A 57671-nucleotide genomic window follows, 5' to 3' on the forward strand; every position below is an offset into this window, starting at 1 on the left:
CCCGACGGACAGCTGACAGAGATCCCGTGGATCCACCGCGACCACATCCACGCCCCGTTCAACAGCGCCACCTGGCAGCACATCAAAACCATCACCGCCCGCCACGGCGACCACGACACCCACGAAGCCGACCTCGCCGACGCCCTCGACCAGCTCATGCGCCGCGCCCAGACCAGCACCGCCACCGCAGGCGAGCAACGCCTGATCACCCGCACCGCACCGCTGAAAACGCCCCCGCCGGCGGCCGACCACCGCACACCCCACACCCCGGGCCCTCAGGCCGACGGATGGGACGACGACAGTCTCGACGACCTCGACGACCTGCCTGACGACCCAGAACAGGCTGATGGCGAGGAGGAAACCGTCGACAACGGCGACGCGCCCGTCCCGTACACCGGACTCGGCCTCTACGACCCCGCCCAGGAAGCCCTCAACTGGTGACCCACCCCGCACACGACCACCACGACACCACCGACACCACCGACACCGAGGTATCACTGCCCGGCACGCCCGCGGCAGAGCCGGAATGGCCGATCACCACCTGGCAGGGCTGGCAGCACTTCGCCACCACCCCACCCCTCGCCCCGCCCCCGCCCGGCGACCCACCGCGCAGCCTCGAGGAACGCCTCGCCTACCACTCCGCGTTCGTCACCGTCCGCACCCCCGCCATCAACACCCTCGCCACCCAGGTCCGCACCCTGATGCTGCTCGGCCGCCACCAGCAGACCACCGCCCGGCCCTCGCTGATCGTCACCGGCCCCGCCGCAGCCGGGAAAACCACCGCCCTCCTCGAAGTCGGACGCACCTGCCACCTCGCCCACACCCGCAAAAATCCGGCCCCGCCTGGACGCCCCCACCAGCAGGTGCCGGTCGCGTACCTGCTGGTGCCGCCCGGCGCCACCGCCAAAACCCTCGCCACCGAATTCGCCCGCTACCTCGGCATCCCCGTCACCACCCGCATGACCCAGAACCAGATCACCGAAGCCGTCTGCCACACCTACACCGCCGTCGGCGTCCGCCTGGTCCTCATCGACGAAATCCACCGCCTCAACCCCCGCACCTCCACCGGCGCCGAAGCCACCGACCTCCTCAAAGACCTCACCGAACGGATCAAAGCAACCTTCGTCTACACCGGCATCGACGTCGCCGCCACACCCCTGTTCAGCGGAGTCCGCGGCGCCCAACTCGCCGGCCGCGCCAGCCTCATCACCTGCGGCCCCCTCCCCGCCCGCCACGGAAACACCCGCCCCTTCACCGACCTCATCACCGACATGGAAACCGCCCTCGACCTCACCCAGCACACACCCGGCACGCTCCCCCACCACGCCGCCTACCTCCACCAGCGCACCGCTGGCCGCATCGGCAGCCTCGCCCGCCTCATCCGCCAGGCGGCCATCACCGCCATCAGCGACGGCACCGAACGCATCACCAAGAAAACGCTCGACGCCATCCAGCTCGACCACCTCGCCGAAGAACACAGCCGCCCCCGCACACGCCGGCCGACGCCAACGACATGATGCGGACATGAAGACGACCACCCAGACGGGCGACGACGAGTTCGCTGCTCTGGGCCGACAGGCCTGGGACACTCTGATCCCCGCCCGCGCCGACTACCTCGCCCACGTCTCACCCCACTACGACGAGGTCCTCCACGACGTCGCACAGCGCACCGAACACGCTGGCAGCCTCGGGAAGACCGACATCGCAGCCCTCGTCGTCTGGAAACGGCTCTCCGCACAAACCCGTTGGGTGTCGGCGCTGATGTCCCTGCCGGACACCCATGTGCGAGCCGCCACCGAGCGGGCCGTCACCGCCGTCCGCGACACCGCCCTCACCCGCAGCGAAGCCGCCCGCACCGGACGCGGCATCATCGCCGAACTGCCCGGCTTCCACACCGGCGACGCCCTCGCCTCAGCCGTCCTCACCGCAGCAGCACCGCACCGGATGGCCGTCTACGACCGCCGCGTCCAACACGCCCTCGACACACTCCACCTCACCCTCACATCGACACCGGGACGCTACGGCCGGTACCTGCAACTCCTCGACGACCTCCTCCACCACAGCGCCGCACCGGCCGGCTGGAGTGCACGCGACATCGACACCGCCCTGTACTGGACCGGCCGCCCCAACCCGTCACCAAGCCCCTGACCAGCACAAAACCGCACCAGCTCTTTAAATGACGGACACCATCACCAACACCGCACCGCTGTTATCAACGAACCCCGAACAACCGCAGGCCAGACGCCCCACCACCACTTCCTTCAGCGTCCGCAAGCACCGAAATAGCTATCAGAGAACCCACAACACCCCAGCTCAAGCCACCCCCACCACACCAACTACGAAACCCGGAATCACACCATGTACAGGAGGAGTGCCCTGAGGAACTCACCGACGCCCTCGCCTCCTTCCTCGGGCCCAGCCTTGGCCAACCTCGACCCGACAACTGAGGCGACCCCAGCAGCCGTGCCGCCTGATTGTGGCTGGGCGCAGTCGAATGGATGCTCCCCCAAGGTCCCTCCGACCATGAGGGGATGTGCACACAAGCGACTCGCGCACCGTGTGTAGTCATGGCACGCTCGTGCTTCGTATCACGCCCGCCGAGACGGCCCGAGTCTGAATCCGCCAGAAGCTGTAAGAGTTCTGGGCCAGCCGTACATCTCCCGGTTGACGGCCGTTGACGGACGGACCATGGAGGTGCTGTGAGACGACGACGAACAACCGCCGGAGAGTACGGTGACCCGGTCGGGCACCGGGCCCTTGAGGCGCTCTATACGGCTCATGCTGATCGGGTTCTGGCGTACCTGTTGCACCGTACGGACCGGGAGACAGCTCAGGACATCCTGTCGGAGACCTTCGTGCTGGCCTGGCGCAAGTCCGGGTCCGTACCCGACGACGCCCTGCCGTGGCTGCTCGCCTCGGCTCGGCGGCTGCTCGCCAACCGCGTGCGGTCCGACCAGCGGCACCGCGCACTGACCGAGCACTTGGCGGTGATGGCCGACCGGACGGGGGCTGCGGAGATCGCGGACACGATCGGTACGCGTGCCGAGGTGGCCGCCGCGCTGTCGGCGCTTTCCGAACAGGACCGGGAGGTGCTCGTGCTGAGCGCCTGGTACGGCCTGACGGCCAAGCAGGCGGCCGTGGTCGCGGGCTGCACGGCCACGGCCTTCGCTGTGCGCCTGCATCGGGCGCGCAAACGATTCAGGGCAGCACTGCTCCGTGCAGGCCATGCACGGCCGGTCCATAACGCGATTTCCCACCCCCACTTCATCCAACGGGAGTCAGCATGAGGCAGAGCGCCACCAAGCACAGCCAGGCTGCCGACCTCGCTGCCGTCCGCGCTCTGCGGCCCACCGGCGACGGCACCGAAGGCTGGGCAGCGTCGGAAGACGGCCAGGCCGTCCTGCGAGGCATCCTGCTACGCGCTGAGCAGCCGCGTGCCACGGCTGGTTCCGGGAGACGTCGGCACATGTTCATGGTGGGTGCGGTCACGGCCGTACTTCTCGGGGGCGCCACCACGGCTGCCGTAGCCACATTCGGGCCATGGGACGAGGACGGGCGCAATGTCATGTGCGCTCGCACGCTGTCACCTGAGGCGGACCTGAGCCAGTTGCCGCTCAAAGCCATGAAGGACTTCGAACCGCAGGACGCGGCGCGTTCCTGCGCGGCATCCTGGGATCGGATGTGGAACGAACCCGCTCAGGGGACAGTGCCACGGACTCCCAAGCCGACCCGGTTCGCGGTCTGCTTCTTCCCCAACGCGCAGCCTGCCGGCGGCGAATCCTCGGCCACTGACGACAAGGGGGCACTCGGCGGGCCGGTGGTCTACCCGGCGGACGGCTACCCCACAAAGAAGGCAGCCTGCGCAGCCATCGGCTCCAGGCCCGTGGCCGGCGGCTGAGACTGACTGGAGACGGCTGGCAGTTGGCGGAACGGCGGCGGCTGCGGTGCCCAGAACATGCTGCTGCCAACGCTGGAGCAGCTCGAAGTCGAGCGAGGCACCGTGCGCCGTATGGGTCCGCAGCAGTTCCAGTGCGGCAAGCAGGCCGCATGCACCGGGAGGGATCCAAGGCGCCGTCGAAGGCGCGTATGTCCTCCGCCGCCCCGTCGCGCGACGGGGCCACCGGTTCCTCCCCAGCGTCGTCCGGAAGGGGCGGGTGGGCTTTGAGGTGGGCGACCGCCCCGGGATCGGCCGAGTCCCTCGGCGGAGCGGTGCTGCCGAGGTAATGACCTCCTCTTTGGGATCCGTGGTGCTCTGCGCGGCGCCCCGGCCGCGTGCTGGTGGGCCCGGCACGAGGTCGAGTCCACGCTCACCATGCTCCAATCGATCCGGCCGTGGGCGTCGGCATCGGTCTGGACGGCCTGGAGGACCCGGTCCCAGGTGCCGTCTGCGGACCACCGGCGATGGCGCTCATAGACGGTCTTCCAGTTCCCGAATCGCTCGGGCAGGTCTCGCCAGGGGACGCCCGTGCGAATCCGGAACAAGATCCCGTTGACCACCGTTCGGTGATCACACCAGCGCCCGCCCCGACGCACGGACTTCGGCAGATGCGGCGCAAGTCGCGCCCACTCGTCACTTGTCAGGTCACCCCGCCCCACGACCAGAACAATGGCCCCAACACGAGGCAGGCACATGATCCGCCGGACAGACCCTAGACCCGTGTCCGCCTCTCCCCGGTGCCGCGGTCAGGGTCCCGGGCGCAACGTGGAGCGGAGCGGCACCTTCTGCAGTCCGTGGTCGGCGTTGAAGCCGCACGGGCGGTAGGCCGGGCCCGCAGGTTGGAGCAACTGGGCATGGTCTGGTCGCCGGCCGATGAACGCTTCCAGGAGAACCTTTAGGCCGCCAAGGCGTCCCACGAACAGCACTGGACGCTGTGCGCACCCCGATCCGCCACCATGCTGGACCGGCCCTTTGGCTAGTGGCTGCAACCTCGCCCCGGCGCACTGGGCACCCCAAAGCCAGCGCAAGCCCGTCTGTCCCTTCATGACGGGCAGCGCGAGCGCCTGGAGGCCGTCGGCGGTCACCCCGGTCGCGCAGCCCCGGTGCAGCCTGGTGAGCGCCATCGAGCAGGGCCTTGCGGCCCTGGCGCAGTACCAAGGCGCGCGAAAGGCACCGGGCAAGCTGGGAGTGCGGGCCATAAGATAAGGAATAGGACAAATTTATGGTTAAGCGAGCTTGCCTGGAGCGAGGTGCAAGGCCATGCCGTCCGAGGAAGAGCTGTTCGCGTCCGTCGACGCACTGCTGAACGAGGAGTCGCATCTGCCGCCTCCGGCGCAGCGTGCCCGGCTGCGTGAGGCCGCCGGCATCACCCAGGCCCGCCTGGCCATCGCGTTGAAGACCACGACGCAGTCGGTGAAGAACTGGGAGAACGGCCGCAGCGAGCCGAAGTAGCCGCGTCTGGACGCATACCAGCGGCTGCTGAACGGGTGGGCGGCGAAGTACCCCGCCCCTGGCGCGGCTGCGGCGGCCTCGTTGGCCGCGGCGGGGCCTGCGGCGTCGACGGAGCAGGTCGCGTCCAGGGGGGAGGCGGTGCGTGCCCCGCAGGCGCCCTCCGTCCCAGCTGGGGCGTCGGCTCGCCCCGCTGCTGCCCGGTCTGCCGCGCCATCGCGGCGGCCGGCCACAAGGGCGGCGGGGCCCGCGCTGGACCCGCGCTTCCCGCACGGGCCGCTCGCGGTCCTGGACGGTGACGGCTGCGCCTACGGCACGGGCGGGATCGTGCTGGACTGCCCGGCGACCACGGTGGTGGAGCTGGTGGAGTGGACCCTTGCCGAGTCCGGCCTCGGAGCGCCGAAGCTAAACCGCTACGGCAAAGACAGCGCCGCTGATCGTGCTCACCGCCACGGCGACCGTGAAGCTCGGACTGCCCGAGCGCCTGGGCGGCCGCGAGCAGCGCCGCCCCCTGCGCCTGCCCCAGGACCATCCCGTGGTCAAACAAGTAGTGAAAGCGAAATGGCGGCTCACCCAGCGCGGGTTCGGCCCCTGGGCAAGGATCTACCGCAAGCCCCAGGACCGCGAGCGGCAGTGCGTGCAGCTCGCGATCCTGTCCTGGAACGCCCTCAAAGAGCGGTCCTGCCCCCGGCGTCGCCCAGATGGAGCCGGCCGACATCGCCCGCGTCCTCGGCGTCTACGCCACCCGCGTCATCACCCCGCGCGGATCCACCGCCGTCTCAGGCCTTGAGCTCATGACAGCGCTGCGGCCACCCACACGCGCCACGCAGGACCCCACCACCGGCAACTGGATGCCCGGCCAAAACCCGGGCTCGCTGGGCACGGAGCCGATGGACCCAGCCCCGCCGGAAGCCACCCCCGAACACCCCGTCGTCGTGGACAGCGGCTGGCAGGGCGGCTTCCTCGACGAGGAGGCCTACCAGTGGGTGCGGGACGTGGACCTGCTCACCGATGAGGAGTGCACCCTGCCCTACGCGGTCGGCCTGGACCTCAGCACCGCCTTCCTCGCCGCCGCCCGCCTGGTCGTCGGCCTGTCCGCACTTCGTGGGCCCGACGTTCAACCCGAAGATCCCCGGATCCTGGCTGGTCGACCTGTCCCACGTCGAGGTAGACCCGCGTCTGCCCTCACCGTTCACGCCGGACGGCACCCGGCCCACGGGACCTGCCTGGTACCAGACCCACACCGTCGCCTACGCCCAGGAACTCGGCTACAACGTGGAGCCGATCGAGGGATACCTGCGGCGCGCGACCGGCGCGTACCTGGACCCGTGGCACGACCGATTGAAGAACGCCTACGTGGACACCCTCGCCGACCTCGGCGTCACCAAAGACCTCACCGACGCGCAGTTCCTCGCCGCGATGCAGCGGCACAAGGACGTCGACCCGGCGCTGGCCGCGACCGCTATCTCCACTGGTCCCACGTCGGTCAGCACGGTCTTGGAGCGTTTGCCATTGCGGGAGTTGGCGCCGTTCCTGCCTGCCGGATCGTGCTTGTCATAACCGAGGTGGTCGGTGATCTCGCCCTCGAGAGCGGACTCCAGCAGCCGCTTGGTCAGTTGCTGCAGCAGCCCGCCCTCACCCGTCAACTGCAGGCCCTCAGCCTGGGCCCTGGTCACCAGCTCCTCGATCAGCTGGTCGTCCACGGCCTTCGCCGACATATCCGCTACCGACTCGACAGCCTCGTGCTCGGCCACGTTCTCACTGGTCATCGATGCATCTTCCATGATCGGGAGTTACACCGAACGATTTACAGTCCCCAGGCACTGATCTGAGGCGAGGTTCGTCCGACGGGCGGGGCGCGTGCGGCCCCGGTCGAGGTTCCACGGCGGCGTGTGGTTAGGGGTGGGTACTGACTGTGCCGAATCGGTTGTGAGCGATGGAACCAGGGTGCGATCCTGGCCGCATGCCGGAGGAGCGGACGCCTGACCACGCGTCGGTTCTTCGCGAGGTACGGGAGGTCAGGCGCGTCGGGGTGCTGCGGATGCGAGGTCTGCGGCTCCCCTCGTTGGAGGCGGCGGCAGCTCGCCTCGGACTGTTACGGACGCCGGAGGCCCGTGCGGCCGCCCTGGAACACCTGTTGAGGGTCGCCGTGGCGGCTGTGGACGGCGGGAAGCTGCGGCAGTCGGCCGCGTACGGCCTGGGACTCACCGATGACACCCGTGAGATGGCGGCCGCGGAGCGACGCCGTCGTGCCGCGGCCGTGCATCACGTCACTGTCGAGCGCTTCCGCAAATCTCAGGAGCTCATGGCTTTGGGTGAAGTGGCCGAACAGATCGTGCGGATGTGCGACGAGGCAGGGCCGCAGCAGGGACCGGCGTACGAGGCGCTGCAGGGGGTGCTTCTGCCGGCCACTCATCGCGCGGTGCCGGTGGTCGTGGGCGGGCACCAGACCTCGATCCGGCTTCACGTCCACCCGGTGGACCTGCTGCGTGACGTCGACGTGGTGGTCTCGCCAGCCAACACGTTCCTGGTCCTGCCGCCCGTTTACAAAGCTTCGGTGGCGGCATCGTTACGACGCTCGGCGTCCCTGCGCAACCACCGCGGCGATCTGCTGAAGGACACGGTCCACGACGAGTTGGGAAGCTGGCTGGCCCGACATGGTTCACCGGACCGGGCGGTGCTGCCGGGGACCGTGGTGGCAACCGACTCCGGGGCGTTGCGCTCGGCGGGGATCCGGCGCGTCTATCACGCCGTCGTCGCCACACCCCGTCCGGGGACGAACGACTATGACGTTCAGCCGTCGGACATCACGCGTGCGGCCACCGCCGCCCTCGACCTGCTCGCCGGGGAAGCCGCTCGTTGGGAGCCGCCCTTGAAGTCGATCTGTTTCCCGTTGCTCGGCTCAGGACGCGGCGGTCTTCGGCCGGAGGTGAGTCTCACCGCACTGTGGGCCGCGCTCGAAGCTGGCCTGTTCCGCAGATCGGACGCCGAGGTCCACCTGGTCGTACGCCGCCCCGAGCGGGCCGACTTAGTGGAGAGGCTGCTGGGCGCGGCCGGAACATCACCTTCCTCGGACGCTTCGGCGGACGGGTGCTCACCGGAGCTGACATGACCGAAGGTTATCTGTCTGTTCTGGCCGGCGCGGCGGCAGAATGGGACCGGCTGGCGAGCACGCTGTCGGCCGAGGCCCGTGCATCGCTGGCGCGTCACCTGCGGGCGTCCCGTGCCGAATTCGGCCCGCAGGCTCGCGAGCAGGCTCTGGCCGCCGCCGCCGCTCTGCTACGACCGCTGCTCACGGGGGCGGGTGAGCGGCTCGGTACCGTCCCCGTGGTCCCCGGGTTCACCGCGGCCGACCTCGCTGTCCTGGTGCTCGACGGGCATCGCATGGTAGGACCGGTGCTCGGCACGGTGAGGGACCGGCTGCTCGCCGAGCCCGCGCTGGAGGAGGCGGAAGTCAGGGCCCGGGGCGGTGATCCAGGCGTGCCCGGGCTGATCCGCCTGCGCGGGATCGACGGTCGGCACCAGCTGCCGCTGTTCCAGTTCGAACCGGAGCCCGCCCACCGCCGCGGACACGCCCTGCGCTCCCGTGTCCAGACGGTCAACTCCGCTCTCGGCGTCGCAGACGACCCCTGGGGGGTGGCGGACTGGTGGCTGTCGCCCAACGCATGGCTCGGTGGTGCCCGTCCCGCTGCACTGCTTGGCCAGGATGACGAGGAACGCATCGACGAGGCGGCGCACTGTCTCACCGAGCTGGAAGGAGACTGAGCGACTCTCATGCCCAACTCCCGCCCACCTGGCGCCCTGCCTGGCGCGCCCGCGAAGGTGACCTTGGCCGGCGGAACCGACCTCTTCCGTCTGCACTCGGCGACCCGATCCGGTGTCGACTTCAACTACCGGCCCGCGCACCCCTTCTACGGAGGTGGCCGCTTCGACGCGACCAACCTCGACGGCTATGGCTATCTCTACGCGGGGCTGACCCCGGCCGCCGCGGTGTGCGAGTCGCTGCTGCGGTCGGTGCCTTTCGACCGCGACGGTGGGCCGCGACTGCTGCCACGAGCCGCCGTCCGCGGGAAGCTGCTCTCCTTTCTCCGGCTGACCGCCGACATCGCGGTGCTGCCGCTGGTGACGGGACGGGATCTGGCCGCGGTCGCACAGGACGCATGGCTCGTGCAGGCGGAGGCCGCCGAGTATCCGTTCACCCGGCACTGGGGACACTGGATTCGCGCGCACACCGCGCCTTGGGCGCAGGGTTTGCTCTGGCCGTCGAAGCGTGAACCGGCAGATCGGGTGACCGTGCTGTTCGCGGATCGTCTGCAGGCTGGGGCGCTGGCAGACCCAGGGCTTCCCCCACTGGCGCTGGACTCGGCCGAGGGCGGGGAATGGCTGAACGCCGTGCTGGAACCGTACGCGACCAGGATGGCACCGTAGTGTCCGGGCCGGACGCATTCACGGACGGGTCCACGGGCAGGCCCGCCGACGACCTCCTGGATGCACTCGCGTTCCCCGCCTTCTCGTCCGATGACGTCTGGGAACCGAGTGCCGCCGCGCTGCGCGCCGAGCGGGCCAGAGTGCTGGAAGCGATGGCCAGCCTGCACTCCCCCGAGGCCATCGACGACGCCTGGTCGGTCGTCGCCGCGTGCAGCTACCGGCTGGCCCTGCTCGACGAGGCCGAGGCGGGTGACGTCCGCACGGCCGTGCAGGATGCCGAGGCCCTCTTCGCCCACGCCGACCTCACATGCGCCGCGTGCGCCGGTCCCGCCGAGTCCCGCGACGCGGTGGGCGGCCACACCTGTGCCGGGCGCGACACACACATCGCCTGGCAGTACCGCCGGACCGGCTATGCGCACCTCCTCGTCATGCTCGCCGCTATGGAGGACCGCCCCGAGCACCTGGAGCGGGCCCACGGCCTGCTGAGTGCCGTCCTGGAGAACCCGGCGGCCGTCGGCGCGGCAGATGACGGATCGGACGACTCTGGCGCGGGCGACGAGATCTTCGTACGTCGGCTGATGGCCAGGGTGTGCACCCTCCGCTACTGGTTTCCCGGCGGAGAGGAGACGGAGCCCGGCCTCTGCGGGCGCCGGGCGCTGCTCGACGAGGCGATCCGGCGCTGCGAGAGTGTTTTTGACCTCCTGGAGGAGGACGACCCGGACGGTGCCCAGGTTCACGCCGATCTCGGGGACCTGCTGCTCGACCGCTGCATCGCCACGGGGGATCCGGAGGACCTGCGCGACGCCGAGCGGGCGGTCCGGCAGCTGCGCACCGCGCTGGCTGCCGGGGACCGCAACGACGGCTTCGTACTGAACGGTCTGGGATGGGCGCTCCTGCTCCTGGGCCGCTGCCGGGAGGACGCCGACGTGGTGCGCGAGGCGTTGGACGTGATGGCACGGGCCCGCTCGGCGGGTGCTCCGCTGCCGGACGAGGAAGAGGCGTTCGCACGGTGCCTGCTGTGGAGCACGACACACTGCAATGACCGGCCCCAGGCGCCGCTCGTCGAGGCCTTGGTGGAACCGCTGCTCGACACCGCCGACGCCCTGGAAGAGCTGCCGCCGTACTACGTCGACGTGTTCGCCCGGGTGCTGTACGAGCAGGCGGTCGCCCGCAACGACGACACCCGCCGGGACCGCTGCCTCGCCCTGCTGGAACACGCCCTGGAACACTGGGACGAGGAGGACGACGGGGACCCGTCGGCGGCGCTGCTGACCCTGTCCTCCTGCCAGCTGACCCGGTTCGGCAACGACCACGAGCCCGCCCGGCTGTTCGCAGCCCGACAGCACGCGGAGCGGTTGGCCGCGCGGCCGGACGCGATCCCCGGGATCCGCCGCCTCGCGCTGTGCGTGGCTGCCGCCGCCCACAACGAGCTCGCTCGACTCGGCCTGGCCGAGCCCGACCCCGAACGGACCGAACTGTTCGTGCGGGCCTACCAGGAGACGCAGCGGGAAATCGACGAGGGCACGACGTTCGTCAACCACAACACGTGGGAGGTAGGGGCGCTCGTGCACGACGTGGGCGGCGCCCACCGGCTGGCCGACGGTTTCGCGGAGGCGTACCGGCGTTGGCGGGTCCTGGATCGCGCCGACCCCCAGTACGCCATGGGCGCGGCCGCGATCCTGATGCTCGTCGCCGACCACGATGGGGACAGCCCTGCGACCACCGAGCAGGTGGAGGAGCTGCACGCGGCGGCCATGGGTGCGCTGGACGGTGCCGACTGGCAGGCCACCGTGGGGCTGATGGCCGGGACCGCGCGGCTGAGGGGGGTGCGCGGTGCCGGGGCGCGGAGGTCGTACGAGGCCGCGCTGCGGCATCTGGACCGGGCCGGGGTGGACCTGGGTGACTCGGTCGGTTCGTCGGGACGGACCGCCGACCAGGTGTCCATGGCCCGGGCCTGGGCGGTACTGGGCCGGGGTGCCGCCCTCGGTGGCGTCGACGACATCGAGGAGGCACTGGCCGAGCTGCGGTCGTTGCGCACCAGCCCCACTTTGACCGGCTACCAACGAAGCCGCCTGGACGCGCAGATCGCCCTGCTGAGCGTCAGGCGCGCCGTGGCTCTGGGCGATCTCGGGACGGCCGACCGCGCCTTGCGCGCGCTGGGCGATGCCTACGCCGCGACGGACCCGGAGGACCCGCACCGTATCTCCGTGTGGAGCAGCCTGGAGAACGCCCGCATCGAACGGGACGTGCTCGCCGAGCGCCTGGGGCGGCCCCGGTCTCCGCGACCGGCGGGCGCTCCCACGCCCGGCGAACTGAAGCGGCTGGCGGCACGGTTGCCGACGGCCCAGCGTGCGACGGTTCTCGCGGACAACGGGGTGCGCTGCCTGACCGAGGCAGCCGAACGCAATGACACGCGGCGTTTGGACGAGGCCGAGGAGTTGCTCTCGGCGGCACTGGCGGTGGCCAACGAGGGCGGAGAGCAGTGGGTACGGTGCGCCTGTGCGCTCGGCTCGGCCCTGAACCTGCGGTTCCTCGCCGAAAAGAAGCCCGAGGTGCTGAACGCCGGTATCGAGTGGCTCATCCGGGCGCGCGAGAGGGCCGGCGGTCCCGAGCATCCGATGTGGGCGCTGACCGGTCTGGCGCTGGGCCGGTCCCTGCGGACCCGGGCCGACTGGTGGCGGATCACCGGCTCGCGGGCCGACGCCGACCGTGCGCAGGCCCGTCTCACCGGCCTGGCGGCGCTGCGCGGTCATGCCTGGGCTGCGCTCACGCAGTCCGGTACCGACCACGCCACCGAGGTCGCCGTGCATGCCACCGACGCGGCTTTGGAGGTGGTCGAGTGGTCCATCCAGGACGAGTGCCCGCAGGACGCGGTCAGAGCTCTCGACGCCTGTCGTGCCCTGGTCCTGCACGCCGCCCTCACCTCCCTGTCGGTCCCGGACCGTCTTACCGCCGCAGGCCACCCCGACCTGGCAGCCGAGTGGCGCGTTGCCGAAGCCACGACCACCGCCGCCGCCCCGGTCCGGCAGTCCGTACCAAGCGAACTGAGACGCCGCGCCCTGACCGCCCTCGCCACCCCACCGGAGGCCACGGCTTCGCACTCCGTACCGGCACCTGCCGGCCCGCCCCCGCTCGATCCGCTGCTCGACCCGCCGTCGGTCGAGGAGATCGGGGGTGCGCTGCGGGTGCTCGGGCTGGATGCGCTGGCCTATCTCCTGGCGTCCGACGATGACAGGGGCGGTACGGCCGTCGTTGTGACGCGCGACGGGCGTGCCCACGCACTTGCGTTGCCGCTGCTGCGTTCCGGGGCCGCGCCCCTGCGCGCGTTCCTTCCGGAGCGCCCGGCGGCCGGGGCGGGGCGCGATCTCGGGCCGGTGAGCCGGCCGTCCGCGCGGACCGGCCCCACGCGGCTGCGCGACCAACTCGACCGGCTGGGTTCGTGGACGTGGTTCGCGGCCGTGAAGCCACTGCTCGAAGCCCTCGGCATGCCCGAGCGAACGCCTCGCGTGGTACTTGTGCCGATGGGCGCTCTCGGCGGAGTCCCCTGGCACGCGGCCTGGGAACCGGCCGGGCAGGGACGGCGACACTACGCCGTTCAGCGGGCCGAGATCTCGTACACCGCCTCGGCCCGGCTGCTGTGCGACCTCGCTGCCCGTCCCGCCGTCCGGCCCGACGGGCCCGCGCTCGTGGTCGGCGACCCCACTGGCGATCTGCCCTACGCCGGCGAGGAGGCCCAGGCGGTGTGGCGGAGCTTCTACGCACCGGCCGCCCACGGCGGTAGCAGCGCCGGCAGCTATCTCGGCCGGGGCGCCACGGCGGATGACGTGCTGGCCTGGCTGCGCTCCCCGGACGCCTCGGGGGGCATCCTGCACCTTGCCTGCCACGGGGTGGTCACGGAGGGACGGGGGCGCACGGCCCGGCTGTCGCTGAGCGGGGGTGAACTCTCCGCCGAGGCACTCGCCGAGACCGCGGGCGAGCGGCTCGCGCTGGTGCTGCTGGCCGCCTGCCGCAGCCATGTGTCGGGGCGCGGCCACAACGAGGCCTACACTCTGGCCACCGCTTTCCTGGTCTCCGGCGCGGCGTCCGTCATCGGCTCGCTGTGGCCGGTGCCGGACGACGCCACCTCCGTCCTCATGTATCTGACGCACCATTTCCTGCGGCGGGAACGGCTGGGACCGCAACAGGCTCTGCGGCGCGCGCAGTTGTGGATGCTCGACCCGCACCGCGTGCTGCCGGCCGGCATGCCCGCCGCCCTGCGGGAGCGGGCCCTGGCCACGGACCTGCACGACCCCACGGCCTGGGCCGGTTTCACTCACCTGGGCCGCCTCTGAGCAGGCCATGAACTGCGGCCCCCGGTGTCATCCGGCCTGCCCGACCCGGGGAACCACCGTGCGCAGCCGTACGCTCCTGGTGCCCCAGCCGGACGCCGTCGCCGCCGGCCCGGCGTCCCGGTGGCCGGTGGGTGCGAGCCGCCACTTTCCGTCGAGCCCGGCTACGGTCTGCCGTTCGCTCGCGGTTCCGCCGGGTCGCCAGGCCGGGAACTGGAAGGGGAGCGTGTTCAGTTCCGTGTCCGCGACCAGCAGCTTGAGCCAGTCCATGACCTGCGCGCCGGGGCGCACGGGCCGGGACTCGGGCAGTGCGAGCCGCACCGGTTCGCCGTCCAGGGCGTACCCGCGCCGGCCGGGTCCGACGAAGTCCCCCGGGAAGAGGACCGTGTGGCTCGCGTAGCTGTCGGTGAGGTCCACCAGGACACACCACAAGGTGCGGCGCGAGGTGTTGTGCAGGCTGATGGACACCCAGGGTTCCCGGCATCCTTCCGGCGAGTGCGCGTACGGCATGGTCAGAATCCCGTCGGCGTCGGGTGACAGCGGTCGGCTGCCGCCCCAAGGGGTGATCTCGATCTTGACCTGACCGCTCAGGGCGGACATCGGGTGGGCCAGGTCGCGGGCCTGGTACCAGCGGGCCAGGTGGATCAGGCAGTCGGCCGCTCGGCGGGCGTCCGACGCGGTGCCCAGCGGCAGGTCGGGAACGCCCGGTGTGTCGTCCGTGGGCCGGATCCGGACCCGGCCGTCGGACACTGCGGCTGTGAGCCGGGCCTCGGACCTCGGTGCGTCGAGCCCGAGCAGTGGACTGGGCCCGCCGCCGGGTCCGGCGGTGGCCAGGGCCTCGCGCAGCCGGAGAGCGGCCTGCGGGTCGCCGGTGTCGTCCACTGACACGCCGATGGGCGCCAACGCCAGTGCGGAGAGTTCGACGGGATACACCTGCCGCTCGTCGGGCGTCCAGCCGTAGGGCGTCACCAGGCAGCGGTCGGCCTGGACCGTGTGCACCCGGACGATTGGCTGCACCGGCGTTGCGGTGCGGCCCGGCATGACGGTGAACTCGGGGCCGTTGTCCGCGCCGGCCCGCAGTCCGTGGGCGGCTCCGCAGTCGACTTCCCATCCGGCGCCGCCGTACCGCAGCAGATAGGGTCCCGTCGACCCGGGAGTGCCTCCGGGGAACGGTGTGTCGGCAGGGCCGCCGGCCCCGAGCGGCGCGAGAGCGGGATGTTGTCCGGGTTCGTGGGCCGTCACCCGGGCCGCCGCCGCGGCCAAGAGGTCCCGGTGGTTGAGGCGGCCGTCGGCCGGCGCGCCGTCCAGGGCTTCCAGTAGGGCCTGGGTGAAGACTCCGCGGACGACACCGCCGCTCACGCGTTCGTACGCCGACTCGTTCAGGCGGCAGGCGGCCAGCAGGACGTGCCGAGGCGGCTCGGCGTGGCCGGCGGCCGCGTCCCGGCTGCCCGGGCGGAGCCGCCATGAGCGGGGTGCGGGCAGAAAGCGGGAGGCGCGCAGGGTCGGCATGGCCGTATCTGCGGCGTCGGCGGTGTCCGCCGAGTCGTTCGCGCGGGTGGCCCCGCCGGAGAAGCAGCAGTCGACGACGGCCGTGGTGGGCACGCCCCGCGCCGCGACCGCGTCGAGGAGGGCATTGAGTTCTTTGTCGAGGAGGGGGCCGTCGGCCAAGGCCAGTGCCTGGTAGCGCCCGGTCGGCTCGGTGGCGGCGTAGGTGCCGTCGAGGTCGGCGAAGTCGGTGCCGTGTCCCGAGAACCAGAAGAGGGCGCCGTCTCCTGGCTCTGCTGCCGCCAGATGCTCGGCGAAGCCTGAGGTGACGTTCGTGACGGTCGCCTCCCCGTCGAGTAGTTCCCGCACTACGGCCCGCGGCCCGAAGCGGCGCGCCAGCCAGGCGCGGGCGGCGGCAATGTCGTTGCGGCACCCGCGCAGCGAGCGCAGTCCGTCCACGGTGCTGTAGTCGTCGATGCCCACCAGCAGGACCCGGACCTCGCCGGGGCCGGTGCCGACCGTCGTGTTCGTACCCATATGCCGAGTGTGGCAAGGCAGTTCAGCGACCGGGAGCGTTTTGCCGTCCCGGTTCTGGTCGTAAGCCGGTCGGAACATGGGCGTACTTCGCCGAAACAGGGACAACCGCCATGTTTTTCCGCCACACTGACGGCGCATTACTCCTCTGCTGAAGGCGTGCAGTCGAGTCGGCGCCGCGCCGCGCGCCCCTTCGCGTCTTCCGCCGGGGAAGTCACCTGCCAGGAGTCCGTGAGGGCTTTTGTGGGTTCATCGGGGGGATCATGAGTTCCGGAGACCGGATACGTCGCATCGTCATACCGCCGGCGCAGCCGACCGTCGCCCGGCCCGCCAGCGGGCCGGCGATCACGCCGCGTCGGGGGACGCAGCCCCCACGTTCGCGGGAACTGCTCCGGGCCCGCCCCGGCTCCCTGCTCCGGGCAGTCGCCCGGCTGGACGCGGAACTGAGCGAGGACGCGTTCCACGAGCACGCGCAGTGGCTGCGCGAGCAGTACTTGACCGGATACGGCGCCGCACCACTCGGTTTCGTGGCCCGGTGCCATCTGGGCCGCCCATATGTGGATCACCTGCTGGCGCTCGACGGGCGGATCCTGGACCACTTCGCGGCCCGGGAGCCCATGCCACCGCCTTTCGACGCGGCCCGGTCCCTGGCGCGCTCCGAGGCGTACGCGTTCATCGAGGTCCACGAAGGCGGCCTCCTGCTTCCTGTGCTGGCCGACGGAGACGTCGTCCGGCCCTGACCCGGTCCGCACCCCGGCAGCGGGGCGGCGCACGGCACTGAACGGAGTTGCAACCATGTCCGAAGTAAGCCCGGAGGCTGTCGCCCGCGCCGTCGAAAGAAGACTGGCGGGGCGCATCCAGGGTCTCTCCTCCCAGCTGCAGGGAGTGGAAGAGCAGGTCGACGACGTCAAGCAGACGCAGCGTCAGACCGAGAGCACCCTGCTGAGCCTGCTGACGCGGTTCGAGGCATACGTCCGCAAGGACGAACTCGACAAGAACAAGCAGCTGGCCCAGACCCGCGTCGGCGAAGTCAAGGCCGACATCGAGCGCGACTTCGGCCACCACAACGAGGTGCGGCGCAGTGCGACCGGCATTCTGCAGGCCTTCGACTCAGGGCTGGTCTCCGAGGACACCGTGCGACAGATCACCGAGGAACTGATGATCAAGTCGCCGCGGTACTGGCTGGCCCCGGCCCTGGTGGGCCTGGCCGCCTGGACCGCCGACCGACGCGAGCTGTGCGAGCAGGCCACCGAGGAGGCGTTCCGTCGCTCACCGGCGAAGACCTCCCTGCTCTTCGCGCTGGTGCTGCGCCGGCAGGACCGGGCGGAGGCCTCCGTGCGCTGGCTGCGGCACTACCTGTTACACCAGAACCCGATGGCGCTGGGCCGTGAGTTCCAGGTGATCCTGGAATGCGCCTCGCAGGGCGCGTTCGGTCCGGCGGGCCGGGCGCTGCTGCAAGAGACGCTGGCGAAGTGGCGCGAGGACCTACTGGACGACGACGCCGTCCGGTCCGCCCAGGTGAGCCGGTGGCGCGGTGAGATCGAGGGGCTGCGGGGCCCGAGCACAACGGCCGAGTTCCCGCGGCTGGCCGAGTCCTGCCCGCAGTGGGACCGGCTCGACGCGGCACTGGTCTCGGCACGGGCCCACGCCACGCTTCTCGACCGGTTCGAGCAACTGATGGCCCAGCCGACCCCGGCTTCGGACCGGCTGGAGGACGAGATCGATGCCATCCTCGACCGGCTGGTCGGCGACTATGACGCCGAGGAGCTGCCGCTGCGCCGCACCTTGCTGTACCACGAGCTGGTGGTCCGGCATGACGGTGACGAGGAGGCCGCCCGCCGGGAGTCCGACCTGAAGGCACCCGCCTTCGACGAGACCCGCGACTACCTCACCGTGCAGTCGACCGCGGCTCTGGATCCGGCGTCCGTCGGTGCCTCACCGGCCGCTCAGAAGCTCGCCGTCGCCTCCTGCCACGAGTGGCTCGCCGAGGCGCACGCCGGCTTCGCGCGCGACTACCGAGCCGCGCTGCCCACCGCCGTCGACGTCAGGTTCGGCAAGGGGGGCAGCCGTACGGCCGACGGGCCCGGCTTCGAGCCGCCCCTGTGGACCCAGCCGATCGCCCATGACCTGGCCGACCTCAAGCAGTCGCTGCGCCGCCACTACGACCGGCACATCGCCACCTACGTCAAGTCGCTCGCATACGACGTGAAGAAGCAGCTCCAGATCATGCTGGCGGTACTGCTGCCCGGCTTCATGGTGCTGCTCGCGATCAACGTGAAGTTCGCGTTCATCGCCGTGATCTTCGCCGCCGGGGTCTGGGGTGTCGTCGTCTACAACCGCAGTGAAACTGCGCGCACCGCGCAGAACAACGCCGAGCAGTCACTGAGGCGGCGCCGGGACGACGCGCTCACCCAGCTGGGCGGCGTGCACGCGGAGTGGACGGACTGGCGCAAGCGCTACCGGGAGGCCGACGCCGGCGAGGCACACGCGCGGGCTTTCATCGCCTCCCTGGCCACGGCCGGCAACGGGGCCGCGCCCTTCGACGGACGGGTGGTCGGCGCCAACGGGTTCGCGGGCCGGGACGACTGAGCAGAGAAGGGCGATACGGTCATGACGAACGACGAGTACCAGGGGCGGCCCGGTGACCTGCCACGGTGGCGGAACCCCGGCACCGTACCGGGCCTGCCCGCCACGGGCGGCACGCCGGGGGAAGCGGCGTCGGACGCCCCGCCGGCCAGACGCCGGCAGCGACGCCTGGTGAGCGGCCTGCCCGCATGGGAACCGCTGCCGCCGGGTGAGGTCATGGTGGTACGCCCGAGGAACAATCGGTGATCAGACGCGTCCAGCCACTGGATCCACCCCCCTCGAACGAACCCGGACGCCCGGACGCCCGCAGCCACCCCCCGGAAGCGGCTGGATCCCGATCCGGTTCCCCGGAAGCCGGTAGGGCCACGCCCAGCACGGCGGGCTCTGCCGCATCCACGCCCCGCGTCCTGCGGGGGCGTAGCTGGCGCCGCACCCCGAAGGACGTCGCATCCGCATCCGGCGCCCCCAAAGCCGCGCCCGGCACTCCCGGAGGCAATGCGTCCTCGCCTCTCCCCCCGGGTCCGCGGGCTGCCCGGAGCGGCGGTGGCGCCAGTCCCTATCAGGTCTGGGCGGACTTTCTGGAGCAGTGGGCACGTGGGGACCAGCCCGACGGGGTCGCCGATCTGCCCCGGTTGGAACCCGGTGACCTGCCGGTCGACGTCTGGCAACGGCTGCTGGGCCAAGTTCGCGGCGCGGTCGAGGAACGGCTGCAGAGGGGACTGGACGCACTGGTCCGGGAGGTGAACGCCGCCCGGGACGAGTTCACGGCGGGTCGGGCCCTGACCCGGGGCCGCGTCACACTGCGGGCCGTACGGACAGTGTTGCGTCATCCCTGTCTGCCCGAGGACTTCCGAACCCCGGTCCTGCAAGCGGTCGACGACCAGATCCGCACTCTGCAGGACACCCTGGAACAGGGGCTGGACCAGCGGCTGGCCGCGGGCGACGACCCGCGCGCGGTGGAGGCCCGACGACGCACCTACCGGGACAACCCGCTCACCGCGGTCCTGGACGACCCGGCCGAAGGGCTCCCTCCGGCCCCCGCGCCGCACACCGGTGGACGCCGCCGGATCATCCGGCCCGGTTGACCCGCCGCACCGGACCGCAACCGCCCCTCAGGACACGGCCCCGAAAGCAGAACATGTCGAACTACGCCGCCAGCCAGCACGACCTGGACCGCTACCTCACCGCCCGCGTACCGGTCATCGGTCTGCGGACGATCGAGCAGCAACGTGCTCTGCGCATGGTCAAGGAGGTCGCCGGGCAGCCACGGCGCAGCGGCCAGCAGTTCTGGATCCACACGCGGGCCACCGGGCTGCGCGATCTGCGCACGACCTCCTCCGTCCTGGACGACCGGTCGTTCACCGGGGCCACCGACTTCGCCGCTGCCCAGTTCGCGGTGCGGCAGCAGGCGACGCTCGTCCTCGTGGACCCCGGAGACGTGGAGTCGGACAGCCCGCTGACGCGCGAGCTGGCCGAGCTCGCCCGGATCGCCGACGACAATGCGGGCTGTGTCGTGCTGCTCACCGACAGCCCCATCTGGAGCGGTCTGCAGCGGCTCGGCATGAGCTTGCAGCTCGATCTGCCCGATGCCGACGAGATGCACGGGATCATCGGTGACTTCCTCGACGCCCACCACGGTGTCGTCCCTGTGCACTGGAGCGGGGACGACGTGCGTCGGGCCGCGGAGTTCCTGCGGGGCGTCACCGAGGGCGAGGCCGTCAACCTGATGGCAACGCTGGTCGCGAAGGGATCGGTGGAGGCGGACGACGTCCTGGAACTGGCCCGCTCCAAGGACCGTATCTTCAACGATCTGGCTGGCTTGGAACGGCTCACCCTCAAGTCTGAGGACTACGCGGTGGGAGGCCTGAGCAGTCTGCGTGACTGGCTGGAGCGCAAGCACCGGCTGATGCACACCGACCTGCGGGGCACCGGTCTGCGCCCGCCCCGGGGCGTGTTGCTGGTCGGGGTGCCCGGCTGCGGGAAGTCGCTGTCCGCGAAGGCCATCGCTCAGCAGTGGCAGCTGCCCCTGTACCGACTGGACATGGCGAGCATCCACGGCCGCTATCTGGGCGAGTCGGAGAGCCGGATGCGGGAGGCGCTGCAGACCGCCGACCGGGTCGCCCCCTGCATCCTGTGGATCGACGAGATCGAGAAGGGGCTGGCCGGAAGCCACGATATTTCCGGGGTGAGCCAGCGCGTCATCGGGCAGTTCCTCTTCTGGCTGCAGGAGTCGGACTCCCGTGCCTTCGTGGTCGCGACCGCCAACGACGTCCGCAGCCTGCCACCGGAGCTGTTGCGTAAGGGCCGCTTCGACGAGTTGTTCTTCGTGGACCTGCCGGACGAGACGGACCGCAGGGAGATCATCGAGCTCTACTACCGCCGCTATGTCAAGACCGAGCCGGAGCCTGGACAGATCGATCGTCTGGTGGACCTGTCGGAGGGGTTCGCCGGCTCCGACATCGAGTCCGCCCTGCACGACGTCGGGGCCGAGGTGCTGCTCGGCGGGGGTGCCGATCGGCTGAGCCCGTCGTTCATCGAGGACATCTTCGCCAACACCGCGCCCCTCATCCGCAGCAATCCCGAACAGATCGAGGAAATCCGCGCCTGGGGCCGCGAACGTGCGGTCCCCGCCGGCCGACCGGCGCACGGCACCGGCCCGGTCGGCTCCCCCAACGGTCACGGCCGCCGAGTGGTCCTGCTCGGCGACGACTGAGTACGCACGGGCGCGGGGCCGCCGTCCGCCCAGACCCGCACGTCCGAGCCGTTCCACACCTGCGCAAGCCAGGACGACCAAGTCGCTCGTCTGGCGGACGTCTGAAGATGCGACGAGCGCACGCCCGGTCCGCGCAGGGCAGGAAGCGGTTCATCAGCTGCTCCAGACGCCGGTCCCGAAGCCGCCGCACGACAGCGGCAGTCCGGCCCACCGCGTCCGGCCGGCTCACCGTGGGCGTCCGGCCGTGTGCGACCGGGTGTCGTCGTGCGGGTTCTCCAGCCGGGCGAGCCGGTCCACGAGATGGCGGTAGTTGTCGGCCACCGCCCGGTGTCCTGCGGCCGCCAGCCGTTCGAGAGCGGTGTCCCCGGTGAGCAGTGCCTCGCTGAGCAGCACCGCCCGTCCCGCCTCCAGGGCTCGTACGGCACCCGGGATGTCACCAGCGCGCAGATACGCCTCGGCTGCGTCCGCGGGCAGCCGGTCGGCGATCCTCAGCCAGCTCTCCCGGTGCGGGCGCATCCCCTGGCCGCGGTATGCCGTGTGCAGGGCGTCGAGACCGAACCGGTAGGCTTCGGCCGCCTCCGGCCACGCTCCGCGCGCCGTGGCCCAGCTCCCCCAGTTGCGCGCCGCCTCCAGGGCCCAGCGCGGTCCGCGCTCCGTCCCCGACCGGCACGCCTCCTCCAGCGTCGCCGCGGCGGCCAGCCGGTCGTCCTCCGTCCCGGTGAGGCCGTGCAGGTCGCGCAGGAAGCAGCCGAGGTTGTTCAGCCGCAGCGGACGGTTCGGGGACGCCGGGGGTGTCATATCGACCGCCTCCCGCAGCAGGGAGATCGCCTCGTCCAAGTCCCCCCGGCTGCCGCTCAGCCGCCAGCGGCGCCACAGCGCGCCCCCGGTGTTGGCGGCGATCCGGCCGCGTTCCGGCGCCGACGCGGGCAGCAGCTCCAGGGCCTCGGCATGGGCGGCGAGACCCGTGTCGAGGTCGTCGGGGTCGGCGTCGCGTTCGTAGCGGTCCATGAGGGCGTTGCCGAGGTTGTCGAGGAACACCGGCCGGTCGGGGGCCGTGCTCCCGGCCAGGGAGACCGCCGTGTTCAGCAGGGCGATCGCCTCGTCCAGGTCGTGTGGCGCGTCGAGATGCTGATGGCGCTCCCGTACGGCGTTCGCCAGGTCGTTGAGGGCGCCGGCGCGGCCCGGCGCGTCCGCGGGGAGCGCGGCGAGTGCCTGGCGGTGCAGGGCGAGCGCCTCGTCGAGGTCCACGACCGAGCCCGTCGCGCCGAACCGGTCGAGCAGCGCGTTGCCCAGCCCTTGCAGCGTGTCCGGCCGCCGGGAGGCGCGCGGCGGCAGCAGCCGCAAGGCCCGGCGCAGCGCCGCCACGGCCCGCTCCAGGTCGTCGGCCACTCCGGTGGACTCGTACCGCAGCCGCAGGGCCTCGGCCAGGTTCTCCAGGTACAGCGGGAGGCCGGGGGCCTGTTCGGGCGTGGCCGCCACGAGCGTTTCCAGCTGGTCCAGGGCGAACGCCAGGTCCTCGGGGTCCCCGGTGCGGTGGTGGCGCCGGATCCTGCCGCGCGCACGGTTGTTGAGGTCCGCGGGACCGGGCCGCCGAGGGCGCAGTTCGGCAACTGTGTCGAACAGGCCGACGGAACGGTCGAGATCGGCGATCTCCCAGGTGTGCTCGTAGCGGTACGCCAGCGCGATCGCCAGAGCAGTCAGCCTGCCGGGCAGGGCCGGGGCCGCCTCGTCGGTCAGATCGGCGCATCGCTCCAGACAGGTCACGGCCTGCTCCAGGTCCTCCTCGTCGCCGTGGTGCAGATAGCGCGCGGTGAGCACCGTGCCGAGTGTGTCCAGACACTGCGGCAGCAGCAGTTCGGGGCCGTCGAGCAGGTCCACCGCGTGCGCGGCCGCCTCGAGGGCCTCCTCCAACTCGGCCCGGTCGGCGTCGCGTTCGTAGCGCTCCAAGAGGGTGCGGGCGAGGTTGTTCCAGAGGTGCGGCGAACCGGAGCGGCCCTGGGAACGATCCGCGGTGGCGGCGCGCAGCAAGACGGTCGCAGCGTCGGCCAGATCGGCGGGTGAGCCGTGGCGGGCGTGGCGCTCCAGCAGGGCGAGGGCCAGATTGGCCTGCCGCAGCGGCAGGTTCGGGGATCGGGCGGGCGTGAGCGCCACCGCCCGTGCGCAGCCCTCGGCCCAGGCGTCGAGATCGGCCGGGTCGCCGGCACGGTCGTAGCGGTGCATGTGGGCGGAGGCCAGATTCGTCACGTGCAGCAGGTGGTTGGGATCCTCGGCGGCGCCGTACAGCACGGCATGCGTGTGCAGTTCCAGGGCGCGGTCGAGCAACGCGGGTTCGCCCTCGGCGTCGTACAGGTCCGTCAGGACGAGACCGAGGTTGTCAAGGACCGTTGCGTCCCCCGGGGCCAACTCGGCAGCCGCCTCCAGCACCTCCCGCGCCCGTTCCAGCAGATGCTCGTCCCCCGTCTCGTCGTGACAGACGCGCAGGCAGTTGCCCAGGTTGTTGAGAGAGTCGGCGTCCCGGACAAGCCGCACATGCTTCTCGTGCGTCTCCAGTGCCTCGGCGAGCACCGCGAACTCACCTTCCGCCTCGAAGAGATCGAGCAGTGCACCGCCCAACTCGTCCACATGCGCGGCGACATGCTCCTCCTGCGCCAGCGCCCGCAGCAGTTCGACGGCCTCGCGGGCTGCCTCGACATCACCCGTCTCGGCGTACCGGTCACGTGCCCGGTACGCCGCCTCGGCCCGGTCGTCGGTCACGGGCACTCCCAAGAGGATGCTCGACTCACCTCGTCAGTGTGAGCGTTCATCTACGCTGAGTTCCATCGGATCGGTGAAGGAGCCGACGGTGCTGGGGGTGCTGGGGTGGACCGTTTCGCGGAGATCCGCGCGGCCAGGCGCGAACTCGACGCCGTCGTGCAGGAGATTCGGCAGCTCGACGGGTTCGAGGACTTCCTGCCCGAACCGACCGAGGAAGACGTCTACCGCGCCGCCGAGGAGCAGCCGCTGGTGTATCTCTCGGCGGCCGAACGCGGTGGAGTCGCCCTCGTCGTGCACAACCACGACGTACGCCAGGTGGACCTGCCCGTCCTGACCGCCCAGGCGGTGCTCAGCCGTGCGCGCGCCCACGACGACGCCCACAAGGCGTACGCGGCCGACCGTGCCGGACGGCTGACGCAGTGGGAGAGGTCTCTGGAGACGACCACGAAGTGGCTGTGGGACGACCTGATGGGCCCGGTCTGCGACGCCCTGCGCTCCTTCGACGGGGCCGTTCTGGTAGCCGGCGGCCTGCTCGGCCTGCTGCCCCTGCACGCGGCCTGGACCGAGGACAGGGCGACGCCCACCGGACGCTGGTACGCACTCGACGACCTCGTCCTCAGCTACGTGCCCAACGCCCGCTCCCTGACCTCGGCCCGCGCACGCGCCGGGGGCCGCGTCGAGCGGCTGACCGTGGTCGCGGACCCGGCCGGACGGCCGCCCCTGGGCTCGGCCGAGCAGGAGGCCCGCGCGGCGGCGGCCGGGTTCCCGGCCAGTACGACCGTGCTGCGCGGCCCGGCAGCCCACGCCGCCGCGGCCCGTAACGCCCTTGCCGACGCCGACGCCGCGCACTTCGCCTGTCACGGGCAGGCCGATCTACTCACCCCGCTGGACAGCGGACTGCTGCTGGCCGGCACGGACGAACTGCGGCTGCGCGACCTTTTGGCGCTGCGGCTGACGCTCCGCCTGGCCGTCCTGTCCGCCTGCGAGTCGTACCTGCCGGGCACCGTACTGCCGGACGAGGTGGTGTCGCTGCCCGGCGGCCTGCTCCAGGCGGGCGTCGCCGGAGTCGTCGCCGCCATGTGGTCGCTGCCCGATGTGCCGGCCGCGCTCCTCATGACCGACTTCTACCGGCGCTGGCGCACCGAGGACGACCACCCGGCCACGGCGCTGCGCGACGCCCAGGTCTGGCTGCGTGACGTACCCAACGGCGAACGGTTCGCCTTACTCCAGCAGGCCCTCGCCGTCGGCGAGCCGTGGCTGCCGGACGACGAGACCACCGAAGGGCTCCTGCTGGCACTGGAGTTCCAGGAGGACGACGAGCGCTCCTTCGCCGACCTCCATTCCTGGGCCGGCTTCGGATACTTCGGGGCATGACGGGCCGCACGTGATCAGAGTCGAAGCGCTGCCGGCCCATGAGGGCGACTGCCTCTGGGTGGAGTGGACGTACCAAGGACGCATCCGCCGCATGCTCGTCGACGGCGGCCGCGGGGGCCGCGGAGGCCGGCTGCCCGAGGGTCTCGCCGCCCGGTTTCGCAGACAACCGGTCGCCGAGCGCACCTTCGATCTCGTGGTGTGCACCCATCTCGACGCCGACCACATCGGCGGCCTGATACCCCTGTTCCGCGATCCGCCGGAGGGGTTCACCGCGGACGAAGTATGGTTCAACGGCGACCGGCAGATCCTCGGCGACGTCCTCAGCCACGCCCAGGCCGACACCTTCTCCCGGCTGCTGGTGGACCAGCCCTGGAACACGAGGTTCAACGGGCGCGCCGTCGCCGTCCCGGTCGGCGGTGAGCTGCCCGTATTCGACGTCTCGGGGCTGCGGCTGACCCTGCTGTCCCCGCGGCGGGGCGCCCTACTGGACCTGAGTCGGGACTGGACGCGCTGGGTTGAGGAGATCGAACGCGAACGACTCGGCCCCGAGATCTCCGCACCCCCGGACGTCCTGCGCGGCAGCGATGCCGGCGTGGCCTGGGAGGAACTGGCGTTGCGCCCCTACATCCGCGACGAGTCCGTGCCGAACCGGTCGAGCATCGCCTTCCTCGCCGAGTACGACGGCGCCCGCGTGCTGTTCGGCGCCGACGCGCACGCCGAGACCCTGTGCGACGGTCTGCGCCACCTGGACGACACCCCGTGGGGACGGCCGTACCGGGTGGACCTGTGCAAGGTGCCGCACCACGGCAGCAGCCGCAACCTCAGCCCGGAACTCCTCGCCCGACTGGACTGCCGCCACTGGCTGTTCTCCACCAGCGGCGCCCGCTTCGGCCATCCCGACCGGCGGGCCGTCGCCCGGATCGCGCGGCGGTACCAGGATCCCGTGCTGTGGTTCAACTACCTCTCGCCCAGCACCACCGAGTACGCCCGCCCCGAACTCGCCGCCGAGCGGGGCTTCCGGGCCTTCCACCCGCCCGAGGACCAGCCGGGCGCCGACCTGACGGTGACACCCGGCCAGGTGACCCGCACGCGCACCGATCCGGAGAGGGCACAGTGAACCCCGATCCCGCTCTCGTCGAACTCATCGACCTCTGGTACGAGTTGCCGGCCCTGGTAGGCAAGGACTGGCCCGAACTGCGGCCACGGCTGCTGATCGCCCTGAAGGAACTGACGACGGCACCGCCGTCGGAGTACGAGCGCCGCGCGCAGGCCCTGCTTCGGCTGCTGCTCGACCACGCCGAAGTCAGGAGGCGGCTCGCCCCGGCCCTGATCGGCAAGACCATCCCCACTGACCGGGGTGCGGGCACGGAGCGGGGCGGCGCCCGCACCCCGCCGGCCTCGCAACTCGCCCTGCGCGCGGGCATCCTGCCGCCGGGCCTGGACGACGCGGGCCGCTGGATCAACGCCGACGTCGAACCGGGCCCCGCGAATCGGCCGGGCACGTTCGTCCTGGGCTTCGACGTCGACGACAGCCCGCGCGAGGACTCCGTCTCCGAGCCGCTCAGGGACCTCGGCACCGCGGACGCCTGGCCCGCGACGCTGACCGTCCGCGTGACCGGCATCGACGCCGAGGCCGAAGCCCTCGCCGACACACTGACCGTGCCCGCCCAGGGGCCCTCGCCCGACCGGGCCCGCTTCCTGATCACCCCTGCCCGCACCGGCACCCTCCCGCTCCAGGCGACCTTCTGGCGCTCCGGCAGCCTCGTGCAGGTGCTGCACCTCAACGTCTCGGGACACGAGGTACGCGTGCGGGCCCAAGGGCCCTCCCGCGCGGCCGTCGCCGAGGTGCGCGATCGCGGCCTGTCGGTGCATATACGCCCGGCCCCGGGCGGTCGCGAGTACGAGATCGTCGTCTCCGGAGGCATCGGTCACTCCGTACGGGCGCCGCTGCACAAAACCGACAGCGCCCTACACGCGATCGCGGTGCAGGCCCGCCGTCCACTGCGGGCCGTGACCGCCGAGTGGGGCCCGCTCTCCGACGGTCCTCCCCGGACCGGACTCGACCTCCCGGACGACGTCTACAAACACCACACCCGACTGCTGGCCAAGGCGGGCTGCCGGATGTTCCGCGACCTGTTCTTCGACGGGGCCGACGCCCAACTCGAAGAGGTCGGCCGCAGGATCCAGGAGTACCTGACTGGGGCCGGCCTGCGCAGCGTGCAGTTCGTCACCGACCGGCCCCTCTTGCCCTGGCACCTGATGTGCCCGGTCGAGCACATGCGCGACGCCGACTTCGGACAGATCCTCGGCCTTCGCCACCGGGTCGACTGCATCCCCGTCGCCGCCCACGCCGGCCGGGGCATCACCGAGGTGGCCATCGACACCCAGCGGGGCCTGGACGTCACCCTCGGCCTCAACCGCGCCATCGATCTCGGCGGCGAACGCGACCTGGTCGCGAAGCAAGAGGCGTACTGGCGCGACTACGACGACAAGGGACTCGCCCGCCTCACCATCCACGACCGGCAGCAGCCCGTCTTCGACACCCTGTGCGGGACGGGCGGATCCGCCGGGATCGTCTACCTCTACTGCCACGCCGTGGCCCACGACACCGACGACGACGGACCGGCGAATCCCCGGCTCGCCGTGGAGGGCACCACCGGGGGAATCCTGCTGCGCAGCCTGCGCGACCACGGCACCGCCCTGCCCGGCTCACCGGTGATCGTGCTCAACGCATGCGGCACAGCCGTCACCTCGGCGCTGTCCACGGAGGGCTTCCTGACCCACTTCCTGGAGCGTTCCCGCGGGGTGCTCGGCACCGAGGCGGACACCCCGGCCCCCTTCGCCGCGGCCTGGGCCACCGTCTTCTTCGACCGCCTCCTGTCCGGCGAGCCGATCGGCGAGGCGGTTCGTGCCACCCGGGAGCACTTCACCGTCGTCCACCGCAATCCGCTGGGTCTGCTCTACGCCCTGTACTGCAACGGCGACACCGTACTGCGACCAGCCCTCGCCGGCGGCTGACAGCGGTTACGACGTCCGGGATTCCAGGTCGGGCAGCCCCGCCGTCTCGATGAGGCGGCGGGCGTACGTCCACGCCGCCTCCTCCACCCAGGCGGACCGCACCGTCCGGAGCCAGAACAGCAGCAGCACCAGGTCCGCGAGCACCAGCGACACCGACACCACGGCCTTGGCGAAACCGGCCGGCGCCCAGCCCACCACCGCGTACAGCACCGCCCCGAACAGACCGATGACCCCCGCGCCCAGGGCCAGCGGTCGCAGCCCCAGCGCGTTGCGGCGGAAGCCGTACTCGCGGTTCTCCTCCGCCACCAGCTCACTGCCCGGAAGCGCCCGCGCCCGGGTCCGTAGCACCGTGCCCGCCACCTCGTAGACGGCGTCGGCGCCCTCTGGGTCGGACTGCTCCTCCGCAGCCGACGGCAGCCGCAGCGGCGGTCCCGCGATCTGCTCGATACGGGCGTGCAGATACGTCAGATGCGTGGTCCCCGTCGGACCCCGCCACCGCAACAGCTGTACTGACGGCTTGCCGCCCCACTGCTCGAACAACGCCGGCTCCAGCCGCCGTCCCCGGGACCGGCTGAACTGCCCTAGCAGCAATGGCAGTCCGGACACCAGCACGAGCGCCCACACTCGGCGCGCGGCCGACCAGTCCGGCACCAGCACCACCACAGGCAGGGCCGGCGGCAGCGCCGCGATCAGGATCGGGCGGATCCTCGCCCGCCACGTGTACGGACTGAACGTACGGGCGATCAGGCCCTGTTCCACGACGGACCACCCCCTCATCGTGGCCCGCCCCCCACGGGCCCTGATGAGGAATACCCCAGCCGCCGTTGCCGTATCCGCCGTTCTGGGTCCGTCCGGTGGCCACCGGGCGCTCAGCCCACGTTCCGCCCACCGAATCCAGTTGTGCGCCGCGTCCACGTCATCTACTCGGACGGGTGAAGTCGCAGCCCGCGCAGAACCCCGCCCGGGCCAGGTTCGTCATGCCGGGCATGAGACCGATTCACGACGCGCACGTCGCCGAGCCGGGCCTGGCCGTGATCGAGGTAGCGGCCTATGACGAGGCCACCGCCTTCGCCGTCCAAGAACTGCTCGCCACGCGCCGGTGAACGCGCCGAAGGCGCCCGTCAGACCACCCCGGAGGGCCGCCAGGCCCGCAGGGGCGTCTCCGCCCGGCCGTGGCCCGCTACCGCCACCCCCACCGGGCCAAAAGAGCAGTTGCCAGACGCACCCCCGGGTCGGCGATCCGGGTGCCTGCCCGGCCGGGCTGCGCCTACGCTGGCATCGGAGCCGTTCCAGCGGTCATCCCCCGTACCGCTGGGACGGCTTCGACGCGTTCGGCGTACACCCCCGCCACCGTGGGGTGGAAGGCATGCCGGGGTGACCTGGACGCTGCCCGACCCCGTGCTCACCTCGGCCGTGCCGGGCCCCGACCTGCCCGCGGGGTCGGCCGCCGAGCCGAAGTGGGACGGCTACCGCGCCCAGCTCGGCCGCCGCGGCGACAGCGTGCTGCTGCGCTCGAGGCACGGCACCGACATGACGACCGCGTTCCCGGAGATCCGCGCCGCCGCCCTCGAGCGGCTGCCTGAGCAGACGGGCCTGGACGGTGAGCTGGTGGTGTGGGAGGCGGGGCGGCTCGCCTTCGAGCGGCTGCAGCAGCGCCTGGCCCGCCGCGGCGCCGGCGCCGCCCGCGTCGCCACCCAGTGGCCCGCGCACTACGTCGTCTTCGACCTGCTCCATCTCGGCGACACCGATCTCGCCTCCTGGCCCTACGTCCGCCGCCGGGCCGCCCTGGTAGGGCTGTTCGCCGATGCCGGCCTGGCCGCGCCGTTCACGCTGTGCCCCTCGTCCACCGATCCCGCCACCGCCCGCGAGTGGCTGACCTGGGCGTCGGTCGGCGTGGAGGGCCTGTGCTTCAAGCGGCTCGACGAGCCCTACCGCGCCGGAGCCCGCTCCTAAACCAAGTACAAGGTCCACGAGACCGCCGACGCGATCGTGGGCGCGGTCACCGGCCCTGTCAGCGCCCCCCGCACCCTGCTGCTGGGCCGCCACGACCAGGCCGGACGGCTGCGCTACACCGGACACACCACGGCCCTGACCCGGGCAGTATCGGCCGATCTCGGCCGCCTGCTGACCCCAACCCTCTGCACACCGCACCCCTCGAGGGGGCGGACCTTCTCAGCCGGATGGCACACGCGCGAGCCGCAGCAATGTCCAGGCGCCACCGAGCACGCCCTTGGCGATGTCACCCATCAGCCGGGTCGGGCCATTCGTCGTCATCGGACCCGGTGCTGGGCCCCGGTGACGTTTGACTAGCCGGAGGGTCCCAGTGACGCCGTATCAGCCTGTGACGGGGCTCCGGGTGGAAGGACTCGGGTTCCGGTACATCGAGGCTCGTCGAGTGACGCTGTCGGGTCGAATGGTTCGACGCCTTCGTAGAGCCGCAGCAAGTCGTTGGCCAGCTCATACAGGAGCCGCACACTGATGTTGTGCAGGGCCTCACCGATCAGGCGGGTCGTGTCGTCAGTGTGGGCCAGAAAGGTGGGACGCAGGACGTACTTGCCCAGCTTGACCGCCGTCTCCAGCGTTTCGTCGCCGCGGGCCAAGTCGCTGACGAGGGTGGTGGTCCAGCCTTCGGGGGATGAGCGTGGGAGCATCAGCCGCCCGAGGACGTCAAAGACGTCGGCCGTCCGGCGCTCCCCAGGATGCGGTATGTCGGCTTGGCCTCGTAGGTCGGCTGGTCCGAGGTCGGCTTCCGCCCAGCTGTGTGCCCGCACGTGCATGGCGAGAGCGAGAGCAGTACGGACGAATGCCTCCTGCGCTGCAGCCCCGGCCGGCGGATGGTCCGGCATGTCAGGCCCCAGCATCGCCTGCGTCTGTCCCGCCAGATTGCCCAGGGCCCACGCCCTCCGATCTGGGTCCGGAGGCTCCCGCCGCAACTCCTGGGCCGCAGTGCGTGCGGCCCTCAGCACCCCGCGGGCCAGCCGGTCAAAGTGCTCAGGCGATGCGATGGACCACGGATGCAGTCCCGGACGATCGTCGGCGTCCACTCGACTCCCCCTTGCCAGCCCGTCCGACAGTACAAGTGGAAAGGCCGGTAACCGCAGGATGCCCTGTCTGATGCCGTTGTTCCAGACGCAGGACCGAGCACGGCAGCGCCGGGAAGAAGCACGGCAGCTAACAGACCTTGGACAGTCACCGTTGCGCTCTGCGGGTCCCCCACTCAACCTTCAGTGAGAATTGCTCAACGTTCGCTGCGACTAGTCACCCGCCGTGGGAAAAGCTGCCGGTCCGTGCGGCGCATACTCGTTCCATGGAACGTCCGCCGTATCAGTCTGTGCGCGTCAACTTCTCCAACAGCGACTACCAGAACATCTGCGAGGACTTCGGTGGAGGCCACGAGGCCTGGCCCGCCTGGAGGGAGTTGGGAGACCTCCTGGCTTATCGCTCTGGCTGGCACTTCGACTTCGTCAATCGCGGAAAGCCCCTCTGGTCTCTCGGGGTTCTGGGCGAGAGCAGACTGAACATCTCCGTGGACGGCGACAGCCGCTACCACTGCTACAACCGCGATCGAAATGACGAGGCGACGCTCGACAGCATCGCCGAAGTCGAGGATTGGCTCGGCCCTCGGGAAGAGGAAGTCGGCAAACCGAGCGAGGTCTCCCTCAACATCGCTCGGAGCGATGACTGGCGGATCCTCAAGGTGCACGCGTTCAGGCTCTCCGTCAGTTGGTCGGACGGGTACTCGCCGCAACGCTGCCGGCGCTCACGGAGGCGGGATTCGGGCAGACGCTGGCGGAGGCCCGTCAACCGGGCCGGTGAGATGCTCTGTCACCTCTTCGGCGCTCCGACAGAGCTTGCCCCGGAGCTGACGATGGAACTCGAGCTGGACTCCGCGGCTACTCAACGGCTGCGATTCGGCATGTAGTGCAGCGACGGGCGGGACTTTTGAATGTCACTCACCAGACGACGCTACTCACTCCGGAAAGGCGTAACAATATTACATCAATGATCATTGCGCGCAGCCAAAGCGAGATCCCGCGATGACTGGTCCGCGAGGAATTCACTAAATGAATCCCACCGAGTGCGGAGCTCGGCACTGCCTTCCTGATACATGGCCACGGGCGGATCATCACTCCCCGAAGGCTCCAGCCAATACACTTGATATCCCTGATGCATCGCAAAGACGATTGCATTCTCCGCAATGAGATGAGAGGCGCCATTCTCGGCAAGAAGCTCCAATGCATCGTGCTTAATACCCATCATCCCTGGATAGAAGGCGTCCGTGCCAATCAGGAACTGCCCAGCGCAGCGACCCATATTACGAAGAAACTCCTCGTAATACATGGGCAGCGACTCGATGTGTTGATCGACACGGACGCTCTCGATCTCTTCTGCCCCTAGGCCAGCAACCTCGACCCCTCCCCCAATGGCCTCGATCGACCGGATCAGATCGTTGAAGAAGCTAACCATGCGGTCTCGCCCATCGCTATCCAGTGGTGACATTGATCGTAACTCCTGGAAATCGCTCTTGAAACTGCTGGATCACCGATTGACAACTTGGGCAAACGTCTCGCTCGGAGTACAAGTTGACAGTCCCCGATGAGCGCGGCGTCAACCCCTTCGCAAGATGCTCCAAGACCTGCCACTCCGAATCAGAATCCCTGCCGCTAGGGTCGAAAATAGGATTCTTCGGCATTCCCACCGAGCCGGGATTCGGATGCGAGCCGCTGACTCCAATCAGCTGCCCTGTCCCACCATCGACATCATACTGAGCAACCGCGATATTCCTGCGCCCACCTACTTGATTGTTAGGGTCAGCGCGATACGCCGCAGCAACCTCTTGTGGTGTCCCACATAGCCCGTTGCTGTTATGCACGAGCACTGGCGTGCCGCCTGCCAGTACATAGTACGTGTGCAGTTGGTCGACGGTGAGGTTGTACATGTCCGCAGAGCCGGGGCGGGTGATGACCGCGTCGATGCGAACGTGGTGGTTGGTAGCGGTGTTGAGGGCGTGACCAGGCTTGAGTTTGCCGGCGGGGATCCAGGTGTGGAGGGTGTCGTCCCAGAAGGGGTGGCGCGAGGTGGTGTGGAGAGTGATGTCGTGACCGTCAGTGCCGCGGATAGTGACATCGACTAGGTCGTTGTCGTGGTGAACCAGGCGAGCGGTGACCTTGCGGGGCCCGCGATGCTTACCGCTTTTCGGGTCGGCGCTCTCCACCCGGTCACCCGGTTTGATCTTGGCGATGGGTTTGGTCTTTCGGTCCGCCATCAAGACCGGCGTCTGGGGGTCGAAGCTGCAGAAGGACACGCCCTCCGCCACGGCCTCTTCTTCGAGAGCCGCCGCGGCGGAGATGCCGACAGCAAGATCGCCGAGGGATTCGCACAGGCTCACAAGCGTGCACGGGTTGCTCGGTATGTCCTTGATGTCGGCCCAGTGGTGGTAGAACTTCTGGAATCCCTGGCAGGAAGAGGTCCAGAGCAGGTCTTCACCGGTGCACCGCTCCCGGTAGTACAGCTCGACGTTCCGCGCCGGAGAGAGGTCCGCTCGGTAGGTCCCGTAGCTCATCATCTGTGTGATCGTGGGCGCGTGGCCGCCGAACTTCTTCATGTCCTTCAGCGGCGGCAGTGTCCTGCTCTGCGGTGGCTCATAGTCTTTCGACGCGGGATCGTCGTACGACTTGTAGGGCGCGTTGGTTCCGTTGTCTCCGGAGCAGAAGTGCGGGTAGCACTGTTCGAGGCCCGCTGGGGTCGGCGGAGGTGACGGGATTGTCAGCGGCGTAGGTGTAGCCGCCGAGTTCCTGGGGGCTGGTGGCTTCCAGAATGGGGTCGACGCTGATGAAGCGGCCCAGGCTCGGGTCGTACTTGCGGGCGCCGACGTCGGTGTAGCCGGTGGAGCTGTCCTGGGGCGCGCCGAGGTAGGAGTGGGTGGGGTCGGGCCAGGTAGTGCTGTTGGCGCTGGCGCGTGGCTGTCCGTAGGGCGTGTATTGCTGGCGGGCGACCTGCTGAGTGGTGGTGTCCATCGACAAGGTCGCGGTGCCGTGCGGGTCGTTGAACAGGTACTTCAGTCCGCCGCCGGAGAGGCTGGAGCGTATGGCCACGGGAGTTCCGGTGCCGCCGTGGGTGTAGGTGCGGACGGCGCCGAGGAGGACGTTGGGAGTGACGCCGGTGTTGACGACGATTTCGGTGTCGCCGGCGAAGAGGGTGGTCTTGCCGGGGTCGCGGCGGATGAACTGGTTGCCGTCGGCGTCGTACAAGTATTTGGTGGATGTGGGGCTGGTGCCGCCCGCGTCCACCTGAGTGAGGTGGTTTTCGTCGTCCCACGTCAGGGTTTGGCTGAGGCCGGTGGTGGGGGTGCGGGTGTGCAGGTTGCCGTCTTCGTCGTAGACGAAGCTGGTGGGGTTGGTGCCGCCGGTGGTTGCGGTGAGGGTGTGAGGCTGGGCGTGGTTGGGAGTGCAGTTGGTGGTGCAGCCGTCGGTGTAGGTGGTGGTGGCTGTGGTGGCGGAGCCGCCGATGGCGTGGTCGACGCTCTGGTGACGGTTGCCGATGGCGTCGTAGCTGAAGGACTGCCAGTAGGAGCCGGGGGTGGTGGTGAGGGTGCTGGCGGTGGGCGGGTTGGCGGCGCAGTTGTCGTTGGCGGTCCAGGCGTCGGTGAGCCGGTCGAGGGTGTCGTAGCTGTAGCACTGCTGGTCGGTGACGGTGTTGCCGGTCTCCGACTGCTGGTCGGTGGTGGAGGTGGGGTTGCCGGAGGCGTCGTAGGTGTACTTGGTGTCGTCGACCGTGGGACCGGGGGCCTGGGTCCGCTCCACGAGGCGGTTGGTGAGGTGGCGGGTCTGGTCGTCGTAGCTGTAGGTGGCCCAGGCTGGGTTGGTGGAGGCGCCGAACGTCAGCCTCGACGGTTCACCGTAGTTGGTGTATACGCTCGCCCCGACGTAGGTGTTGGCACTGCTCTTGGTGATGGTCGGGTTGCCCAGCGCGTCGTGCGCGTAGGTGATCACCTCGTTGTTGAGCCCCTGGGTGCGCGGGTCGCTCTGGGTGGCCAGCAGCTGGTCTTTGACCGTGTAGGTGTAGGTCGTCGTGTACGTCGAAGGCAACGGCGCCTCGGATGCCGGCAGAGTGATCTTGGTGCCGGTCGGCTTGCCGAGGGTGGTATAGCCGGTGGCGGCGACCGTGTAGCCGCCGGTGGTGCCCTGGACGTAGCGGGTGGAGGAGGTCGGCAGGCCGATGCGCAGGGTGTCGTAGGTCCAGGACGCGAACTGGAAGTTGGACTTGGCCTTGTCGGTGGCAGTGAGCTTGCGTCCCAGGAGGTCGTAGGTGTAGTCGAGTTCGACCTTCTTGGCGTCGGTGGTGGAGACAGGGTTGCCGGCGTCGTCGTAGCCGTAGCTGCTTGCGCCCGCGTCCGGGTCGGTCTGCGACGTCTGGCGGCCCAGCAGGTCGTAGTCGGAGGTCCACACCGTCTTGTCGGGACCCGTGACCTGGTGCTGTTGGCCCGCGGCCGTGTATCCGTAGGTGGTGGCCGAGGTGGTGCCGCCGGTGGCGGTGAAGCCGGTTGCCGCTGTGCCGGACACGGCGGGCGGGGCGGTGTACTGGTCCAGTTCGGTGGTCTGACCGCGTGCGCCGACGACCTTGGCGGAGGCGACCCCGCCCTTGGGAGGCAGGACGGTGGTCCGGTCTCCGGTGTAGGCGGTGGTCGTGGTCCAGGTCTTGACCCCGTCGTGTTCTTCGGTGACCAGGTCGGCGCGCCCCTGCCCGTCGTAGTCGGTGACGGTGGTGTCGGGAATGGAGACCTGGGAGACCGATATCAGGCTGTTGCCAGGGCTGCCGCCCACGGCGTAGGAGTTGTTGGTGGCGACGGTCCAGCCGTGCGAGTCGTACTGGGTGTCCGAGACCGCGGTGCTTGAATTCTCCGCTGTCGCCTGTACCTGCAGCGGCCGCAGCATCGCGTCGAAGAGCGTCTCGCTGGTCTGGTAACTGCCGTTGTCGAGGAGTGTGTTGGACGCGACGACCGACGGGGCCGACTGGGACATGCTGTAGGTGTAAGTCGTGTTCGCCGGAGCGCCGTTGGCCTTGATCTCATTGGGCAGCCACACCCCGGTCATGCGGCCGAGCGCGTCGTACGTGAGCGAGGTGAGCAGGCCGGCCGCGTCCGTCTTGGCGGTGGGCAGGGCGCGGGCCGGGTCTACGGTGCTGCTGGTGAGCCGGCAGTCCTTGGATGACGTGGTGGTCGTGGAGCAGTCCACGCCGGGCGTGACCTGGGTGATGGTCGTGCTGCTGGTGGGGAGTTCGCCGTTGGACGGGGTGTAGTGGATGAAGACCGTCTGGGCGAGGCTCTTGCCATCCGGGGAGGTGGATTTGGGGGTGCGGGTCGCCTTGGTGGCGCGGCCGTAGGAGTCGTAGCTGGTGGCGGTCTGGTCCACGAACGTGGTTGCGGTGGCGCCGGTGGCCGCTGATGCCCGCTGGACCAGGGTGACGTCACCGGTCGTGGGCAGAGCCGGGTTCTGCTGGCCGTCACCGTCGTAGGCGAAGGCGTTGCTGTCGTAGGAGCTGCGGGTATCGGCGATCAGTGTCCCGCTGGGAGTGGCTCCGGCACTGGAGCAGTCCTGTGCCGTGGTGATGACCTCGGCGGGGACGACCAGGGTGTTTCCGCTGCCGGTGAGGTAGCGGGTGTAGGTGCACTTGGCGACGTTGTTGCTGTCGGCGGTCTCACCGCGGTCGTCGAGTTGCACGGGCATGCCGGTCGTCGACTTGCCCAGGGTGGTGTTGTAGAAGGTGTCGGTCTCGGTCTTGCGCCAGCCGTAGGACACAGTCTGTCGGGTCAGTGTTTTGGCGGGACGGACCATCTGTGCCGTCAGGTCGGGCAGACCGCTGCGGTTGCGGCTGGCCGTGGGGCCGATGACTGTGGGCACGTTGACGACGGCTTTGTCCAGGCTGCCCGTGGCGCTGGTGTAGGTGTCGGTCTCGAACGTCTGGCCGGCCAAGGTGTCGTCGTCCGCGACCGAGGTGGCGCCGTCCTGGCTCGTCAGGTCGGGCACGGAACGAGTCTTGCCCCCGGGCAGGGTGTCGCCGTTCATGCCCAGGAAGTAATAGGTCTTCGTCAGAGTCTTCTGGTCGTGGACCTTGGCGCCATTGGTGTAGTGGAAGACGTTCGGGTCTCCGGTGGTGGTGTCCACCTCCGGGTAGCCCCGGAACTGACCCCAGGTACGATTCTTGGCCTTGACAAGCTCGTTGTCGTCGTAGTGCCAGCCGGGGTTGCCCTTGTAGACGTAGTCCGTCTCCAGCTTGGGCTGGGTGCCGTCCTGGTAGGAGTTGTGCGGATCTTCGGTGACGACCGAGGCGACCTTGTACTTGTAGAACCAGTCCATCCACGGCGCCGGCTGCCCGTCGGGTGTCCAGTACACCGGGAAGCAGGACAGGGTGTTGGTCGAGGCGAAGGTCTTGGCCGCCGCGTCGGTGGGGTCGTTCGGGTCGCTCGCCGGCGCGTTGGAGCAGTCGGGCCTGTCGTAGGTGACCGTCGTCTCGGCGCCTGTCTCGCTGGTGACCGTCTGGATCCGGTCGTGGTACATCAGCGGCATCTGCGGGATGGTGCCGACCCGATTGGGCAGTTGCAGTGGCGGGTCGAAGCTCACCGCCGGCGTGGAGATACTGCCCGACGCGCTGCCCAAGGTGTCCAGGCCGGTGCGTTGGATGGAGTCCAGCCACAGGGTGGGGGCGTGGTCGCCGCCGTCGGGGAAGGACTGGGTGAAGCTGTACTTGTCGACCTGCTTGGTCGCACCGCCCACCTGGATCTGTGTGGTGATCGCCGTCAGACGCCTGCGCGTCCAGAAACTCGGGCCGTGATTCGTGCAGTTCGTCGAGCCCGAGGCGCAGTTGAGGTCCACCGGCACGTCGGGCCAGTACGCGGCGTTGGCAGGGGTGAACTGGCTGTCCGCACATGTGTTGCCCGACGGAGTGCCCGGGATGCAGCGTTCGTCGGTGTCGAAGAGGATCTGCTCCGGCGCGGTGCCCGAGTAGATCGTCGAGGCGGTCATGCCGTAGTCGATGCGGGACAGGGTGCCGCTGCGGGTGTAGGACACCACGGTGTTCTTCATGTCGGCGCCGTAGTAGCCCGTTTCCGGCGAGTAGTACCAGGCGGTGGCGTTGCCATGGGTGTCGACCGCGTAGTCCAGATTGAACCGGTAGCCCAGCGTGCAGGATGTGGAGGCGAAGTCCGTGCTGTCCGGGCAGTCGGATACGCCACTGTGGGCGTGGTAGACCGGTTCGGTCCACACGGACTTCGTCTCGTCTTTGCCGCTGGACCAGCCCGGCAGCCGGTTGCGGCCGAAGAAGTACTGCACACCGTCACTGGTGACCTTGAAATACTCCCCGTTCGCCGTTCCGTTCGTGGCGTTGGTAAGGTCCTCGATCTTGGTGGTGGCGTTGTCGTCAGAAGGGCGGAAGGTCTTGGTGGCATCGTCGTAGACGATGTCCGTGGACTTGCCGTTCAGCGACAGGGTGAGGATCTGACCCGCCCAGCATTGGTCGCCGTCATTGTCCGGTGCGCCGGACGACGAGACGTCCCGGCAGGATTTGTATGTGCGCTCGACGTAGTTCTCCGTCGTGTTCCAGCCGTCGCCCAGCCACGAGGACTGGTTGTTGGTCCCCTCGGTGCGGGCGTCCTGGGTGGAGGAGCTATAGGAGAGATCGACGTTCGGTACCGCTCCGCTGATCGCCGGTGGCACCGAAATCGGATAGCTGTAGGTGAACGCGCCCGTGTTACCGGCGATCGTCCAGGAGCCGCCCGGCGACAGACTGGTCGCCGAGTAGTCACCGGACGAACCCGACGTACCCGAGGTTGCCGCCATGACAGTCGCCACCCTGGGCGACGCCGTCGCCGAGTGAGCAGAACCGACGGCACCCGGCGCCGCCGCGCTCGGGCCCGGGATGGTGACCTGCGCGGACAGCGGCGTGCTGGGGGCGGTGCGCACTGCGGTCTGTGTCTGGCACTTGGCCAGCTTTGGTGTGGTCAGCGCGCAGGCCGGCAGCTGGACCAGGTGCAGGCGCGAGGCGAAGTCACCGCCGAAGGCGTAGCGGAAGGAGGAGTCGTCGACACGCAGGGCGACCTTTCCGCCGCCCGGGCTGGTGCGCTGCAGGGTGAAGAGCACACCGTGAATACCGGCCGCCCGCGCGGTCTTCTGCGACAGCACGGTGACCCGCACCTGCTGAGATCCGGTGACGGCCGTCGCCGGGGGATGTGCACCCGCGGCGGCGCCGAGCAGGACGGGCGTGTTACCGGCTCGCACCTGAGTCGCTTTGGCGGTTAGACGCGTGGAGGCTGTCGCGATGGGCAGGGTGACCGTCGCGCTGCCCGGCGCGGGGAGCTTCGTGTGCGCGGTGGGATCGAAGTGCTTGAACGCCTTTTGCGCCGGAACGTGCTTGGGCGTTTTGCGGGTGAAGGGGATCCGCTTGTCATGCGGAACGGCTGGAGCAGACACGTGCCGCGTCTCCGAAGCGACAGCAGTGGCCACGCCGGAGGGCAGCAGCCCCGCCACCAAGGTGCCTGCCGCTACGAATGCCATGCGGTGAGCCCGGCGGGCGGCCCAGGTCGCCCGAACGCGTCTCCACCCCGATGTCCGCTCCATGCGGTGCGTTCCCCTCCTCGATCCCAGCACCCACAAGCAGTCCGCTGGTCATGCGGTTTGAGTGCATGTCAAAGGGGTGGCACAGTCGATCAAGCCCCCCGCGGAGCTTCACGCTAGGGCCTGACTTCCACGCAATACGCAAAGCTTCTCCACAGGAGGAGCAAAAGAATCACTCGAGTCGATACGCAAGTTGACATTTGTCCGTCAAAAAGAGTCTCGCAAAAGGTACTTGACGATCAGTTAGCGATGGTGGACCGCGACCTTGGCGGCCCTGAGAATTGCACTCCGGCGCGGGGCCCACGGGGGGAACCGCATGAGTTTGAAGGACACCAACTTCGATGTCCGCCTCTCGCACACCCAGACGCGGTTCCAGACGCCCCACGGCGAGGCCGCTCGCCACCGTCCTCGCCGCGACCCTGGCAGCCGGGTCGCTGGCCGCCATGGCACCAGCACATGCGACACCAACCGCTCCAGCCGCCTCACGCGCCCACGCCAGTCCCCAGCCCGCCGAAACGCGTCTCAACCCCACAGAGGCGGCGTCCGCCCGGGCGAAGGCGACCGGCCAGCCGGTACCCATCGACCAACTCACCGACACGGGAACGGTGGTGGTGGCCAACCCTGACGGCACCTTCACCCGCACCGACTCCTCGATGCCGCAGCGCACACAGCTGCACGGGAAGTGGGTGCCGATCGACACCACGCTGGTGCGGCGAGCGGACGGGACCTGGGCGCCCAAGGCCGCCGTCACGGACGTGGCCTTCTCCGGCGGCGGCTCCGGTGCGCTGGTCACACTGCACAGCGGCAAGGACAGGCTGGGGTTCTCATGGCCGGGCGCACTGCCCAGGCCGGTGATCTCCGGTGACACCGCGACGTACCCCGATGTGCTGCCTCAGGTCGACCTCCAGCTGACTGCGGACGCCTCCGGCTACTCCTCGATCCTCGTGGTCAAGTCCCCCAAGGCCGCCGCCGATCCGCACCTGCGGAACCTCGAGCTCAGGACCACGGCGAGCAATCTCAAGCTCGCTCCCACGCATGACGGTGGCACGCAGGCCACGGACAAGCACACCGGCGAGACGGTGTTCCACAGTGACACCGCGCTGATGTGGGACAGCGTCGGCCGGCGGGGCACCAGCCTCGCCCACACCGCGACCGCCTCCTCCGCCCGGGCCGAGCACAAGGCGGCGGCGAAGGTCGGCAGGCACCGCGCCCAGGTCCGGGTGAGCCTGAAGCCCGGCAAGCAACTGCTGGGCCTGGACGAGAAGTTGCTCTCCGCCAAGAGCACCGCCTACCCGGTCTACGTGGATCCGGAGTGGAGCGGCCGGCCCTCACAGTTGGACTGGGCGCGGATCTCCGACAACGGATGGAACGTCTACAACTCAACGTCCACCTCGGGATCCACCAATGCCCGCGAGGGGTGGGACAACAACACCCCCGGCAACGGTGAACGGGCCCGCACCTACTACCAGATGAACACCAGCGGCATCAAAGGCGCCGTGGTCAGTCACGCCTCGCTGTACGTAAAGCAGCTCTCCGCCGCCTCCTGCTCCGACACCCCTGCGGCCGTCTACGGCACCGACCGCCCCGCCGGCTGGGGTTCCTCCTCGCTGTACTGGGGCCATGAGCCCGTGGGACGCACCGGCTCACTGGGCACCAACCCCAAGAGCCACGAGGCCGGCACCTGCCCAGTGACCGACGGTGCCCACTCCTGGGTCAGCCCGCCGTCGCTCGAGTTCGACGTGACCTCCCGGGCACAGAGCGCGGCGGCCGGCGGCTGGAAGAGCATGACGCTGATGGTCCAGTCGCCCGACATGAACGACCCCCAGCAGTGGAAACAGCTCGCCTACGGCGGCGGCGCAACCATGTCGGTCACCTACAGCTACCGACCCAAGCTCAAGAACGGCACCGGCACCCCTGCCATCAAGCCGTCCACCGTGAGCATGGGTAAGACGATGACCACCACCCACACCCCGACGCTGTCCGCACGCGCGGTCGACCCCGACCTGGCCGGCGGCAGCGAGCTGGTGCGCATCGAATACAACGTCTACAACTCCTCCGGCACCCTGGTGCATCAGGGCTTCGGACCGAGCACCGACTCGAAGAAGCGCGCCCGGTACAACACCAACGGCAGCGACTGGACCACCCCCAGCCTGCCGGACGGCACCTACACCTGGAAGGCCACCGCACAGAACGCGGCCGGCTACTGGGCCGGCACCGGCTCCGGCATCTGGACCAAGACCCAGACCTTCACGGTGGACACCAGCGCGCCGCCCGCGCCCACGGTGACCTCCAGTCAGTTCCCGGCCAAGCAGATCGGCGCCGCCTTCGGCGACAAGGGCAGCTTCACCCTCAGCAACAACCACACCAACAACATCACCGGCTACCTGTTCGCGCTGGACGCCACGCTCGGCAACACGGTCTACAGCAGCACCGTCACGCGCTGGACCACGAGCACGACGTTCGTGCCGGGGCATGTGTACTACGCCACCTCGGACAACGGCCCCGGCACCGGCACCTCGGCCGTCAACGGCAGCGCCTCCCCCGCCTTCACCCCCGGCAAGGCGGGACCGCACACCCTGTACGCCAAGGCCGTGGACCAGGCCGGCTCGTCGTCCATCTCCCAGACGGCCTACGCCTTCTACGCCGGCACCAGCACGCCGACGTACGCCTATGGCGACAAGATGATCAGCGGCTGGACGGCGACCAACGCGGACAATACGACCACCGCCGTGCCCAAGGCGACCACCACCACCAAGGGCGGCCAGCTGATCAGCCAGGCAGCCGGAAGCGGTTACGAGTTCGCCGACGGCTACCAGGCCCTGCTCGCCAACAAGGCCAGCACGTCAAAGGTCGTCTCCGGCGACAACGCGACTCTCAGCTTCGACATCCCCAAGGACGCTCCCTGGAGCTTCGGGGTCAACCTGACCAAAGCCAAGGACTACGGCATCTACAAGCTGGTCCTGGACGCCGGCAAGCCCACCGAGTCCACACTGCTCAGCAACTTCGACGCCTACAACTCCTACGTCACCACCCGGTTCGTGAACCTCGGCATGCCCAAGGACGCCAACGGCCAGCTGCTCACCCTCAAGCAGGGTGTGCACACCCTGACCCTCACCCTGACCGGCAAGAACACCGCTTCCACCGGCTACCAGGCCGGGATCGACGTCCTGCGCCTCGCACCGGCACTGACCTGCGCGATCAACAGCACCGGCAGCTGCCTGAACAACACCGCCACCAGCACCTTCACCACCACGACCAGCCCGGCCGACGCCGACGGCTCAGGCAACAGCATCAACGCCGCCGACCTCACCAGCACGGCGGGCTGGCAGAGCGGAAAGACGGTGACCGTCAACGGCACCGGCATCACGCTGCCGAAGCTCGGCACCGGCACCTACGACAACATGCTGGCCTCCGGCCAGACCGTCACCGTGCCGGGCAGCGACGTGGTGAACACCGGTGACGCCGTGGTCTTCCTCGGCTTCGCCACCGGCGGCGCGGCGAAGGGCGCCAGCGGCACCATCACCTACGCCAAGAACAACTGCCTCGACCCGGACGGCAACCCCGCGGAACAGTCATACACGCTGGACACCGTGCCGGACTGGCTCAGTGGCCCCGCCTCGGCGGCCTCGCTGACCCTCGTCCACCAGAACCACAGCAACAACACCCAGACCAGCCCCAGCCCCGGACCAAAGATCTACGCCATCAGCGTCCCGCTGCAATGCCCCGGCTCGGTCATCAGCAGCATCTCGCTGCCACTGTTCACCAACGGCGTCCAGTCCGGCCAGCCCACCCTGCACATCCTCGGGCTAGGCGTTCGGCCGCTGACCGTCACCGGCAGCGGATCCAGCGCCCAGCACTGGGTCGGCACCTGGTCCTCCGCCCAGGACACCGCCAAGGTGCAGCAGTCCGGCGGCAGCACCGCCACCGTCAACGGTCAAACTCTGCGCATACCGGCGCACATCAGCATCGGCACCGATGACGGCAACGGCGTGCGCATCCACCTGTCCAACGCTATGGGCACCAGCCCTGTGACCTTCGACGCGGCCTCCGTCGCCCTGCAGGACACCACCGCGGGCGGCGCCACGACCGCCGCGGCACCGACGACGCTGACCTTCGGAGGCTCCGCATCCGTCACCATCCCCGCAGGCGGCGACATCACCAGCGACCCGGTGCCCCTGGCTGTCACGCAGCAGGCCACCCTGCTGGTCAGCCTGCAGGTACACGGCTCAGTCTCCGCCATGCCCGGTCATGCTGCGGCTCAGACACCCGTGTGGGTGAGCGACGCGGCCAACCGCACCGGTGACATCACGGCCACCAAGTTCACGCAGACGACGTACACCGGTCTGCCGTACCTGGCCGGTATCGACGTCACCACGCCCATCTCCGCCCCCACCGGCTCGCTGGTCCTCTACGGCGACCAGAGCGTCAACGGGGACACCCCGAGCGGCGACGGCCAGCACCACCTCAGCGACGCCATCACCAGCGCCCTGATCGACGACCCCAACGGGGACGACTCGGTGGACTACGGCGTACTCAACGCCGGCACCAACAGCAACAGCCTGAGCAACAACCTGCTGCCGCAGATCACCAACAGCGACACTCCGACCAACGCGCTCAACCCGCTGGACCGCAACGTGCTGGGCCAGAGCAACGTGCGCACCGTTCTGGTCTCCACCGGCGCCACCGACCTGCTCAACTGCACGAGCGACGCCAACACCTGCGCGACGAAGGTCGAAAACGGACTGGCCTCGCTCAACAGCCAGCTCAGCTCGTACTACACCGACGACGGGCAGACCTACGTCAACGGGCAGCCGGTCACGCAGAACTCCAACATCACCGTCTACCTCACCACGGTCCCACCGTTCACTACCGCCCACCCGGGCACGGCAACGCAGGAGACCGCGCGCGAGCAGGTGAACCAGTACCTGCTCGACACCTTCCCCACCCAGGTCATCGACTTCGCCTCAGCCGTCTCCACGGACGGCACGGCCACCTCGTCGACCGTGAAGGCGGCCGACCTCTCGAGCGGCAGCCCCTCCAACGCGTACTACGCCGACCTCGCCGGCCGGTACCTAACCGACACCAACACGCAGGTCGTCGGCATCGCTCCGAACCTGATCGTCCCGCTGGCCACCGGCAGCGACACCCCCGACGACGGCTGGGAGCTGTCCGCCGACGGCACCGACCAGCGCGGGGACAACCCGTTCACCGCGGTCGGGGCTGCGACCTTCAACGCGGGCGGGCCGGATGCGCTCAACGCCCCGGCCGCTGCCACGTCCTTCGACGGCAACACCGGGTTTCTGGAGAGCGACCACACCGCCGTCAACACTCTCGCCGACTACACCGTCTCCGCGTGGGTGAAGCTCGACTCGTCGACCGGCCCCGCCACCGCGATCTGTGAGGGGACCAGTCAGCACCAGGCGTTCTACATCGGATACGACAGCAGCAACAAGGGCTGGATGTTCCAGACCACGACCACCAACGACGAAAACTCCGACTTCCCCACCGCGGAAGGAGACACCGGCACCGGGGCCCTGGGCACCTGGACCCACCTCCTGGTCACCTACACCGCTCCCGTGGACGGCGACTCCAACACCGGCACGATGTCGATCTACCAGAACGGCAGCCTGATGGGGACCGCCACCAACCTCACCCCGCAGTACGACTCGTCCATGCCCCTGACCATCGGCGGCTGCGTCAACAGCCCCGACACGACCACGCCGTACAACGCGTTCCCCGGTTCTGTCTCGGACGTGCAGGTCTACCCGTACGCCATGTCGGCGAGCGAGGCCGACGCCGGCAGCGTGATCGTGCCGACCGGCTGGGACAAGGGCATGCCCGAGGATGAGTGGAAGCTCTCCGGGGACGGCACCGACATCGCCTCCCTCAACCCGGTGGCCCCGTCCGGCAGTGTCGCCTTCGGCACCGACGCGCCGAGCGGGCTGTCCGGCAGTGTCGCCTTCGACGGCAATACCGGCTTCCTCAAAAGCAAGCAGAGCGCGGTGAACACCCTCGGCGACTACACCGTCTCCGCCTGGGTGAAGATCAACTCAGCCCTCGGCACCACTGCCGTCTGCCAGGGCACCACCCAGCACCAAGCCTTCTACCTCTCCTACGACAAACCCAGTGGCGCCTGGATGTTCCAGACCACGACCACCAACGACGAAAACTCCGACTTCCCCACCGCGGAAGGTGACAACAACAGCGGTCCGGTCGGCACCTGGACCCATCTGGTCGCCACCTACCGGGCACCGGTCGCAGGTGACTCCAGCACCGGCACCATGGCCCTCTACCAGAACGGCACCCTTGTGGGGACAGCCAAGAATCTCAGCCCGCAATACGACTCCTCCCTCCCCTTGACCATCGGCGGCTGCGTCAACAGCGCCTCCGCCACGATCCCGTACCTGGCGTTCCCCGGCTCCGTGGCAGACGTCCACGTCTTCCCGCGGACGCTGTCGGCGACCGAGGTCAGCACCCTGCACTGACCGGGCCGTGTGCCTCAGGCCCCGTCACTCCCGTCCCGGAGCGGCGGGGCCCCCGCCCACGCTTCGGACGGGGCGCTCCAGGCGCACCAGAACCACTCACTGGACCCGCTCCTGGTAGGCCTGAGGCGTCCTCAGCACCAGCGTCGGACGAACGTTCAGAGCGTCTCCCAGCCATGTGGCCGAGCACAGGAGACGCACCGTCCGTTCAACACACTTGCTCAACGCAGCTCCAGATCAGACCGCCTGTTCCAGAACACCGGACGAGGCGGCCACCTGACAGGCCCGCGGAAACATGTTGGCCCACTCCGCTACGCCGCCGTAGAAGACCTTGCGAAGATTCCGGCTTCACGGGAGCCCGCAAACCGCGTCCCGCTGAGCTATTGGTAGCGGGGGCTCCCGCACAGCACAGCGATCGTGCCGCTGTCGCCGGCCGGTGTTGCGGGGACGAGGCGGACGGTGGTTTTAGGGGTCTTGCTGGTCTCCCAGGGCATGGGGGCAGCCACGGCCTGGGGGGCGAGGGCGGTCAGGGCGACGGTGGCCACGAAGACGGCAGCGACCGCTCGCTTGTGCATACGCATCTGAGACCGCCCCGCTGCACGGCATCGCCGCCGACCTCGGGCTCACCCCGGCCTAACTGGCCCTGGCCTGGCTGCTCCACCAGGACGAACACGTCGTCCCCATCCCGGGCAGCCGCACCCCCGCCCACATCGCCGAAAACCTCGCCGCGCGAGTACAGCTGCACGCAACACTTTGGCCTGGATAGCCCAGGCGCTCAGCCGATTCACCCCCGGAAGGCACCGGCGCTCTGCTCGGCGACTGAGAAGGCCGCACACCACCCCAGGAGCCGTACGAGCGCGCAGGGGACGCCCCGCGTGCGCCGCGCCTGCCGGATCGTCGGCCGCATGTCGACCAGGTGCACACGCTGCCGGCCGGCCGCCCGCCGGCTCCGCCGCCACCTTCGAGATCGCCGGACGGCCCCACATCGTCACCAATCCGCTTCGCCTCGACGGCCGTCAGGCCAGCGACATCGCCCATGAGCTCTCCTACCTGCTGCTCCAGCACGATCTCAGCGAGGTCCGAGAACTCAATGGCACACCCTTGCGCACCTGTCAGCCCGAAGAGGAAGAGCAGGCAACTGCCTTCGGCCGCACTCTGATGCTGCCGCGCCCCTGCTCCTCAGCGCGGCAAGAAAGAGCATGAAGCCCGCCGACATCGCCGCTGCCTACGGCGTAAGCGAGGAAATGTCCCAATATTGCTGCAATATGACAGGCGTAGCCAAGCAGGCCCGTACCCGAACTGGTTGAACGACGCGCCCGCGGCGGGGCGGTGCGTCGCAGATGCCCACCCATCTCAGCGGCCGACCACTCTCATCAAGGCCACGCCATGCACCCGCCTCCAGAGAGGTTCGACCGCGACGCCCGCCGGGCCGAGCTCACCAAGATGCGATCGGCATCTGCGCCGCGGTGCTGCGCCCGGTGGGCACGACGTCGGTGGAAGAGGAGATGCTGCTGAAGGGGGCAGCAAGTCCTGCTTGCCAAGCGGCCGTTGAGGAGGCCAGCATGGCGGCCTGTGCCGGCAGGCGCCGAAGGGTGGGGGATGACCGGGACTGGAGTTGATGACGGCTCGACGGCCCGTCGACGGGCGAGCTGGAAAGCGGTCCGCCCATCTCAGTGGATGGCGGCTTCGTTGGTGGTCCTCGCCGCGGGTGCGGCCGTCGTCCTGTTCTTCACGGCCGAGGTGTGCGACCAGCAGTTGGCATCGAACGGCACAGTCGTCAGAGTGTGCCGTCATCCCCAGATGACAGATCCGCCCATGGTCATCACCGGTCTCGTGATCCTAGTGCTCCTGGGTGTCTTCTTCTCCGAGGTATCCGGATTCGGAATCACTCTGAAGAGGCAGGTAGAAGAGGCCCAAAGCGCAGCGCAGAACGCCATCCGAGAGGCGAGGCAGAGCGACGCGAGACACCAGGAGACCGCCGAGGACCTGGCCGACGGGGTGAGAGAGGCGCTCAGCAGGGCACAGCCCACCGGTAGGCCCGCCGAGCCGCCGGGTGACCCCGTCGATCGGCTGGCGGCGCGGTACAACGAGATCCGGTGGACCATGGCCAGCGGACGCACTCGGACGCAGGCGATGAGCGACCTGGTGGACGAGATGATCCGGCTGCTCCGAGGCACCCGAGATTTCGACGTCGATCAACATCTCCACAGCAGCGACCCCGGGTTGCGGCTGGCCGCCGCCGCTTACCTGTACGCCAACCCGAATCCGGTCTGGGGACCGGCGCTCGCCGAGGCAGCGGTGACCGAGGACAAGCCCTTCAACGAATACTGGGCGCTGAAGGCACTGCGCGAGGTGTTCAGGGGGCACTGCGAGCAGCTGGACGACGCGACGAGGGCGCTGCTTCAGCGCCGTAGGCACGAACTCGGACCGGGGGTCGACCGCTCCGAGCAGATTCGAAAGCTGCTGCGAGACTGCCCGGCGCGGCGCAACGGTCGTACCGTGGTCTGAGGCACGGCCCCCCTCCGCGGCACTGGGATCCACCGCGCCGGCTCCGTTTCGACCTAGGAGCTGTCTTCAAATGGGTCACGCCCACATCAGGAGCGAGGCGAGGGTGACAGCTGCCTGGTAGGACTCGGCGGTCTTGTCGTAGCGGGTCGCGACGCCGCGCCACTGCTTGAGGCGGTTGAAGTACCGTTCCACGACGTTGCGCTGCTTGTAGAGCTGCTCGTCGAAGACCGGTGGACGCCCGCCTCGGCTGCCGCGCCGGAGCCGGTTGCGGATCTGGTCGGCCCGCTCGGGGATGGTGTGACTGATGCCGCGGCGTCGCAGCCAGGTCCGTATCGCGCGGGAGCCGTAGCCCTTGTCGCCCAGCACGGGGGTGGGCCGCACCCGGGGACGGCCCGGGCCCATGCGAGGCACCCGGATTGCCTCCATCACGGTGGTGAACTGGGTGCAGTCGTTGGTGTTGCCGCCTGTGAGCACAAAGGCGAGCGGACGCCCGAAGGCATCGCAGGCCAGGTGAATCTTGCTGGTCACCCCGCCCCGGGAGCGTCCGAGCGCGGGGCTGCGGCGCCCCCTTTTCGGGCCCCGGCGGCATGCTGGTGGGCGCGTACGACGGTGGAGTCGACCGACACCAGCCAGTCGACCTCTCCCGCCGCGTCCGCCCGGGGCCTGGGCGGCCTGGAGCATCCGCTCGAAGGTGCCGTCCAGGGCCCACCGGCGAAAGCGGGTGTGCAGCGTGTGCCAGGGGCCGTACCGCTCGGGCACGTCCCGCCAGGCCGTGCCTGTCCGGAACTTCCACACGATCCCGTTGAGCACGGTTCGATCGTCCAACCGCTTGCGCCCACGCAAGGACGCGGGCAACAGCGGACGGAGGAACTCCCACTCCTCATCGGACAGTTCATGGCGACGTATCACCCGACCATGATCCACTAATCAAGATCAATTGAAGACACGACCTAGGGGTGAGGCGGGTGAAGTGTTGCCAGATGAAGATGCGGGAGGAGAGCATCGCCTCACGGCGCAGCAGTGCCAGTGGCCCAGTTCACCCTCGCAAACGTGGCGGGCCGGGAACAGTTCGAGGGAGCTGACCGTTCATCAATACGTGGCTGCGGAGGGGACGGTGTCCCCGGGCCTCACCTTCCGCCCATGGGGACGATCGTTCGGCTGAAGCCCCGTGGAGCAAACCGCCGAGAGGCGACCGCTCTTCGCACGCCACCGCATACGGCCCTGGCTGGTCTCCCCCGTCCAGCCGGGGCCTTCCCACACCTGCCAAATCCTGGCGCAGGAGGGCGGGCCGGGCGTCGGTGAGAGCGAAGGCCCGCTGCAGGCCCTCGAGGAGGGCAGGCTCGATGCGGTAGATGCGTATCCGGTCGTCAAGTTCGAGCAGCCGGAAGTTGTTGTCCGGGCCGATCCGACGGCGTACCGCCCGCACGGAGGTGAGCGTCCCGCCGATCCGGTTCCTCGGAATTGAGGTGCCGGGATGGCCGGCGAAGTGGGCCTGGATATCGTCGTAGGTGGCACTTCCGCCCACGTCGGCGCGGCAGCGCAGCACGCCGCGGGCGCGGGGCATCAGCGCGGCGATCGTGTCGAACAGCATCCGCTCCGACCAGCCCTGCCACAGGTCGTCGCCGCTCAGATCCTAGGCTGGCCAGGACATCGAGCAGGTTCGGGATGTGAACGTGCAGTACGCACTGCACATCATGAGCTTGCTCGGTCTGAGCATCAGTGTTGATGATCTCGCCGCGTTCCAGCGGGTGACCACCGGGAGGTAACCTCCATGGCAGCCCTGTTCCGCTCCCTTGGCAGCATCGTCGACAGCGGGAAGGCCCTGACATCGCCGCGGACGCAAGGCGACGTCTCAGTGCTATTCCACCCGCACCCCCTGCGGGTTCCAGGAGACACGGGCACCGAGGTCCGTATCGCCGTCCAGGGCCCGCCGGCCTACCGCGTTCTCGGCATCACCCACCAGAGCGCCCTGTTCACGACCATCCGTGAAGCGCTGCGCCTGCCCTGACGCCGGCGGCGTCAACGCTGAAAAGGGGGGCCGGCCGGCTCCCTCTTTCACGACCGGGCGCCGAGTTCGACGGCCTCGTCCACTTCCGTTTTACGCAGGTGCAGTTCGGCGTCCGCCCGCTGCGCGTCGTAGCGGTCGGCGATGTCCTCGTCCTGGCGCATCAGGGCGGTCAGGTCCGCCTTGGCGTGGTCGAGTACGCCCATGGCGGCGTAGGCGGATCGCACTTGGCCGCTCCACAGGCCGATGTCGCGGATGACGGGGACGATCCGGCCGAAGAGCAGGGACCGGTACAGGGTGATCAGCTCGGAGTTCTCCACGTGGTGTATGCACTCCTCCAGCGGCAGGTCGAGCGTCTCGAAGATCTCGCGCCCGGTGAACCGGTCGCGCATCAGGTAGGAGCCCTCGATCACGAACTCCTCGCGCTCCGCGCGCTCCTTGCTGGTCAGCTGGGCGTAGTAGTCCTTGAGCACCAGCCGGCCGAACGCCACGTGCCGGGCCTCGTCCTGCATCACGAAGGCCAGGAGCTGTTTGACCAGCGGTGCGGTGGCCATGTCCCGGTAGAGGCCGAAAGCCGCCAGGGCCAGGCCCTCGATCAGCACCTGCATGCCGAGGTAGGGAAGGTCCCAGCGGCTGTCCCGCAGCGCCTGGTCCAGCAGTGCGGCCAGATCCTGGTTGACCGGGTAGTACATGCCGATCTTGTCGTGCACGAAGCGGCTGAACAGCTCCATGTGCCGTGCTTCGTCCATGACTTGGGTCGCGGCGTAGAACTTGGAGTCCTGGTCCGGCACGGACTCCACGATCCTGGCCGCGACGGTCAGCGCCCCCTGCTCACCGTGGAGGAACTGGCTGAACAGCCAGGAGCCGTGGTGCCGGTCGACCTCGTCGCGGTCCCGCTGCGGCATCCTGTTCCAGAGGTCGGATCCGAAGAGAAGCTTGAACTGGGCGGGGAGTCCGGCCGCGTTGAGCGGGTCGATTCTCTGGTCCCAGTCGATGCGCTTGCCGGCGTCCCACTGCTTGTCCTTGCCCTTTTGGTACAACGCCAGCAGCCGGTCGCGGCCGCCGTCGTACTCCCAGGACAGCCGGGCCGCTCCCGTCATCGGGACGTTCCAGGTCCCGGTGGCGACCGGGGTGGAGTACAGGTCGTAGGAACTCACGGAGCGGCCCTCCCTGTGGCCTGTGCCCGAGCCCGTTGCTCAGACGTTGCCCAGCCGCGCGCCCAGGGCACGGATGATCTCGGTGCCAAGGACGCCCTGGCCGCGGGCGTTGAGATGGATGCCGTCGGTGCTCCACACCGACTCCTCGCGTCCGGTCGGGTGGGTCTGCATGTCGACGTAGACCGCGTCCAGCCGCTCGGACACCGTCCTCATGCGCTGCGAGAGGACGGCGAGGCGCTCGCGGGCCATGTCCCGGTAGCGCGCGTCGAAGTACGGGTTGCCGATGATGTCGAAGAAGCCAGAGGTCACCAGCGTGCCGGCACGCTCGCGCAGGGGCGTGAAGAGGGCTTCGAGTTCACGTTCGGTGGCATCGGGGTCGAAGACCTTGCGCAGGCCGTCGTTGCCGCCGCACAGGGCGATCACCAGATCCGGTTTGAAGTCCAGTGCGGGCTGCAGCTGGCTCTCACGCACCTGGGCGGTCACCAGGTCGCGCCGGCCCAGATTGGTGTACACGAGGTCCGGTCGTACCTCGCGGAGCGCGGCGACCACCAGGGCGGACCAGGTCTCCAGGCGGTAGCCGGGGCGCGGCTCGCTGACGCCCTGGGCGACGCTGTCCCCGACGATCGCCAGCCTGGTCCAGGGGGCGTCGCGCAGCAGGGTGGCGCCCTGCTCGGGTGACATCACGTGCGGATCGTTGCTCTCCGTCAGATCGACCGTGGCCATGTCCCAGTCCTCCGTTGCGTGAGGTGTCCTTCCGATCAACGGTGGCACCCGGCCGTCGCCGCCCGCTGGCGAGAAAGCGACATCATCGCGGGGCCGGTCACCGCGTTGCGTTCTGCGGGTGTGGCGCGGGACGGGACCGCGTCTTACGTGCGTGGAAGCGGACGCTGTGGCCGCTCCGGTCGCACTGCACGGCCACGTCTTCGAACCCCGCCGCCGTCAGCCGGGGCCCCAGTCCGCCGGGGGCCAGGACGTTCATGGTGTCGCCGAGGTGCAGCAGCCGGAACGGCAGCGTCGGCCGACTGTCACTGCCGGCGAAGACCCCGCCCGGCCGCAGCACCCGGAACGCCTCGGCGAACAGCCGGTCCTGCAGGGCACTCGTTGCCACGTGGTGCAGCATCGTGAAGCACACCACGGAGGAGAAGCCGCCGTCGGGCAGGGGCATCGCGGATCCGTCACCGTGCAGGACCCTGACCCGGGGGCTCCAGTTGCGGGCAAGCCGCGCCGCCGTCGGCCCGTCGATCTCCAACGCCGTGACGCGCGGGGCGCGTTCGACCAGGACGCGGAGGTTGGCGCCGTATCCGGGCCCCAGCTCCAGGACGTCCTCGCCCAGCTCGACACCGTCCAGCGCCCACGGCAGCAGGTGCCGCTCCGTGTGCCGGGCCCACCCTCTGGAACTGCACAGCACGCGGTGCGCCTTGTTCATCGGCATGCGGCGACGCTAGGGGTGCGGCCGTCCCGCCCGCTGACGCCGCCGCGCCAGCGCGGTCTCAGCGCTCTGCCCTACGGTGCGGCGCATCCGGCTCGCCGACGCGTGGCTCGTCCCGACGGGCGCGGCGCGTGAGCGTCCGGCCGCATCCGGCCACCGACCTGCGGGGACGCGCATGACCATGTACGCGACGGACTCCCGTCCCGACTTCCTCACCGACTACGCCCCGACCCGTTTCCGGCGCAGGCTCACGCCCTTCTCGCGGGTTCCCGCCACGGGACGGATCGGAGAGGTGTGGCACCTCGCGGCGCGCAATCACCCGCGCCAGCGGATGATCACCGACCGGGCCCCCGATGTCGCCCCGGACGCGCCGCTGGAGGCCACCTATCCCCAGTGGGCCGCGCTCGTGGACGACCTGGCGGGACGGCTGTATGCGCTGGGGGTGCGGGAGTGGGACCGCGTCGCCGTCCTCAAACGCAACCATCTGGACGTCGCGCTGCTGGCGTGCGCCGCGGCGCGTATCGGCGCCGTACCGGCGCTGATCTCCGACAACCATCCGCCGGACACGGTCGCGGTGCTCCTGGAGCGTCTGCGGCGCCCTTATCTGGTGACCGACCGCCGGGCGCTGGCGGCGGCCGCTCTCGTCCCTGCGGCGCTGGGCTCGCTGACCGAGCGGACCGCGTGCGTCGACGGCGTGCCGCCGGACCGATCGGACGTGCTCGACTTCGGCGCGCTGCGCGGCGCGCCCGTGCCCGAGCGGCGGCTGCGCGCCTATGACGAGCCGATGGTCATCACCCACACCTCGGGCACCACCGGCGTGCCCAAGCTCGTGCTGCACTCGGCCGCGTCCCTGTACTCCCTGGGACTGGTGGAGGCCGAACGGTGGCCGGTCTTCGGGCTGCGGGCGGACGACACCGTGGCTTTCTGCCAGCCCTACTCCCACCAGCGGGTGATCACCGGCCTGCTGCCCCTGACGACGGTGGGGCCGAAGCTGCTGATGCTGTCCGACCCCCAGGGGCCCGGGCTGCGCGAGTTGCTGGTGCACCACTCCCCGACCTTGGTGGAGACCCTGCCCAACGCCTTTCTCGCCTGGGAGGACCTGGCCAGGGACGCCGGCAGGCCGTTTCGCAGGGTGCGCGTGTTCGTGAACTCCTTCGACGCCATCCACACCCGGACGATCCGTACCTTCCTGGCCGCCACCGACCGCAGGTTCCCCGTATGGGTCCAGGCGTGGAGCCAGACCGAGGCGGGAGCCGTGGCGATCCGGCCCTACACCCGCCGCTCGGTGCGGCGACGCGGGCACCGTCCACCCCCCACCCAGGTGCTGGGCTGGCCGGTGCCCGGGTTCGGCCGGTTGCGCGCGGTGGATCCGGCCACGGGCAAGGCGGTGCCTCCCGGCGAGGTGGGGGTGATCCAGTTCTCGGCCCCCGGGCGCTGTCTGACCTACGTCGGGGAGCGCGAGCGCCACGAGGGCAAGCGGGAGGGCGACTGGTGGAATCTGGGGGATATGGCGGTCGTCAACCGCTGGGGCGCGGTGCGCCTCATCGACCGCGAGGTGGACCGCATTGACGGGGCCAGCGCGCTGGAGATCGAGGACGTGCTCCTGGACCGGCTGCCCGAGGCCACAGAGGTCATCGTGCTCTCCGTCCAGGGCGGTCTGCCCCGGCCGGTGTACAGCACGCGCGACGACGTCCCCGTCGACACCGTCCGGTGGCGGGCGGTGACGGCCGGGCTGCCGGAGCTGGCCGAGCCGCTGCACATCCGGTGGGAGGAGTTCCCTCGCACGGCGACCTGGAAAGTACGCCGCGTGCAGCTGCGCCGGCAACTGCTCGCGGGCGCCTCCGGCATCGGCTCGGGCGCGTGGACCTGAGGGCTGAGGCGTCCGTCTCAGCCGGATCTCAGGGGCGTTCCAGCCCGAGCTTGAACGATGAGCGCGGAGCAGCAGCCCCGTAGCACTGATGGTGCGTCACCCAGTCATCGAAGGAGCCCGGTGTGATTGTCCTTGGCTACAACGGCTTTACCAACGGTGCCGACACATTCGGGCGGCTGTACGGGGCGACCGGCATCGACCGGCACAGCATCCTCGGACACGACGCGGCCGTGTCCCTCTTCGTGGACGGCGAGTTGGTGGCCGCCGTCGAGGAGGAGCGGATGAACCGGGAGAAGAAGACCTCCGACTTCCCCGCCAACTCCCTTCGGTGGTGCCTGAACACCGCGGACCTGCGCCTGGACCAGGTCGACGCCATCGCCTTCCCGTGGTCCTTCTCCCCCGACGTCACCGACACGATGATCCAGGAGATCGGTTCCAGCGCGTTGACCGTGGAGCAGAAGTTCGACCGGCTCAGGCGGTTCGGGGAGCTCTACGAGGGCCTGGTCTCCAAGAAGGCGGTGCACGCCGACTTCCAGCAGCGGACCGGGTTCGAGCTGCCGGCGGACAAACTCGTGCCGGTGCCGCACCACTTCGCCCACCTGATGTGCGGATACCACCTGTCCGGCGAACAGGACGCGGCGTTCCTCGTCAGCGACGGTCGCGCCGAGCGGCTGTCCTCCGTCATGGGCGAGGTGCGCGACGGAAAGATCCGGCTGTTCGAGAAGTCGTCCATCAGCGTCAACCACTCCCTGGCGCTGCTCTTCGGGGAGATCACCCGGTACCTGGGCTTCATGCCCAACAACGACGAGTACAAGGTGATGGGCCTGGCCGCCTTCGCGCCGCCGCCCTCGGACAATCCCCTGCTGCGGCACGTGGTCGACCTGCAGGAGGACGGCCGCTACACCCTTGCACTCGCCAACGACCCCAGCGGCACCCGCGGTTACTACCCGCTGCTGGACCGGCTGTTCGGCGGTGACGAACGACGCCGCGAGGAGACGGAGTTCCGCGCCACGGTGGCCGCGGCGGCCCAGCACATGGTCGAGGTCGTCACCGCCCACCAGGTGCGCGCCCTGGAGGCCGCCACCGACCTGGACCGGCTGATCTACGAAGGCGGTCTCGCCCTCAACTGCGTGAACAACTCCAAGCTGCTGGAGAACTCCCGCTTCACCGACATCCACGTCAGCTTCGGGGCGAGCGACCCGGGCGTCGCCATCGGCGCGGCCGTCTTCGCGGGCCAGATCAAGGGGCGTCCGCGCCGCGTTCCCGCCACCCCCTACCTCGGCCCCTCCTACAGCGACGAGCAGATGCTCGCTGCGCTGCGCGACCACGCCGACCAGGTCGAGTGGACCGAGCTGGACGAGGAGGCGGTGGCGGAGCAGACCGCCAAGCTGCTGAGCGAGAAGACCGTCGTGGGCTGGTTCCAGGGACGCACCGAGTACGGTCCCCGGGCCCTGGGCAACCGCAGCATCCTCGCCAACCCGGGGTTCGCCGACATCAAGGACATCATCAACACCCGGGTCAAGCACCGCGAGCCGTTCCGCCCCTTCGCTCCGGTGGTCCTGGAGTCCGACGTGGACCGGGTCTTCGTCACGGGCAAGAAGAGCTCCTCGCCGTACATGACGTTCGTCTTCCCGGTGCGGCCCGAGTTCCGCGACGTCATTCCCGGCGCCATGCACGTCGACGGCACCTCCCGGGTGCAGACCGTCACCGCGCAGACGAACCCGAAGCTGGCCGAACTCCTCACCGCCTTCACCGCGTCCACCGGCGTGCCGTGCCTGGTGAACACCTCGTTCAACGTCGCCGGCGAGCCGATCGTCTGCTCCCCCACCGACGCGCTGCGCTGCTTCCTCCACACCGAGATCGACTGCCTGGTCCTCGGGCGCTTCCTGGTCGTCAAGAAGTGACGGACACCGACACGTGAGCGACATCGGCACGGCACAGCCGGGGCAGCTGGAGCGTCAGCCGGTGGGCACGCTGCTGCGGGCGGCGCTGTCCACCCTGACCA

General features: G+C 69.7%; 40 protein-coding genes and 4 pseudogenes (1 of these 44 running past the window's edge). 29 read left to right on the forward strand and 15 right to left on the reverse strand.

Translation table 11 applies throughout. From position 1 onward, the window contains the following. From LN251_RS27120 to LN251_RS27140, 5 genes and pseudogenes are all read left to right on the forward strand, one after another. Window positions 1-441: pseudogene (locus LN251_RS27120) on the forward strand (transposase); the annotation flags it as partial. Between the two features lie 92 nt (window positions 442-533). After that, window positions 534-1517, forward strand: coding sequence for a TniB family NTP-binding protein (locus LN251_RS27125; protein ID WP_458246979.1), 984 nt, complete (start codon window positions 534-536; stop codon window positions 1515-1517). A 7-nt stretch (window positions 1518-1524) separates the two neighbouring features. Further along, on the forward strand, window positions 1525-2148 hold the full coding sequence (locus LN251_RS27130) for a hypothetical protein (RefSeq protein WP_458246816.1): 624 nt from the start codon (window positions 1525-1527) through the stop codon (window positions 2146-2148). A gap of 551 nt (window positions 2149-2699) precedes the next feature. Then, a complete protein-coding gene (locus LN251_RS27135) occupies window positions 2700-3287 on the forward strand; it encodes an RNA polymerase sigma factor (protein WP_458246817.1) in 588 nt (195 codons plus the stop codon). Continuing rightward, on the forward strand, window positions 3284-3898 hold the full coding sequence (locus LN251_RS27140; RefSeq protein ID WP_458246818.1) for a hypothetical protein: 615 nt from the start codon (window positions 3284-3286) through the stop codon (window positions 3896-3898). The genes LN251_RS27135 and LN251_RS27140 overlap by 4 nt, the downstream gene beginning before the upstream one ends. 275 nt (window positions 3899-4173) lie before the next feature. Here the strand turns inward: LN251_RS27140 and LN251_RS27145 are convergent. After that, window positions 4174-4596 (reverse strand): annotated as a pseudogene (locus LN251_RS27145) (IS5 family transposase); the annotation flags it as partial. A gap of 601 nt (window positions 4597-5197) precedes the next feature. On the opposite strand from LN251_RS27145, the pseudogene tap reads away from it, so the two are divergent. After that, window positions 5198-6844: pseudogene (gene tap / locus LN251_RS27150) on the forward strand (telomere-associated protein Tap); the annotation flags it as partial. Here the strand turns inward: tap and LN251_RS27155 are convergent. Further along, window positions 6844-7104 (reverse strand): annotated as a pseudogene (locus LN251_RS27155) (transposase); the annotation flags it as partial. The pseudogenes tap and LN251_RS27155 sit on opposite strands and share 1 nt — an antisense overlap. A 431-nt stretch (window positions 7105-7535) precedes the next feature. Between LN251_RS27155 and LN251_RS27160 the strand changes: the two are divergent. The 4 genes from LN251_RS27160 to LN251_RS27175 are packed head-to-tail and all read left to right on the forward strand — an operon-like array spanning window position 7536 to window position 14145. Beyond that, a complete protein-coding gene (locus LN251_RS27160) occupies window positions 7536-8498 on the forward strand; it encodes a hypothetical protein (protein WP_458246819.1) in 963 nt (320 codons plus the stop codon). Next, on the forward strand, window positions 8495-9151 hold the full coding sequence (locus tag LN251_RS27165) for a hypothetical protein (RefSeq protein WP_458246820.1): 657 nt from the start codon (window positions 8495-8497) through the stop codon (window positions 9149-9151). The genes LN251_RS27160 and LN251_RS27165 overlap by 4 nt, the downstream gene beginning before the upstream one ends. Before the next feature lie 9 nt (window positions 9152-9160). After that, window positions 9161-9814, forward strand: coding sequence for an RES family NAD+ phosphorylase (locus LN251_RS27170; protein ID WP_458246821.1), 654 nt, complete (start codon window positions 9161-9163; stop codon window positions 9812-9814). Next, window positions 9814-14145, forward strand: coding sequence for a CHAT domain-containing protein (locus LN251_RS27175; RefSeq protein WP_458246822.1), 4332 nt, complete (start codon window positions 9814-9816; stop codon window positions 14143-14145). The genes LN251_RS27170 and LN251_RS27175 overlap by 1 nt, the downstream gene beginning before the upstream one ends. A gap of 27 nt (window positions 14146-14172) precedes the next feature. Here LN251_RS27175 and LN251_RS27180 read toward each other — a convergent pair whose 3' ends face one another. Next, window positions 14173-16164 (reverse strand): caspase family protein, encoded by a 1992-nt coding sequence (locus tag LN251_RS27180; protein WP_458246823.1) that lies wholly within the window; start codon window positions 16162-16164, stop codon window positions 14173-14175. 260 nt (window positions 16165-16424) lie between these two features. On the opposite strand from LN251_RS27180, the gene LN251_RS27185 reads away from it, so the two are divergent. The 5 genes from LN251_RS27185 (at window position 16425) to LN251_RS27205 (ending at window position 21460) form a co-directional block, all read left to right on the forward strand. Further along, window positions 16425-16901, forward strand: a complete 477-nt coding sequence (locus tag LN251_RS27185; RefSeq protein ID WP_458246824.1) for a hypothetical protein — start codon at window positions 16425-16427, stop codon at window positions 16899-16901. 55 nt (window positions 16902-16956) lie between these two features. Beyond that, window positions 16957-18750, forward strand: a complete 1794-nt coding sequence (locus LN251_RS27190; RefSeq protein ID WP_458246825.1) for a hypothetical protein — start codon at window positions 16957-16959, stop codon at window positions 18748-18750. 21 nt (window positions 18751-18771) lie between these two features. Beyond that, entirely contained in the window at window positions 18772-18993 is a 222-nt protein-coding gene (locus LN251_RS27195; RefSeq protein ID WP_458246826.1) for a hypothetical protein, read from the forward strand. Window positions 18994-19379: 386 nt separating this feature from the next. After that, window positions 19380-19832 (forward strand): hypothetical protein, encoded by a 453-nt coding sequence (locus LN251_RS27200; protein ID WP_458246827.1) that lies wholly within the window; start codon window positions 19380-19382, stop codon window positions 19830-19832. A gap of 53 nt (window positions 19833-19885) precedes the next feature. After that, window positions 19886-21460 carry an AAA family ATPase gene (locus LN251_RS27205; protein ID WP_458246828.1) on the forward strand — a complete coding sequence of 525 codons (1575 nt, stop codon included), beginning with the start codon at window positions 19886-19888 and terminating at the stop codon, window positions 21458-21460. Between the two features lie 225 nt (window positions 21461-21685). Here LN251_RS27205 and LN251_RS27210 read toward each other — a convergent pair whose 3' ends face one another. Next, window positions 21686-24214: a hypothetical protein gene (locus LN251_RS27210; RefSeq protein WP_458246829.1), complete on the reverse strand. Its 2529-nt coding sequence runs from the start codon at window positions 24212-24214 to the stop codon at window positions 21686-21688. A gap of 105 nt (window positions 24215-24319) precedes the next feature. Between LN251_RS27210 and LN251_RS27215 the strand changes: the two genes are divergently transcribed. From LN251_RS27215 to LN251_RS27225, 3 genes are read left to right on the forward strand one after another with little or no spacing between them, the layout of a single operon-like run. Next, window positions 24320-25588 (forward strand): CHAT domain-containing protein, encoded by a 1269-nt coding sequence (locus LN251_RS27215; RefSeq protein ID WP_458246830.1) that lies wholly within the window; start codon window positions 24320-24322, stop codon window positions 25586-25588. A 10-nt stretch (window positions 25589-25598) separates the two neighbouring features. Further along, on the forward strand, window positions 25599-26705 hold the full coding sequence (locus tag LN251_RS27220) for a ComEC/Rec2 family competence protein (protein ID WP_458246831.1): 1107 nt from the start codon (window positions 25599-25601) through the stop codon (window positions 26703-26705). Further along, window positions 26702-28606, forward strand: coding sequence for a hypothetical protein (locus tag LN251_RS27225; RefSeq protein ID WP_458246832.1), 1905 nt, complete (start codon window positions 26702-26704; stop codon window positions 28604-28606). Before LN251_RS27220 ends, LN251_RS27225 begins: the two co-directional genes overlap by 4 nt. A 6-nt stretch (window positions 28607-28612) precedes the next feature. On the opposite strand, the gene LN251_RS27230 is transcribed toward LN251_RS27225, so the two are convergent. Continuing rightward, window positions 28613-29365, reverse strand: coding sequence for a hypothetical protein (locus tag LN251_RS27230; protein WP_458246833.1), 753 nt, complete (start codon window positions 29363-29365; stop codon window positions 28613-28615). A 227-nt stretch (window positions 29366-29592) separates the two neighbouring features. Here LN251_RS27230 and LN251_RS27235 point away from each other — a divergent pair, with 227 nt between their 5' ends. Continuing rightward, window positions 29593-29709, forward strand: coding sequence for a DUF6207 family protein (locus LN251_RS27235; RefSeq protein ID WP_458246834.1), 117 nt, complete (start codon window positions 29593-29595; stop codon window positions 29707-29709). A 271-nt stretch (window positions 29710-29980) separates the two neighbouring features. Then, window positions 29981-30559 (forward strand): ATP-dependent DNA ligase, encoded by a 579-nt coding sequence (locus tag LN251_RS27240; protein WP_458246835.1) that lies wholly within the window; start codon window positions 29981-29983, stop codon window positions 30557-30559. A gap of 353 nt (window positions 30560-30912) precedes the next feature. Here LN251_RS27240 and LN251_RS27245 read toward each other — a convergent pair whose 3' ends face one another. Next, window positions 30913-31650 (reverse strand): hypothetical protein, encoded by a 738-nt coding sequence (locus LN251_RS27245; RefSeq protein WP_458246836.1) that lies wholly within the window; start codon window positions 31648-31650, stop codon window positions 30913-30915. A 263-nt stretch (window positions 31651-31913) separates the two neighbouring features. On the opposite strand from LN251_RS27245, the gene LN251_RS27250 reads away from it, so the two are divergent. Further along, window positions 31914-32528 carry a hypothetical protein gene (locus tag LN251_RS27250; RefSeq protein WP_458246837.1) on the forward strand — a complete coding sequence of 205 codons (615 nt, stop codon included), beginning with the start codon at window positions 31914-31916 and terminating at the stop codon, window positions 32526-32528. 77 nt (window positions 32529-32605) lie between these two features. Here the strand turns inward: LN251_RS27250 and LN251_RS27255 are convergent, their stop codons facing one another. From LN251_RS27255 to LN251_RS27265, 3 genes are read right to left on the reverse strand one after another with little or no spacing between them, the layout of a single operon-like run. Beyond that, window positions 32606-33106, reverse strand: a complete 501-nt coding sequence (locus LN251_RS27255; RefSeq protein ID WP_458246838.1) for an SMI1/KNR4 family protein — start codon at window positions 33104-33106, stop codon at window positions 32606-32608. Beyond that, window positions 33090-34211, reverse strand: coding sequence for a polymorphic toxin-type HINT domain-containing protein (locus LN251_RS27260; RefSeq protein WP_458246839.1), 1122 nt, complete (start codon window positions 34209-34211; stop codon window positions 33090-33092). The genes LN251_RS27255 and LN251_RS27260 overlap by 17 nt, the downstream gene beginning before the upstream one ends. Window positions 34212-34248: 37 nt before the next feature. Then, the gene (locus tag LN251_RS27265) at window positions 34249-39879 is read right to left on the reverse strand and encodes an RHS repeat domain-containing protein (RefSeq protein ID WP_458246840.1); all 5631 of its coding nucleotides are present in this window, start codon (window positions 39877-39879) and stop codon (window positions 34249-34251) included. A 944-nt stretch (window positions 39880-40823) separates the two neighbouring features. On the opposite strand from LN251_RS27265, the gene LN251_RS27270 reads away from it, so the two are divergent. Continuing rightward, window positions 40824-46700 (forward strand): LamG-like jellyroll fold domain-containing protein, encoded by a 5877-nt coding sequence (locus LN251_RS27270; RefSeq protein ID WP_458246841.1) that lies wholly within the window; start codon window positions 40824-40826, stop codon window positions 46698-46700. A 377-nt stretch (window positions 46701-47077) separates the two neighbouring features. Here LN251_RS27270 and LN251_RS27275 read toward each other — a convergent pair whose 3' ends face one another. Continuing rightward, window positions 47078-47278, reverse strand: coding sequence for a hypothetical protein (locus tag LN251_RS27275; RefSeq protein ID WP_458246842.1), 201 nt, complete (start codon window positions 47276-47278; stop codon window positions 47078-47080). Between the two features lie 62 nt (window positions 47279-47340). On the opposite strand from LN251_RS27275, the gene LN251_RS27280 reads away from it, so the two are divergent. From LN251_RS27280 to LN251_RS27290, 3 genes are all read left to right on the forward strand, one after another. After that, the gene (locus LN251_RS27280; protein ID WP_458246980.1) at window positions 47341-47463 is read left to right on the forward strand and encodes a hypothetical protein; all 123 of its coding nucleotides are present in this window, start codon (window positions 47341-47343) and stop codon (window positions 47461-47463) included. Next, window positions 47451-47900 (forward strand): ImmA/IrrE family metallo-endopeptidase, encoded by a 450-nt coding sequence (locus LN251_RS27285; protein ID WP_458246843.1) that lies wholly within the window; start codon window positions 47451-47453, stop codon window positions 47898-47900. Before LN251_RS27280 ends, LN251_RS27285 begins: the two co-directional genes overlap by 13 nt. Window positions 47901-48386: 486 nt before the next feature. Then, window positions 48387-49205, forward strand: coding sequence for a hypothetical protein (locus LN251_RS27290; protein ID WP_458246844.1), 819 nt, complete (start codon window positions 48387-48389; stop codon window positions 49203-49205). Window positions 49206-49280: 75 nt separating this feature from the next. Here LN251_RS27290 and LN251_RS27295 read toward each other — a convergent pair whose 3' ends face one another. Both LN251_RS27295 and LN251_RS27300 read right to left on the reverse strand, forming a co-directional pair. After that, window positions 49281-50129: an IS5 family transposase gene (locus LN251_RS27295; protein ID WP_458246845.1), complete on the reverse strand. Its 849-nt coding sequence runs from the start codon at window positions 50127-50129 to the stop codon at window positions 49281-49283. 112 nt (window positions 50130-50241) lie between these two features. Continuing rightward, on the reverse strand, window positions 50242-50796 hold the full coding sequence (locus LN251_RS27300; protein WP_458246846.1) for a hypothetical protein: 555 nt from the start codon (window positions 50794-50796) through the stop codon (window positions 50242-50244). A 180-nt stretch (window positions 50797-50976) separates the two neighbouring features. Between LN251_RS27300 and LN251_RS27305 the strand changes: the two genes are divergently transcribed. After that, complete coding sequence (locus tag LN251_RS27305) at window positions 50977-51213, forward strand: hypothetical protein (RefSeq protein WP_458246847.1); 237 nt, start codon at window positions 50977-50979, stop codon at window positions 51211-51213. A 47-nt stretch (window positions 51214-51260) separates the two neighbouring features. Here LN251_RS27305 and LN251_RS27310 read toward each other — a convergent pair whose 3' ends face one another. The 3 genes from LN251_RS27310 to LN251_RS27320 all read right to left on the reverse strand — a co-directional run bounded on the left by LN251_RS27310 (window position 51261) and on the right by LN251_RS27320 (window position 53799). Next, the gene (locus tag LN251_RS27310) at window positions 51261-52367 is read right to left on the reverse strand and encodes a ferritin-like domain-containing protein (protein ID WP_458246848.1); all 1107 of its coding nucleotides are present in this window, start codon (window positions 52365-52367) and stop codon (window positions 51261-51263) included. A gap of 39 nt (window positions 52368-52406) precedes the next feature. After that, entirely contained in the window at window positions 52407-53090 is a 684-nt protein-coding gene (locus LN251_RS27315) for an SGNH/GDSL hydrolase family protein (RefSeq protein WP_458246849.1), read from the reverse strand. Window positions 53091-53187: 97 nt separating this feature from the next. Then, window positions 53188-53799, reverse strand: a complete 612-nt coding sequence (locus LN251_RS27320; protein WP_458246850.1) for a class I SAM-dependent methyltransferase — start codon at window positions 53797-53799, stop codon at window positions 53188-53190. A 172-nt stretch (window positions 53800-53971) separates the two neighbouring features. Between LN251_RS27320 and LN251_RS27325 the strand changes: the two genes are divergently transcribed. The 3 genes from LN251_RS27325 to LN251_RS27335 all read left to right on the forward strand — a co-directional run. Then, window positions 53972-55666 (forward strand): class I adenylate-forming enzyme family protein, encoded by a 1695-nt coding sequence (locus tag LN251_RS27325; protein ID WP_458246851.1) that lies wholly within the window; start codon window positions 53972-53974, stop codon window positions 55664-55666. A gap of 122 nt (window positions 55667-55788) precedes the next feature. Continuing rightward, window positions 55789-57570 (forward strand): carbamoyltransferase family protein, encoded by a 1782-nt coding sequence (locus LN251_RS27330; RefSeq protein ID WP_458246852.1) that lies wholly within the window; start codon window positions 55789-55791, stop codon window positions 57568-57570. A gap of 13 nt (window positions 57571-57583) precedes the next feature. Next, window positions 57584-57671 carry the start of a hypothetical protein gene (locus LN251_RS27335; protein WP_458246853.1) on the forward strand. 242 nt of this gene lie beyond the right edge of the window, so the window shows 88 of its 330 coding nt (coding positions 1-88); it begins with the start codon at window positions 57584-57586; its stop codon lies off the right edge, out of view.

The sequence above is a fragment of the Streptomyces sp. MAI_2237 genome (assembly GCF_054189285.1).

Bases quoted from the DNA above. Each gene is read 5' to 3' on its own strand.
- LN251_RS27315 (WP_458246849.1), bottom strand. From the start codon at position 53,090: ATGGCCACGGTCGATCTGACGGAGAGCAACGATCCGCACGTGATGTCA.
- LN251_RS27165 (WP_458246820.1), top strand. From the start codon at position 8,495: ATGACCGAAGGTTATCTGTCTGTTCTGGCCGGCGCGGCGGCAGAATGG.
- LN251_RS27325 (WP_458246851.1), top strand. From the start codon at position 53,972: ATGACCATGTACGCGACGGACTCCCGTCCCGACTTCCTCACCGACTAC.
- LN251_RS27320 (WP_458246850.1), bottom strand. From the start codon at position 53,799: ATGCCGATGAACAAGGCGCACCGCGTGCTGTGCAGTTCCAGAGGGTGG.
- LN251_RS27275 (WP_458246842.1), bottom strand. From the start codon at position 47,278: ATGCGTATGCACAAGCGAGCGGTCGCTGCCGTCTTCGTGGCCACCGTC.
- LN251_RS27140 (WP_458246818.1), top strand. From the start codon at position 3,284: ATGAGGCAGAGCGCCACCAAGCACAGCCAGGCTGCCGACCTCGCTGCC.
- LN251_RS27250 (WP_458246837.1), top strand. From the start codon at position 31,914: ATGGAACGTCCGCCGTATCAGTCTGTGCGCGTCAACTTCTCCAACAGC.
- LN251_RS27235 (WP_458246834.1), top strand. From the start codon at position 29,593: ATGAGACCGATTCACGACGCGCACGTCGCCGAGCCGGGCCTGGCCGTG.
- LN251_RS27255 (WP_458246838.1), bottom strand. From the start codon at position 33,106: ATGTCACCACTGGATAGCGATGGGCGAGACCGCATGGTTAGCTTCTTC.
- LN251_RS27300 (WP_458246846.1), bottom strand. From the start codon at position 50,796: ATGCTGTTCGACACGATCGCCGCGCTGATGCCCCGCGCCCGCGGCGTG.
- LN251_RS27195 (WP_458246826.1), top strand. From the start codon at position 18,772: ATGACGAACGACGAGTACCAGGGGCGGCCCGGTGACCTGCCACGGTGG.
- LN251_RS27130 (WP_458246816.1), top strand. From the start codon at position 1,525: ATGAAGACGACCACCCAGACGGGCGACGACGAGTTCGCTGCTCTGGGC.
- LN251_RS27180 (WP_458246823.1), bottom strand. From the start codon at position 16,164: ATGGGTACGAACACGACGGTCGGCACCGGCCCCGGCGAGGTCCGGGTC.
- LN251_RS27190 (WP_458246825.1), top strand. From the start codon at position 16,957: ATGTCCGAAGTAAGCCCGGAGGCTGTCGCCCGCGCCGTCGAAAGAAGA.
- LN251_RS27260 (WP_458246839.1), bottom strand. From the start codon at position 34,211: ATGAAGAAGTTCGGCGGCCACGCGCCCACGATCACACAGATGATGAGC.
- LN251_RS27305 (WP_458246847.1), top strand. From the start codon at position 50,977: ATGGCAGCCCTGTTCCGCTCCCTTGGCAGCATCGTCGACAGCGGGAAG.
- LN251_RS27185 (WP_458246824.1), top strand. From the start codon at position 16,425: ATGAGTTCCGGAGACCGGATACGTCGCATCGTCATACCGCCGGCGCAG.
- LN251_RS27170 (WP_458246821.1), top strand. From the start codon at position 9,161: ATGCCCAACTCCCGCCCACCTGGCGCCCTGCCTGGCGCGCCCGCGAAG.
- LN251_RS27205 (WP_458246828.1), top strand. From the start codon at position 19,886: ATGTCGAACTACGCCGCCAGCCAGCACGACCTGGACCGCTACCTCACC.